This is a genomic window from Corallococcus sp. CA041A (assembly GCF_003612075.1).
Taxonomy (GTDB): domain Bacteria; phylum Myxococcota; class Myxococcia; order Myxococcales; family Myxococcaceae; genus Corallococcus; species Corallococcus exiguus.
The window spans coordinates 1-49162 of sequence record NZ_RAWF01000033.1 but is presented as its reverse complement, the minus strand read 5'-3'; the positions used below and the strand labels follow the sequence as shown (position 1 = coordinate 49162).

38 protein-coding genes are annotated in these 49162 nt (G+C 69.7%); 25 read left to right on the top strand and 13 right to left on the bottom strand.

Going from position 1 to position 49162, the window contains the following annotated elements; translation table 11 throughout:
• Positions 1–81: 81 nt before the first annotated feature.
• Entirely contained in the window at positions 82–1440 is a 1359-nt protein-coding gene (locus tag D7V77_RS08835) for an RtcB family protein (protein ID WP_120575829.1), read from the bottom strand.
• Positions 1441–1675: 235 nt separating this feature from the next.
• Here D7V77_RS08835 and D7V77_RS08830 point away from each other — a divergent pair, with 235 nt between their 5' ends.
• Entirely contained in the window at positions 1676–1957 is a 282-nt protein-coding gene (locus tag D7V77_RS08830) for a hypothetical protein (protein WP_120575828.1), read from the top strand.
• A gap of 79 nt (positions 1958–2036) precedes the next feature.
• Here the strand turns inward: D7V77_RS08830 and D7V77_RS08825 are convergent, their stop codons facing one another.
• Together D7V77_RS08825 and D7V77_RS43220 are read right to left on the bottom strand one after the other, a co-directional pair.
• A complete protein-coding gene (locus tag D7V77_RS08825; RefSeq protein ID WP_120575827.1) occupies positions 2037–2387 on the bottom strand; it encodes a DUF2019 domain-containing protein in 351 nt (116 codons plus the stop codon).
• A gap of 90 nt (positions 2388–2477) precedes the next feature.
• Positions 2478–3869 carry a BTAD domain-containing putative transcriptional regulator gene (locus tag D7V77_RS43220; RefSeq protein WP_126933760.1) on the bottom strand — a complete coding sequence of 464 codons (1392 nt, stop codon included), beginning with the start codon at positions 3867–3869 and terminating at the stop codon, positions 2478–2480.
• Between the two features lie 2 nt (positions 3870–3871).
• Here D7V77_RS43220 and D7V77_RS08810 point away from each other — a divergent pair, with 2 nt between their 5' ends.
• Positions 3872–4198: a pilus assembly protein N-terminal domain-containing protein gene (locus D7V77_RS08810; protein ID WP_158620770.1), complete on the top strand. Its 327-nt coding sequence runs from the start codon at positions 3872–3874 to the stop codon at positions 4196–4198.
• Positions 4199–4220: 22 nt separating this feature from the next.
• Here the strand turns inward: D7V77_RS08810 and D7V77_RS08805 are convergent, their stop codons facing one another.
• Together D7V77_RS08805 and D7V77_RS08800 are read right to left on the bottom strand one after the other, a co-directional pair.
• The gene (locus D7V77_RS08805; protein WP_120575824.1) at positions 4221–4673 is read right to left on the bottom strand and encodes a PaaI family thioesterase; all 453 of its coding nucleotides are present in this window, start codon (positions 4671–4673) and stop codon (positions 4221–4223) included.
• Positions 4673–5167, bottom strand: coding sequence for a PaaI family thioesterase (locus D7V77_RS08800; protein ID WP_233596765.1), 495 nt, complete (start codon positions 5165–5167; stop codon positions 4673–4675). The genes D7V77_RS08805 and D7V77_RS08800 overlap by 1 nt, the downstream gene beginning before the upstream one ends.
• A gap of 115 nt (positions 5168–5282) precedes the next feature.
• Here D7V77_RS08800 and D7V77_RS08795 point away from each other — a divergent pair, with 115 nt between their 5' ends.
• The gene (locus tag D7V77_RS08795) at positions 5283–8726 is read left to right on the top strand and encodes an amidohydrolase family protein (protein WP_120575823.1); all 3444 of its coding nucleotides are present in this window, start codon (positions 5283–5285) and stop codon (positions 8724–8726) included.
• Positions 8727–9147: 421 nt separating this feature from the next.
• A complete protein-coding gene (locus D7V77_RS08790; RefSeq protein WP_120575822.1) occupies positions 9148–9603 on the top strand; it encodes a hypothetical protein in 456 nt (151 codons plus the stop codon).
• A 4-nt stretch (positions 9604–9607) separates the two neighbouring features.
• Here the strand turns inward: D7V77_RS08790 and D7V77_RS08785 are convergent, their stop codons facing one another.
• Complete coding sequence (locus D7V77_RS08785) at positions 9608–13000, bottom strand: PAS domain-containing protein (RefSeq protein WP_120575821.1); 3393 nt, start codon at positions 12998–13000, stop codon at positions 9608–9610.
• A 623-nt stretch (positions 13001–13623) separates the two neighbouring features.
• On the opposite strand from D7V77_RS08785, the gene D7V77_RS08780 reads away from it, so the two are divergent.
• A complete protein-coding gene (locus D7V77_RS08780; RefSeq protein WP_120575820.1) occupies positions 13624–15135 on the top strand; it encodes a M20/M25/M40 family metallo-hydrolase in 1512 nt (503 codons plus the stop codon).
• Positions 15136–15201: 66 nt separating this feature from the next.
• On the opposite strand, the gene D7V77_RS08775 is transcribed toward D7V77_RS08780, so the two are convergent.
• On the bottom strand, positions 15202–16962 hold the full coding sequence (locus D7V77_RS08775) for an MDR family MFS transporter (protein WP_120575819.1): 1761 nt from the start codon (positions 16960–16962) through the stop codon (positions 15202–15204).
• Positions 16963–17209: 247 nt separating this feature from the next.
• Between D7V77_RS08775 and D7V77_RS08770 the strand changes: the two genes are divergently transcribed.
• The 4 genes from D7V77_RS08770 (at position 17210) to D7V77_RS08755 (ending at position 23931) form a co-directional block, all read left to right on the top strand.
• Complete coding sequence (locus tag D7V77_RS08770) at positions 17210–19195, top strand: lysyl oxidase family protein (RefSeq protein ID WP_120575818.1); 1986 nt, start codon at positions 17210–17212, stop codon at positions 19193–19195.
• 100 nt (positions 19196–19295) lie between these two features.
• Positions 19296–21305, top strand: coding sequence for a lysyl oxidase family protein (locus D7V77_RS08765; protein WP_120575817.1), 2010 nt, complete (start codon positions 19296–19298; stop codon positions 21303–21305).
• Between the two features lie 151 nt (positions 21306–21456).
• Positions 21457–22683: an ABC transporter permease gene (locus tag D7V77_RS08760; protein WP_120575816.1), complete on the top strand. Its 1227-nt coding sequence runs from the start codon at positions 21457–21459 to the stop codon at positions 22681–22683.
• A gap of 21 nt (positions 22684–22704) precedes the next feature.
• Positions 22705–23931 carry an ABC transporter permease gene (locus D7V77_RS08755; RefSeq protein ID WP_120575815.1) on the top strand — a complete coding sequence of 409 codons (1227 nt, stop codon included), beginning with the start codon at positions 22705–22707 and terminating at the stop codon, positions 23929–23931.
• Positions 23932–24017: 86 nt separating this feature from the next.
• On the opposite strand, the gene D7V77_RS44240 is transcribed toward D7V77_RS08755, so the two are convergent.
• Both D7V77_RS44240 and D7V77_RS08750 read right to left on the bottom strand, forming a co-directional pair.
• The gene (locus D7V77_RS44240; protein ID WP_167548584.1) at positions 24018–24191 is read right to left on the bottom strand and encodes a hypothetical protein; all 174 of its coding nucleotides are present in this window, start codon (positions 24189–24191) and stop codon (positions 24018–24020) included.
• A 166-nt stretch (positions 24192–24357) separates the two neighbouring features.
• A complete protein-coding gene (locus tag D7V77_RS08750) occupies positions 24358–25245 on the bottom strand; it encodes a hypothetical protein (protein ID WP_120575814.1) in 888 nt (295 codons plus the stop codon).
• Between the two features lie 211 nt (positions 25246–25456).
• Here D7V77_RS08750 and D7V77_RS08745 point away from each other — a divergent pair, with 211 nt between their 5' ends.
• The 4 genes from D7V77_RS08745 (at position 25457) to D7V77_RS08730 (ending at position 30920) form a co-directional block, all read left to right on the top strand.
• Positions 25457–26701 carry a phosphatidylserine/phosphatidylglycerophosphate/cardiolipin synthase family protein gene (locus D7V77_RS08745; protein ID WP_120575813.1) on the top strand — a complete coding sequence of 415 codons (1245 nt, stop codon included), beginning with the start codon at positions 25457–25459 and terminating at the stop codon, positions 26699–26701.
• Positions 26702–26804: 103 nt separating this feature from the next.
• Positions 26805–28748, top strand: coding sequence for a DUF4091 domain-containing protein (locus D7V77_RS08740; RefSeq protein WP_120575812.1), 1944 nt, complete (start codon positions 26805–26807; stop codon positions 28746–28748).
• Positions 28749–28986: 238 nt separating this feature from the next.
• The gene (locus D7V77_RS08735; protein ID WP_120575811.1) at positions 28987–29511 is read left to right on the top strand and encodes a GNAT family N-acetyltransferase; all 525 of its coding nucleotides are present in this window, start codon (positions 28987–28989) and stop codon (positions 29509–29511) included.
• 179 nt (positions 29512–29690) lie between these two features.
• Positions 29691–30920 carry an AAA family ATPase gene (locus D7V77_RS08730; protein WP_120575810.1) on the top strand — a complete coding sequence of 410 codons (1230 nt, stop codon included), beginning with the start codon at positions 29691–29693 and terminating at the stop codon, positions 30918–30920.
• A gap of 15 nt (positions 30921–30935) precedes the next feature.
• Here the strand turns inward: D7V77_RS08730 and D7V77_RS08725 are convergent, their stop codons facing one another.
• The 3 genes from D7V77_RS08725 to D7V77_RS08715 all read right to left on the bottom strand — a co-directional run bounded on the left by D7V77_RS08725 (position 30936) and on the right by D7V77_RS08715 (position 34284).
• Complete coding sequence (locus D7V77_RS08725) at positions 30936–31682, bottom strand: hypothetical protein (RefSeq protein ID WP_120575809.1); 747 nt, start codon at positions 31680–31682, stop codon at positions 30936–30938.
• On the bottom strand, positions 31679–33418 hold the full coding sequence (locus D7V77_RS08720) for a PilZ domain-containing protein (protein ID WP_120575808.1): 1740 nt from the start codon (positions 33416–33418) through the stop codon (positions 31679–31681). The genes D7V77_RS08725 and D7V77_RS08720 overlap by 4 nt, the downstream gene beginning before the upstream one ends.
• Before the next feature lie 149 nt (positions 33419–33567).
• A complete protein-coding gene (locus tag D7V77_RS08715) occupies positions 33568–34284 on the bottom strand; it encodes a hypothetical protein (RefSeq protein ID WP_120575807.1) in 717 nt (238 codons plus the stop codon).
• A gap of 285 nt (positions 34285–34569) precedes the next feature.
• Between D7V77_RS08715 and D7V77_RS08710 the strand changes: the two genes are divergently transcribed.
• The 11 genes from D7V77_RS08710 to D7V77_RS08660 all read left to right on the top strand — a co-directional run bounded on the left by D7V77_RS08710 (position 34570) and on the right by D7V77_RS08660 (position 46038).
• Positions 34570–35223: a hypothetical protein gene (locus D7V77_RS08710; protein ID WP_120575806.1), complete on the top strand. Its 654-nt coding sequence runs from the start codon at positions 34570–34572 to the stop codon at positions 35221–35223.
• 211 nt (positions 35224–35434) lie between these two features.
• Positions 35435–35875 carry a hypothetical protein gene (locus tag D7V77_RS08705; protein ID WP_120575805.1) on the top strand — a complete coding sequence of 147 codons (441 nt, stop codon included), beginning with the start codon at positions 35435–35437 and terminating at the stop codon, positions 35873–35875.
• Positions 35876–36055: 180 nt separating this feature from the next.
• A complete protein-coding gene (gene mmsA, locus D7V77_RS08700; RefSeq protein ID WP_120575830.1) occupies positions 36056–37540 on the top strand; it encodes a CoA-acylating methylmalonate-semialdehyde dehydrogenase in 1485 nt (494 codons plus the stop codon).
• A 70-nt stretch (positions 37541–37610) separates the two neighbouring features.
• Positions 37611–38864 carry a GTP cyclohydrolase II gene (locus tag D7V77_RS08695; protein WP_120575804.1) on the top strand — a complete coding sequence of 418 codons (1254 nt, stop codon included), beginning with the start codon at positions 37611–37613 and terminating at the stop codon, positions 38862–38864.
• Positions 38857–40065 carry a URC4/urg3 family protein gene (locus D7V77_RS08690; RefSeq protein WP_120575803.1) on the top strand — a complete coding sequence of 403 codons (1209 nt, stop codon included), beginning with the start codon at positions 38857–38859 and terminating at the stop codon, positions 40063–40065. The genes D7V77_RS08695 and D7V77_RS08690 overlap by 8 nt, the downstream gene beginning before the upstream one ends.
• A gap of 23 nt (positions 40066–40088) precedes the next feature.
• Positions 40089–40733 (top strand): uracil phosphoribosyltransferase, encoded by a 645-nt coding sequence (upp, locus tag D7V77_RS08685; protein ID WP_120575802.1) that lies wholly within the window; start codon positions 40089–40091, stop codon positions 40731–40733.
• A 55-nt stretch (positions 40734–40788) separates the two neighbouring features.
• Complete coding sequence (locus D7V77_RS08680; RefSeq protein ID WP_158624362.1) at positions 40789–41562, top strand: serine protease; 774 nt, start codon at positions 40789–40791, stop codon at positions 41560–41562.
• Between the two features lie 107 nt (positions 41563–41669).
• Entirely contained in the window at positions 41670–43073 is a 1404-nt protein-coding gene (locus tag D7V77_RS08675) for a hypothetical protein (protein WP_120575800.1), read from the top strand.
• 63 nt (positions 43074–43136) lie between these two features.
• Positions 43137–43895 carry a trans-aconitate 2-methyltransferase gene (locus D7V77_RS08670; RefSeq protein WP_120575799.1) on the top strand — a complete coding sequence of 253 codons (759 nt, stop codon included), beginning with the start codon at positions 43137–43139 and terminating at the stop codon, positions 43893–43895.
• Positions 43895–45184 carry a CapA family protein gene (locus D7V77_RS08665; RefSeq protein ID WP_120575798.1) on the top strand — a complete coding sequence of 430 codons (1290 nt, stop codon included), beginning with the start codon at positions 43895–43897 and terminating at the stop codon, positions 45182–45184. Before D7V77_RS08670 ends, D7V77_RS08665 begins: the two co-directional genes overlap by 1 nt.
• Positions 45185–45312: 128 nt before the next feature.
• The gene (locus tag D7V77_RS08660; RefSeq protein WP_120575797.1) at positions 45313–46038 is read left to right on the top strand and encodes a carbonic anhydrase; all 726 of its coding nucleotides are present in this window, start codon (positions 45313–45315) and stop codon (positions 46036–46038) included.
• A gap of 6 nt (positions 46039–46044) precedes the next feature.
• Here D7V77_RS08660 and D7V77_RS08655 read toward each other — a convergent pair whose 3' ends face one another.
• A complete protein-coding gene (locus tag D7V77_RS08655) occupies positions 46045–47331 on the bottom strand; it encodes a chloride channel protein (protein WP_120575796.1) in 1287 nt (428 codons plus the stop codon).
• Positions 47332–47558: 227 nt separating this feature from the next.
• On the opposite strand from D7V77_RS08655, the gene D7V77_RS08650 reads away from it, so the two are divergent.
• Positions 47559–48644 (top strand): SGNH/GDSL hydrolase family protein, encoded by a 1086-nt coding sequence (locus D7V77_RS08650; protein WP_120575795.1) that lies wholly within the window; start codon positions 47559–47561, stop codon positions 48642–48644.
• The last annotated feature ends 518 nt before the right edge of the window (positions 48645–49162 follow it).

Below are 49162 nucleotides of genomic sequence, written 5' to 3'. Positions count from 1 at the left end.
GGCATGGGTGGGGCTCCAGGCGGAGGCCCAGTCTACCGCCGCCCGGCCTCCCCCACGAGTCCCCCTTCTCGGGATATCCCGTCAGTCCGCGCCCTTGATGCAGGCCACCGGCTTGAGGCGGTGGGCCACCCGGGCGAGTCCTGCCTGCTCCACCGTCTCCAGCACGTCGTCCAGGTTCTTGTAGCAGGGCCCGGACTCGTCCAGCGGCGTGGTGCGGGTGTTGAGCAGGATGCCGGCCTCCGCCATGCGCCGGTCCGTCTCCTCCTGCTGGAGCTGCCGGCGCGCGGCGGAGCGTGACAGCCGCCGGCCGGAGCCATGGTTCACCGAGTAGATGGACTTCTCCGCCCCCGGCTCCGCGAAGAGGATGGCGCTGCCCGTCTCCATGGAGCCCGGGATGAGGATGGGGTGCCCGGTGGCCTCCCACGTCGTCCCCTTGAGGGCCGGATGTCCGGCAGGGAAGGCCCGCGTGGCGCCCTTGCGTGCGACGAACCTGCCGCCCTCGCGCTGGATGAGGTTGTGGCTGATCTCGTAATAGATGTTCGCGGTGCCGCCGAACACGTCCTCGAGCGCCCCGCACACGGCCTCTCCGATGAGCAACCGGTTGGCCACGGCGAAGTTGGCCGCCATGTTGTGCAGGTTCCAGTAGCTGCGGCCCAGGGCGCTGTCCGCGTCCAGCCAGACGAAGTCCTCGCTGCGGCTCTTGAGGCCCAGCTGCGCGGCGCCTGCCACGAAGAAGTGCTTGGCGATGTTCCAGCCGAAGCCCCGGCTGCCGGTGTGGAGCATCACCCAGACACGGCCCGTCTCATCCACCTGCATCTCGGTGAAGTGGTTGCCGCCGCCCAGGCTGCCCAGCTGTCCGCGCTTGTCATAGGCGCGCTCGGGGATGGAAACGCCGGTGTCCTCCACGGGGATGAAGTCGCGCTCGGTGACGGAGCGGCTTCGGCCCAGGGCCTTGGCGCCGTGGCGCAGGACTTCCTTGAGGGTGGGCTCGCTGAGCTTGCGCTGCTTGCGTGCCCGGGTGGCGCCCACGCCCACGGCGATGCGGTCGGTCACCTCGTCGATCCACTGGCGGCGCTTCGCGGGGTCGGCGACGTCCTCCACGGTGAGGGAGGTCTGCAACTGCACCATGCCGCAGCCGATGTCGTAGCCGGCGGCGGTGGGCAGCAGGACGCCGTCCGTCTCCACGATGGTGCCGATGGGGACGCCGTAGCCCACGTGACAGTCGGGCGTGACGGCGACGCGGGTGACGCCGGGGAAGGTGGCGGCGTTGACGACCTGATCGAAGACGGCGTCTTCCAGCGGGGGGGCTTCCGGGTTGCCTTCCTCCCCCCAGAGGAGCTTGTCGGAGAGGAACAGATCCGCGTGCACGCGCATCGTCTTGGTGCGCGGCAGGACGTAGTGGCCCTCGGAGACCTTTTCCAGGTGTTGCTTCCAGCTCATGGTGAATCCCCCAGGTGGGTGAACCCGCGGCAGGGACGAAGCCCTCCATCATCCCTGACGGTGCCGGTTTCCGGACACACGATTGGCTGCCTGCCTGGCGTTCGCCGAGGGGAAATCCCCTGGGGTGGACGGAGGGAACGGCCGGGAGTGCACGGAGCGGCATTCAGACAAGCCCGGGGGTTGCGGCGGAGGATCGGCATTCCCATTTCTGCAGCGTGCATCAAGGGGGTGGGCGATGGGGTTTTTGACGGGGATGGTGCTGGCGGTGTCGTTGCAGGCGGGGCCGGTGGAGATGACCGCGGCTCCGGTGTTCAATCCGTCGCTGTGCGCCAAGAAGCGCGTGGATCCATGCGGGTGCCATCACGTGTACGGCATCCGGCACTGCCACCAGAACCGGAAGAGCAACCACTGCGAGGCGCAGGTCCGCGCCTACGAGCCGGACGTGGGGCAGGAGACCGCGGAAGCGACGAACCCGCTCCAGAGCCTCATCGACCCGGCGAAGTCCGTGTCCATGTAGGACGGTCCCTGAACGGGGTGGAGCATCCGGGCGTCCTTCCCTGAAGAGGGGAGGGCGCCACGGTGCGTTGTGGGGACGGCTATCCGGGGTCCAGGGACCAGGTGCCTTCCTTCCAGTGCTTCAATACGATCGAGGCTTCGAAGGGAACGAGGCCCTGGCCCTTGGCGGCTTCCTCCAGGACGGCCTTGGCTTCAGCCGTCCGGTAGCGGAGCAGGGTCGCAGCGGCCGTCACCCGTACGTCCATGCGCTCATGCTTGAACAACACGAGGAGCGCATCCCGTCCGGCATCACCGTGGGCCAGGAGTTGATCGATCGCCGCGTTGTACTTCCTGGCGTGCTTGTTTCCGGTCTTCGCGTCCCCTTTCCAGATGGCGTCGGTCTGGGCGGCGACGTGCTTCGCGACCTGTTCGACCAGTTCCTCCAGCGTCATCACCAGACTCCTTCGGGATGGTGAGTCGGAGCAACGGCTCAACCACGAAGGCGGGCTGGCTGCAAAGACCTTGTCACTCCTCACACCACCTCAATGCGCGGCGGCTGGCTCCCCGGGAAGCACCTCGGAACGGCTCACTTCAAGGTCGCTCTCCGAGCGGATGATGACCCAGCGTGCCTGTGGCGACACGCGCAGGGCCACCACGTTCGGCGCCAGGCGGCGCATCTCCGGCTTGTAGGGCATCACCGCGGACGGAGGCTTCGTTGGTGGGGCCCCGGGCGCGCGGTTCTTCAGCGCGAGGACCTTCACCGTGGGGCGCTCCGGTGCCGGAACAGGATTCACCGTGGACGGCGGCACGGCTGGCCGTGCCTTCTTGGGCACGCTCTTGCTCACCATCACCGGCGTGATGCACGGAGGCGTATTCCCTCCCGGCTGCTCGGCCCCCTCCGCCGGTGGATCCCCGAAGGCGAACATCGACACGATGACCTTCGGCAGCGTCACGGCCTCCGGCGCACCCGCCGCCACCTGCGCCATGGAACGGGACCTCGTCGTCGTCGCTGAATCCAGCGCGGGCGTCACGGTCGGCATGGCAGGACGCGGATGGGGCAGCACCGCCTGCCGTCCCGGTCCCTGCATCACGCTCGGTGTCCCATGGACGTTCACCGGCGTGACGGACGGCGCCACCGGGAGAGCCCTCGGTGCGTCCGGATTCTGCGCGTCGTTGCGCACGAAGGACGGCGGCACGCTGCGCATCCGTCCGGGCGGCGGCGTCGGCGGCAGCCGGTCGAAACGGTAGAGCTCCTCGTCCTCCAGTGCCGTCGGAGTCACCGCGCCCTGACCCATCCGCGCCAACTCCTGCTGCAACGCCGCGTCGCGCGGATCCAACTCCAGCGCGGCCTTCAGCGCACCCCTTGCGCGGGACTCGCAACCCAACGACAACAGCACCCGGGCGGCTTTACGGTACGCGGCAATCGCTTGCTCCTTCTGCCCCGCGCGGCGGCAGGCCTCCGCCAGCCGGACGCGCACATTCGCGTCGCGCGGGAGCATCTTCGCGAGCTGCGCGTACGTTTCCACGCACTGCGCATACCTCCCCCGCTGGTACAGCGCATGGGCGGCTTCCTTCAAATCCCGTAGCTTCATCGACTCGCGCTCGCTCATGGGGGTCTCCGCGTCGGTGTCGCTCCCGTGAGCTAGCAGGCGACGTGCCGCGCTCCCGTGACGTGCGCTCGCGTTCACTGCCGTGCCCCCACCGCGCCCCCAGGCTGGAAACCCTGTCCTCCACCCGGCGGACCCCAAGGCAATCCACCGTGTCCCCGTGCACGCTGTCCGCTGAAGGACCCGGCCTGAACCCTGTAGAAATGGGAACCACGCTGTAACAACGTCAGTGCGCGCATCGCGGGGGGCTCTCAGGAGACGTCGGATGCCAGCGCATGGGACATTGGGGCAGCTCCGGACTCCGCCGGAGTCACCCGGAGGTTGCATTCATGGCTTCACGCTTCGTGGCCCTGACGTTGGGAACCCTGCTGCTCAGCGCCCTGCCCGCGGGGGCGAAGGAGCCCGCTGCTCGCGCTGGGGACTCGAAGGAGCTTCCTCCCGCGGACGAGACGCTCACCCTGAAGAAGGGCGCGAAGCAGGTGCTGACGGTGCAGGGAATGAGCCGCGTGGCGCTGGGCGACCCGTCCGTCGCGGACGTGAAGACCACCGGGAAGGACGGCGTGGAGGTCTCCGCGCTGGCGAAGGGGACGACCACGCTCATCATCTGGGGCAGTGACGGCAAACGCCGCACGTACCGCATCGTGGTGGACGGCTAGCGCCCCCCGAAGCTCCGGAGCCTCACGGCTCCGACAGCAGGAACAGCGCGTGCGAGCTGGCGATGGGCCGCGTGCGGTCGTCCTGCCAGGCCTCCACGCGCACGTTGGCCACGCGGCGTCCCTGTCGCGTGATGAATGCTCGCGCGAAGGTGTCCTGCGCCTTGCCCGAGCGCAGGAAGTCCACCGTGGTGGAGATGACCTTGGGCACGCGCTCGGTGTCTGTCTTGAGCAGCAGCTCGAAGATGGCGCTCGATTCCAGCAGCGCCCCCAGCGTGCCGCCGTGCAGCGCGGGCAGGATGCTGTTGCCGATGAGGTGCGGCGCGTAGCGCATGCGGCAGAGCATCTCGCCGGCCAGGTTCTCCACGCCAATGCCCACGAAGCGCGTGTAGGGGATGGCGTCCGTGAGGCGGTGGTACTCGCGCGACTGGCGCACCTGTCGCACCAGGTCCGCGAGGGGAAGCGAAGGCGTGCTCATCAGCTCTCCACCCGCATGAAGGTGCCCTGCGACGAGGCCACCGGCGTCGCAGGGTCGCCCTGGTGCACCAGCGCGCGCACGAAGGCGACCATGCGGGTGACCTTGTAGCACTCGGCCTGCGCGGTCAGCGGCAGGCCCGGGCGCGCGGGGCGCAGGTAGTCGATTCGCAGGTCCAGCGTGACGATGGCCGCGAACGCGCCCAGCGCCGCCATCACCGCCGCGCCGCTCGCCGCGTCGATGAGCGTGGTCACCGCGCCGCCCGCCACCACCCCCGTCTCCGGGTTGCCGACGAGCACATCCGCGTAGGGCATCACCACCGTCGCGTCCGTGGGCCCCACCGCTTCCAGCCGCAGCCCGAGCGCATGGTTGTGGGGCACCGCCTCGGTGAACAGGACGGAGAGCGCCTCGCGCCGCTCCGCCGGGTCCGTGGAAAGACTGAAGTCCGACATGGGCTGGATGCAGTAGCAGATTCGGACCGCGCCGGGGGAACGCACCGCGGCACGCCGCGCCCAGGAACACGCCTGCCCGTCCGCGAGTTCACGGGCGCCCTGACAGCCCACGCATCCTGGCAGGATGCCGCGCCCCGCGTCTTCCCCGAGGACACTTCCGGTGAACCGACCTCTCTCCGCCCTCTGCTTCGCACTGCTCGTCCCAGGTCTGCTCCTGGCGGCGCAGCCCCTGCCCCGGCCCGCGAGTGCACCCGAGCCCGCACCTCCAGGGCAGGGTGAAGCGCCTCCGCAGGAACCGCCCAAGCCGCCCGCGCCCAAGGACACCGCGCGCGAAGCCGCCCGGGCGAGCGAGGGCGACGGCGGCACCCTGGCCCCCGTCGCCACGACGGAGCAGCCGGACGCGAAGAAGGAGGAGTGGAAGGTGGACGCGCCCCCGGGCGTGGCCAGCACGCAGGTGCCCATCGACGTGCGCGAGGGCACGTGGATGAACGTGGACGTGAGCCCGCGCGGAGACGAACTCCTCTTCGACCTGCTGGGAGACATCTACGCGCTGCCCATCGCGGGCGGCGAGGCCCGCGCGCTGACGTCCGGCGCCGCGTGGGACATGCAGCCGCGCTACAGCCCGGACGGGAAGTCCATCGCGTTCACCAGCGACCGGGGCGGCGGGGACAACATCTGGGTGATGGACCGCGACGGCAAGAACCCGCGCGCGGTGACGCAGGAGAAGTTCCGTCTGCTCAACAGCCCGGCGTGGAGTCCGGACGGCCAGTTCCTGGTGGCGCGCAAGCACTTCACCGGCCGACGCTCGCTGGGCGCGGGCGAGGTGTGGATGTTCCACCGCGCGGGCGGCGAAGGCGTGAAGCTCACCGAACGCGCCAACGACCAGAAGGACCTGGGCGAGCCCGTGTTCTCCCCGGACGGCCGCTACGTCTACTTCAGCCAGGACGTCACGCCGGGGAAGTCCTTCGAGTACGACAAGGATCCGAACAAGGAACTCTACGCCATCCAGCGGCTGGACCTGGACGCGAAGGAGGTGGAGCCCTTCGTCACCGGCCCGGGTGGCTCCATCCGGCCCACGCCGTCGCCGGACGGCAAGCAGCTGGCGTTCGTGCGGAGGGTGCGCGGCAAGAGCGTGCTGTACGTGACGGACGTGAAGTCCGGGGCGGAGCGGCCGCTGCATGACGGGCTCGACCGGGACATGCAGGAGACGTGGGCCATCCACGGCGTGTCTCCGGTGATGGCGTGGACGCCGGACAACAAGTCGCTGGTGTTCTGGGCGAGCGGGAAGCTGCACCGCATCGACGTGGCGACGAAGAAGGTGTCGCCCATCCCCTTCCACGTGAAGGGGACACGCACGGTGTTCGCGGCGGTGAAGGGCACGCGCGCCGTGGCGCCGGACCGCTTCGACGTGAAGATGCTGCGCTGGATGCAGGTGTCACCGGATGGCAAGAGGCTGGTGTACCAGGCGCTGGGCAAGCTTTACGTGAAGGAGCTGCCGTCGGGGACACCGCGGCGGCTGACGCGGCAGAACGAGCACCTGGAGTTCTATCCGTCGTTCTCGCGGGACGGGCGCTCCATCGTCTACACGACGTGGGACGACGATGCGCTGGGCGCGGTGCGCGTGGTGTCGGTGACGGGCGGCGAGGGCCGCGTGGTGACGACGCAGCCGGGCTTCTATGTGGAGCCCGCGATGAGCCCCGACGGCAGGTGGGTGGTGTACCGGACGACGGGCGACGGCTACCTGATGCCGGGCACGTGGAGCCGGGAGACGGGGCTGTTCGTGGTGCCGTCCACCGGTGGAGGCGTGGCGCGCAAGCTGACGCGGGACGGGGAGCAGCCGCACTTCGGCGCGAAGTCGGACCGCGTGTACTTCCTGCACGTGGAGTCCAAGGACGTGGAGGACGTGCGCACGCTGCGCAGCATCGGGCTGGACGGGGACGAGCCGCGCACGCACCTGACCAGCGGTGGCGCGCTGGAGATGCGCGTGTCGCCGGACGACAAGTGGGTGGCCTTCCGCGAGGACTTCAACGCCTACGTGACGCCCTTCGTGCGCGGCGCGAAGGAGGCGCGGGTGGGGCCGGGCACCAAGGCGATGCCGGTGACGCAGGTGAGCCGTGACGCGGGCGAATACCTGCACTGGTCCGGCACGGACGCGCGGCTGTCCCTGCACTGGGCGCTGGGGTCCAGGCTCTACACGCGGGCGCTGAAGGACGCGTTCACGTTCATGGACGGCGCGCCCAAGACGCTGCCGCCGCCGGAGGCGGACGGGGTGGACGTGGCGTTCTCCGCGAAGTCGGACGTGCCGGAGGGGACGCTGGCGCTGGTGGGCGGGCGGCTGGTCACCATGAAGGGCGAGCAGGTGGTGGAGGAGGGCGTGGTGGTGGTGAAGGGCAACCGCATCGTGGCGCTGGGCCCGGTGGGGAAGGTGAACGTGCCTGCGTCCGCGAAGGTGGTGGACGTGAAGGGCAAGACGCTGATGCCGGGCCTGATTGACGTGCACTGGCACGGGGCCATGGGCGTGGACGGGCTGATGCCGGAGCAGAGCTGGGTGCAGGCGGCGTCGGTGGCGTTCGGGGTGACGACGCTGCACGACCCGTCCAACCACTCGGAGACCATCTTCGCCGCGAGTGAGCTGGGCAAGGCGGGGATGCTGACGTCGCCGCGCATCTTCTCCACGGGCACCATCCTGTACGGGGCGGCGAGCGCGGACGCGCACGTCGAAATCGACACGCTGGACGACGCGCGCCGTCACCTGCGGCGGATGAAGGCGTTGGGGGCGTTCAGCGTGAAGAGCTACAACCAGCCCCGGCGCGACCAGCGGCAGAAGATCCTCCAGGCGGCGCGCGAGCTGGACATGCTGGTGGTGCCCGAGGGCGGATCGCTGCTCCAGCACAACCTGACCATGGTGGTGGATGGGCACACGGGGCTGGAGCATTCGCTGCCGGTGTCGCGCATCTACGACGACGTGCGCCAGCTCTGGAAGGGCACGCAGGTGGACTACACGCCGACGCTGGGCGTGGCCTACGGCGGGCTCATGGGGGAGAACTACTGGTACCAGAAGACGAACGTCTGGGAGGACACGCGCCTGTTGTCGTTCGTGCCCCGGCGCGTGGTGGACGGGCGCTCACGGCGCCGCGTGATGATTCCTGACGAGGAGTTCAACCACCAGAACGTGGCCCGCGCGGCGAAGGAGCTGAACGACCTGGGCGTGAGCGTGCAACTGGGCGCGCACGGTCAGCGTGAAGGCCTGGCGGCGCACTGGGAGCTGGCGATGTTCGTGCAGGGCGGCATGTCGCCGATGCAGGCCTTGCGCGCGGGCACGATCAACGGCGCGCGCCACCTGGGCATGGACAAGGACCTGGGCTCGCTGGAGGTGGGGAAGCTGGCGGACCTGGTGGTGTTGGACAAGAACCCCCTGGAGGACATCTCCAACAGCCGTACGGTGCGCTACACGATGGTGAACGGCCGGCTGTACGACGCGAACACGCTGAATGAAGTGGGCACGCGGCAGCGCACGCGCGCGAAGTTCTACTTCGAGAAGGACGGCAACGAGGGCTGGAGCCCCCGCGCCACCACGCACGCCACGGAGCAGGTCTGCGATTAGGACTCGTGCTGTTGTTTTGTGGAGCTGTCGCGGGCTGCGCAGGTGGCCCGCGACAGTTCCGGCAGTCCCTTGGCCCGGGGCCTGGACCGGGCTGCGTCAGCACGGTGGATTGCCAATGCAAGAACGGCTCGGCGGCGGCGTGCGAGCAGGTGGAGGTGATGAAGCCGCCCCGGCCCTGGAAGCCGAACCCGTTGCCTCCTCCTGGAGCGGATAAGGAACTGGAGAAGTCGGAGAAGGAAAAGGTCAGGGAGACCTGCACCCAGGACTACATTCGCTGTGTCGATGCAGGCGGGGAGCGCAAGCCAGGACGGGTGGAGGGAGAGAGCCGTTGTGACTCGTGTCGGTCCTATTGCATGGCCAACGGGTTCTGGCCTGACGCCGTTTACAGCTGGAACGGGAAGGCATTGGAATGCCCGCGATAATGAAGAAAGCGTTCCAGGATCCGCCCTTTAGGGCTCCGGCCTGGAGTGCCTTCATCGATGATGTGGCGGACGTGAGTGCCCTCGCGTCCAGGGACTGGCCTCGGTTCCGCGCGGGCCTCAAGCAGGTGGAGCGGCGACATGCGGGACGGGTTCCGTCAGCTTCGCTTCTCCGCTTCATCGCCAAGACCGCCTTCTTCTGTGCCGCTCATTGGGGGCAGACCCCGCGGGTCGTGCGAGGCGCCCTGCGCGCCTACCTGAAGCATCCGGTGGACACCCGGATGTACTCGTACACGGCCGCGGAGTACTGGCAGTGGGCGTTCAAGGTCTCTCCCGAGGACCTGCCCGCCGCGGAGGCCATGCTCGCGGAGGTCCGCGAGTACCTGCCGTCCCTGGACGACCACGAGCGCCGCAACACGGAAGGCCTGCTGGCCTTCCTGGAGCGCCAGCGCGGCTGACCTCTCAGCGGGCCGTCGCGGCCACCTGCGCCAGGGCCTGCTGTATCTGCGGCAGCGCGTAGGGCTTGGGCAGCACCACCACGCCCAGCCACTGCTGCGGATCCCCATCCAGCGCCGCGCGGCCATGGCCAGACGCGATGATGATGCGCATGGCGGGCTTGCGCAGCGCCACCTCGCGCGCCAGGTCCACGCCGGACATGCCCGGCAGCGTCACGTCCGTGAAGAGCACGTCGAACCGCTCCGCCGCCAGCGCCACCCGCGCCTCCTCCGCGCTCGCCACCGACATCACCGCGTGGCCCAGCAGCCCCAGCAACTCGCCGGCGGACGCGCGGATGTCCTCGTCGTCCTCCACCAGCAGGACGCGCATCCGTCGCGCGGCCTCCAGCGTCGCCGACGTTTCCCCGGGGCGCGGCACCTCCGGCCACTGGAGCTTCGGCGTCGCCATCCGTTGCTGCCGCTGGTCCAGCAGCGCCCGCACCTTGCGCGCCAGGTCCTCGCGCCGGTACGGCTTGGACAAGAGGCTCACGCCCGGGTCCAGCCGGCCGCCGTGCACGATGGCGTTCTCCGTGTAGCCGGACGTGAAGAGCACCTCGATGTCCGGCTGCAGCGACTTCGCCTGCCGCGCCAGCTCCGGACTGCGCACCGGCCCCGGCATCACCACGTCCGTGAAGAGCAGGTCCACCGCCACGCCGCTCTTCAGGATGGACAGCGCGCTCTGGCCGTCCACCGCGCGCAACACCCGGTAGCCCAGCTCCGTCAGCAGCTCCACCACCGTGGCGCGGACCTCCGCGTCGTCCTCCACCGCGAGGATGGTCTCCTTCCCGCCCTCCACGGGCCCCGTCACCACCTCCGTCACCGGAGCCTCCGGCTGGAAGGCGCGCGGCAGGTACACCTTCACCGTCGTGCCGTGACCCAACTCGCTGTAGATCTTCACGTGCCCGCCGGACTGCTTCACGAAGCCGTACACCATGCTCAGCCCCAGGCCCGTGCCCCGGCCCTCCGGCTTCGTGGTGAAGAAGGGCTCGAACGCGCGCTCCATCACCTCCTGCGACATGCCCCCGCCCGTGTCCGACACCGCCAGCAGCACGTACGCCCCGGCCATCACCTCCGGGTGCGCCTGCGCGTAGTGGTCGTCCAGCGCCGCGTTGCTCAACTCCAGCGTCAGCTTCCCGGCGCCCCCCATCGCGTCGCGCGCGTTGATGGCCAGGTTGAGGATGACGTTCTCCAACTGGTGCGGATCCGCCATCGTGTTCCACAGCCCGCCGCCGATGACCGTCTCCACCTCCACGTCCTCGCCCAGCGCGCGGCGCAGGAGGTCGTCCATGCCCCGCACCAGCCGGCCCAGGCTCAACGAGCGAGGCTCCAGCGGCTGCCGCCGCGAGAACGCCAGCAACTGCCCGGACAGCCGGGCCCCGCGCTCCACCGCGCCCAGCGCTGACCGAACCCGATTCAAGCCCCGCTCGTTGCCCGCGACATCTCGCTGGAGCAGTTGCAGGTTGCCGCCCACCACCTGGAGCAGGTTGTTGAAGTCGTGCGCCACGCCGCCCGTGAGCTTCCCCACCGCCTCCATCTTCTGCGCCTGCCGCAGCTGCTCCTCCGTCTGCCGCTGCTCGGTGACGTCGCGCCCGCTGGCGTACAGCACGCCGTCCTCCGGCACCGGCACCGCCGTCCAGGAGATGCGCCGGTAGCCGCCGTGCTTGCACCGGTAGGAGCTCTCGAAGTTCAGCGTGGGATTTCCTCCCTCCAGGCGGTGCACCTCGGAGCGCGTCCGCGAGTAGTCCTCCGGGCGCTCCAGCCACTCCGAAGTGCGGCCCAGCAGCTCCTCCTCCGTCCACCCCAGCATCTGCGTCCAGGCCGGGTTGACGCTGAGGAACTTCCCCTCCGACAGGCTCCCCACCACCAGCAGGTCCTGGGACACGTTCCACACGCGGTCCCGCTCCCGGGTGCGCTGCGCCACGCGCTGCTCCAGCGTCTCGTTGGCCCGCTTCAAGTCCGACAGCGCCTTGAGCCTGGACAGCGTCGCCCACACGCGGTCGGCGACGTTGCGTGACAGCTCGATCTCCTCCGCGGTCCACGTGCGCGGCTGCACGTCGTGCAGGAACAGCACCGCCACGAACCGGCCGTGCTCCAGCAGCGGGATGTTGAACAGCGCCCGGATGCCTACCTGCTCCAGCGTGGCCGCATGGGGCGCCGTGCGCGGGTCCTTCCGCACGTCCGGGATGGCCACCACCTCGCCCTTCAGGAGGTCTTCCAGGAACACGCCGTAGTCGTGGAAGCGGTGCACGCCCTCCACGCGCGCCACGTCCGGCGAGGCCACCCAGTTCGGGTGCATCAGCACCAGCGCGTGCGCCGCGTCCACCGTGCCGTAGCCCGCGCGCGGCACGCCCAGCATCCGCCCCACCACCTCCATGGCCAGCTTCGCGGCGGCGTCCGGGGACGAGGCCTCGCGCAGCCGGTCCGCCATCTCCAGCAGCGCCGTCTGCCGCAGCTCCGCCCGCTTGCGCGCGTCGATGTCCACCAGCACGCCGGGAAAGCGCAGCGGCGCGCCCTGCGCGGAAAGGTGGCAGTGGCCGCTGGCCTCCACCCACCGGTGCGCGCCGTCGGCGCGGAGCACGCGGTACTCGGAGCGGTACGCACCGCCCGTCTCCAGCACGCGGGCGATGAGCGCTTCCACCCGGGGCCGGTCCTCCGGGTGGATGGCGGCCACGAACTGGGAGATGGGCAGACCTTCGCGCGCCTGCACGGGGTCCAGTGAGAAGGAGTGCGCGAAGCGCTCGTCCGCGACGACGCGGTTGTCGGGCACGTCCCACACCCAGGTGCCAATCATTGCCTCGGCGTTCAGCGCCAATTGCACGCGCTCGTTCGCCTCGCGCAAGGCATCGTCGGCCTGGTGGCGCTCGGTGATGTCCTGGGTGATGCCCACCAACTGCACCGGCTTGCCGGCCGCGTCGTACACCAGCGACGCGCGCCGGTGGATCCACCGCACGGCCCCGGTGTCATGACGGCGGATGCGGTACTCCACCGACGGCGTGACCCGCCCCGAGGAGCGCGTGCGCGCGTTGGACACGTGGTGCCGGTCCTCCTCCAGCACGAGCGCCTCGATGACCGATGCGGGCAGCATGTCCGAGACCGGCACGCCGTACAGCCGGCAGAACTCCGGCGTCACCGTCAGCTGGTTGGTGGCGATGTCCAGCGTGAACACGCCAATGCCGCCCGCCTCCTGGGCCAGCCGCAGCTGTTCCTGCCTCACGCGCGCGTCGGCGTTCCCTCCAGGGGGCGCTGGGACGTCGGGGACCGTGCCAGCGCCGTCATCCAGGCCCGCGGCGCGCAGGCGGAATCGCAGACGTTCGACCTCGGCCCTCAGGGCCTGTTCCGTTTCGGAAAGGGGCACGATCATGAGCGGGGGACCGTGGGTCGGGGGGACGACCTCCGGCCGCGGCACTGTCGCCCGGGTCCTCCGGAGGGGGCAACGGAGAATTCCGAAGGAGGCATTCCTCCGGAACCGGAACACCTCCCCGGTGACGGCGTCCGCGCCCGGCTGTTCCAGGTGAACGCCCGAAGGCGTGTCGCCAGTCCCTCGTGCCGGCGCGCGAGCCCCTTTTTCCCGTCGCCTTGACGCAGGGCAGCCAGGGCGTCAGGTCGTCCTGAACCCTGGGGAATACAGCGCGCGGCGGCGTGTCCTGGGCCTCCAGAAGCGGGAAGACGTCACGGGTTACCCAGGGCAAATGCGAGCCATGGGACGTCCCGCGTTGCGGAGAGTCGTGAACACTCACATCACCCGCGGGTCGCAATGCTCACTTCCCGCCTTGACGCTGCCGGGAATTTCTTTAAAGAATGCACGCACGTCCTCTTCTTCTTGGAAGATGGCGTATGTACCGGGCCTCGCGTTCCCCAACCGCGGAACCGGTGCGTGACGTCCCAGTTGAGCCCCGCGCGCCGCGTTCCCCCTCTCGGCGCGCGGTGGCCCCTGGGACTTTCACCCCGCCCCTCCTCACTCATCAGGTCCCCTCGAGGATTCGAGTGTCCACGTCCACCTTCGTCCTGCCCGTCTCGCTGGCCCTGCAGCTGCTCACCTCGGCATCGCCTTCCCCCCAGAACACGGCGACCGCGCCCTCCCAGGAGCCCGCGCCGAAGTCCCCGGCCACGTCGTCGGTGAAGGCCACGCCCCCGGCCGTGACGAAGCTGAGCGCCGCGCAGCAGGCCACGGCGGCGAAGCTGGTGGGTCCCGCGCTCGCGGAAGGCCATGCGTACGCGCGGCTGGCGGAGCTGACGGATGGCATCGGGCCGCGCCTGTCGGGCTCCGAGTCCGCGGAGGCCGCGGTGCAGTGGGCCCTGCGCAGCTTCCAGGCGGATGGGGTGAAGGCGTGGAAGGAGCCGGTGAAGGTGCCTCGCTGGGTGCGGGGCGAGGAGCACGGCGAAATCCTGGCCTCCGAGCGCACGCGCGGACTGCCGCTGGCGCTGCTGGCCCTGGGCGGCAGCGCGCCCACGCCGCCGGAGGGCATCACCGCGGAGGTGGTGGAGGTGAGCTCGCTGGAGGAGCTGGCGGCGCTGGGTGACAAGGTGAAGGGCCGCATCGTGTTCTTCAACCACACCATGTCGGAGGCGGCGGACTACGGCCGCTTCGCGGGGCTGCGAGGCCGGGGTCCGGCGGCGGCGGCGAAGCAGGGCGCGGTGGCCGCGCTGGTGCGCTCGCTGGCCACGGCGTCGCTGCGCACGCCGCACACGGGCTCCACGCGCTTCGACGAAGGCGGCCCGCGCCTGCCCGCGGCGGCGGTGTCGGTGGAGGACGCGCTCACGTTGCACCGGATGCTCCAGGGCGGAGCGGTGAAGGTGCGGCTGGTGCTGGGGTGCTCGGATCTGCCGGACGCGGACTCGTCCAACGTGGTGGCGGAGGTGCGGGGCCGCGAGAAGCCGGACGAGGTGGTGCTCCTGGGCGCGCACCTGGACTCGTGGGACGTGGGCACGGGCGCGCACGACGACGGCGCGGGCGTGGTGATGGTGATGGAGGCCGCGCGGCTCATCGCGAAGCTGCCCCAGGCGCCCCGGCGCACGGTGCGCGTGGTGCTGTTCATGAACGAGGAGAATGGGCTGCGCGGCGGCCGCGCGTACGCGGAGACGCACGCGAAGGAGCTGCCCAAGCACGTGGCCGCGATCGAAATGGACGCGGGCGGCGGGCGGCCCCTGGGCGTGAGCCTGCACGCGGGGCCGGGCGGTGAGGCGCTGATGCGTCCGTGGCTGGCGCCGTTGGAGGGACTGGGCGCCGCGCAGTTCCTGGTGGGGCACGCGACGGGCGCGGACCTGAGCCCGATGGAGCCCGCGCACGTGCCCTTCGTGGGCGTGCGGGTGGACAGCAGCCGCTACTTCGACGTGCACCACTCCATGGCGGACACGCTGGACAAGGTGGACCCCCAGGACCTGTCGCGCAGCACCGCCGCGGTGACGTGGATGGCGTACGCGCTGGCGGAGTCGCCGGGCACGCTCGTGCGTCCCACCGCGCCGGAGTCGGACACGCCGCCGCCGCCGAAGAAGTAGCGCGCATCGACGCAGGCCGCGCGAAGGGGCCGGACCCACGAGTCCGGCTTCCGCGCGGCGGGAGCGCTACGCCTCCGCGGCGGCCTTGCGTGGACTGCCTTTGCGAAGCGGCAGCTCCGGCAAGAGCAGCGTGACGAGCAGGGCCGCCAGCGCGACGAAGATGGCGAAGCGGTACACGGCCATCGTCGCGCGGGTGAAGGACTCCTTCATCGCGCGGTCCACGCGGTCCACGGTGGACAGCGCGCGGGCCTCGTCCGCGTCCACTCGCGCGCGGGCTTCGGGCCCTTCTCGCAGGGCCTGCCGCCGCTCCTCGGCGAAACCCTCTCGCAGCTTCGCCTTCACCTGCTCCGGCTGGAACCGCTGGCCCTGCGGCGCGCCTTCTCCTCCGCCCAGGCTCGCCGGCGCGGACGCGTGCAATTCCTGCCGCACGTCCGGAGGCAGCCCGCGCGTGGCCTGCTGCGTGCGCGCGTGCATCTCCCGGCCCAGCGTGCCCGCGAACACGGAGCCCAGGAGCGCCACGCCCACCGTCATGCCCAGCTGCCGGAAGAACGTCGTCGCGGATGTGGCCACGCCAATGCGCTGGGGCGGCACGGAGTTCTGCACGGCCACGGTGTAGAGCGGGATGGACGGGCCCAGGCCCAGGCCCACCAGCACCATCTTCACGGTGACCTCGGCCTGGGTGGAGTCGGGCGTCAGCGTGAAGCCCATCACCGCGAAGCCGCCCATGAGGAACAGCAGCGCCCCCACCATCAGCGCCTTGTAGCGGCCCATCCGGGACACCAGCTGCCCGGACAGGACATTGCCCGCCACCACGCCCAGCGTCAGCGGCGTCAGCGTCAGTCCGGAGTGCGTCGCGGACAGCCCCACCACGTTCACCATGAACAGCGGCAGGAAGGTGACGGACGCGAGGAACACCGCGCCAATGGTGAACACCGCCGCGTTGCCCGCGGAGAACGCGCGCAGGCGGAACAGCGACGGATCCAGGAGCGGCTCCTTCGCACGGCGCTCCCGCCACACGAAGAGCCCCAGTCCCACGGCCGACAGCGCGAACAACCCCAGGATGGGCGCGGAGCCCCACGGGAACCCGCCCGCCCTGGGCGACGCCGCGCCATGGCCCAGGCTGAGCGCGAGCAGCAGCGGCACCACGCCCACCGCCAGCGCCACCGCCCCCAACACATCCAGCTTCCCGCCGTGCACGCCCTCCGGCTTGAGCGGCGGCATGCGCAGGAAGATGAGCGCCAGCGCGAGCGCGCCCACCGGCAGGTTGATGAAGAACACCCAGTGCCAGCCCAGCGCGTCGGTGATGAAGCCGCCGGCCAGCGGGCCAATGACGCTGGACAGGCCGAACACCGCGCCGAACAGGCCCTGGTACTTGCCCCGGTCGCGCGGCGGGAACAGGTCCGCCACCACCGCCAGCGAGCCGGTGAAGAGCGCCGCGCTGCCCAGCCCCTGCACCGCGCGGCAGAGGATGAGCACGAGCGTGGAGCGGGCCGCGCCGCACAGGAAGCTGCCGGTGAGGAACACGGCGATGCCCGCCACCAGCACCGCGCGGCGGCCCAGCAGGTCGGACAGCTTGCCCCACACGGGCACCATCATCGTGGAGGCCACCAGGTACGCGGTGGTGAGCCACGGGTAGTGCTCCGGCGCGATGTGGAGATCCGCCTGGATGGTGGGCCCCGCCGTGGCCACGATGGTCTGGTCCAACGCCGCGAGCAGCAGCCCCAGCAGCGCTCCCGCCAGCGTGAAGGCCTTCTGTGAACGGCTGAACCGCTCGGAGGCCGGAGCGGCGCGGGAGTCCAGGGCGGTGTCGGCGGCGGTGTCGGCCATGGCTCGGGCACGCACTCAGGGCGCGTGCATTCGCGCGAATCTGGGGACGGCGTCGGGGGCTGGCCACGTCCGCCTGCCCGGCTGCTCTCCGTCCGGAAGGCAATGCTCCGTCGGGCAGGTGTCGGAAGCACCGTTCATCCAGCAAGGGCCTTTCGGGGAACGGAGCGCGCCGCTCTATCCTGCGCACCCCTTCATGCCGGACATCGGATGCGCTGGGGGCGTGAGCGCGTCCTGCCCAGGAGTGAACATGCGGACCCGTGGAGCGCTGGCCTGCGCCGTGGTGATGTTCCTGACGGCGGGTTGCAAGGACGACCCCAAGCCCCAGCCCGACGCGGGTGTCCCGGACGCGGGCTCTCAAGACGATGCCGGCACCGCCGGGCCCACCCTCTCCGAAACGCCACGCTGGCAGGTGGAAGGCGATGGCCTCGACGCGAAGGAGTGCTTCGGCCGAGGCGTGGCGCTGGGGGACCTCGACGGTGACGGCCGCCAGGACCTGGTGGTGACTTCACCGCCGTGCACCAGCGGCCCCACGAACCCTGGCCGCGTGATGGTGTACTCGGGGCAGGCGTCCTACTTCTCCCAGACACCCGTCACCTCCACGCTGTCGTGGGTGCATCCCAGCCCGCGCACGTCGGGCTACCAGATGACGGTGGGCACGGGCGACGTCGACGGGGACGCGTACGCGGACGTGGTGGTGAAGAGCTACTACGGCGTCAGCGTGTACAAGGGCGGGCCGGACCTGTCCCAGGTGTTCGCCCAGCCGCTGTTCCGCGTTCCGGACTCGTCGACCACGCGCTTCGCCATCGGGCGGCTGCTGGACGTGGATGGCGACGGGCTGGACGACCTCATCGTCTCCACCTTCACCGGGAGCACCACGATCTATCGCGCGACGCCCGGAGGGAAGGAGGGCCCCTTCACCAACGTGCGCGTGCTGTCCGGCTACGCGCAGCCCGCGGGAGACACGGACGGGGACGGCGCCCAGGACCTGCTCATCCCCCTGTACGACGAGGAGAACAGCCAGGGCCTCTTCCTGGGCTGCAAGGCGGACAGCTCGCGTGTCTGTGATGGACCGCTCACCACGCAGCCGGTGTGGAAGGGCACGGCGCAGAGCGTGAGAGGGATTCCGGACCTGAACGGAGACGGCCGTCCGGAGATGCTCGCGGGGCTCCGGGGCACCGTGCGCCTGCACCTGTCCGACGCCTCCGTGCAGGGCTACTCCGCCTCGCCCGTGTGGACGTTGATGGACGACCCGGCCTTCCCCAGCGTGGCCGCCCAGAGCCTCTCGGTGGGCTCCATGGCGGTGGCGAGCAAGGGCCACGACTTCGTGCTCGCCTCGCTGGGGCGCGTGTACCTCTTCCGCCCCCAGGAGAAGGTGTCCGGCCCGCTGACGCCGGTGTGGGCGTGGCCGCGCGCCAACCGCCTCCTGCCCCAGACGATGCTGGGCTTCACCGTCCCCAGCGTGGCCAGCCCCGGCGACCTGGACGGAGACGGCTTCGACGACCTGGTGGTAGGCCTGTCGCAGGAGAACGACGGCACGCGCGCCCCTGGCCGGGTGGTGGTGTTCGGTGGCGGAGTGGAGGGGCACTCGGAGGAGTCCGCGCCCCTGCTGATACCCGCGAAGATGTGCAACCTCCAACTGGACCCGGTGAACGGCAAGCCGGACCTCACGGTGGACCGGGACGTCATCGCCCGCACGCTCTACATCGAACGGCGCTCCTTCGCGGCGGACGCCTGCGAGGTGCGGGAAGGCTGCGTGCCCGCGGGCGGCGAGCGGCGCCTGCTGCGCTTCACCACCTCCATCGTGAACCTGGGCACCGCGCCCGCGGTGGTGCCCTCGCCGGAGGAGCGGCCGGACCTCTTCGTCTACGACGAGTGCCACCAGCACGACCACCTGGTGAACTTCGCCGGCTACGACCTCAAGGACGCCTCCGGCAACTCCCTGTCCGTGGGGCGCAAGCAGGGCTTCTACATGGTGGACTTCACCCAGTACTGCGCGGACGGCACCCCGTTCGCCTGGTACGACCCGGGCACGGGCATCTCGCCGGGCTGGTCGGACGTCTACACGGCGGACACCGCCTGCCAGTGGCTGGATGTCACCGACACCCCGGACGGCGACTACACCGTGCGGGTGGGCGTGGATGAGAACCACATCATCGACGAGCTCGACGCGCTCCCCAACGAGGCCACCGTCAAGGTGCGCCTGAAGGGGGACACCGTGACCGTGCTGCCCTGAAGCGAAAGGGCGGGCCGAGCGCATCGTTTCACCGCGAAGGGACTCCTGGGGATGGGGCCGGTGCAATGCCGGCCGGTTTCATTCCGGGGAGAAAGACACGATGCGGATGCGATTCGCGCGGTCCTGCGCGGTGGTGGGGCTCTTGTGCCTGCCGGGCTGCAAGGATGATCCAAAGCCCCAGCCGGATGCGGGCACTCCGGACGCGGGCCCCACCCTCTCCGAAACGCCGCGCTGGCAGGTGACCGGTGACGGCGCGAACCCCAGGGAATGCTTCGGCCGCACCGTGGCGGTGGGCGACCTCAACGGGGATGGGCGCAAGGACCTGCTGGTGACGTCCGCGCCCTGCTCGGGCACCCAGACGGACCCTGGCCGCGTGATGGTGTACGCGGGCGAGGCGCGCGACTTCTTGAAGACTCCGGTCACCACGACGCTGACGTGGGTGCACCCCAGCCCCCGCGCCTCCAGCAGCCGGATGACGGTGACCACGGGCGACATCGACGGGGACGCGTACGCGGACGTGCTCGTCGCCACCGCCTTCGGCGTCAGCGTCTTCAAGGGCGGGCCGGACCTGTCCCAGGTGCTGGCCCAGCCGGTGTTCCGTGCGCCGGACTCCGCCACCCTGCGCTTCAGCGGCGCGCGGCTGCTGGACCTGGACGGGGACGGGAAGGACGAGCTCGCCGTCTCCACGCTCGACGGGGAGCTCACCGTGTACCGGGCGACGCCGGGAGCACCGGAGGGCGCTTTCACCGCCGTGCGCAAGCTGACCGGTGTCCCCAACCCCGCGGGGGATGTCGACGGGGACGGGGTCAAGGACCTGGCCGTGACCCACGACGACTTCAAGGTGGAGCTCTTCCTGGGGTGCAAGGCGGGCAGCGCTCACGTCTGTGAAGGGCCACTCACCGCGCAGCCCGTGTGGACGGGCCAGGCCGAGCTGTTCGCCGCGCTGCCCGACTTGAATGGGGACGGCCGCGCGGAGGCGCTCCTGCTGCTGGACGGCAGCCAGCGCCTGCACCTGTCCGACGCCGCGGGCCAGGGCTATGCGCCGCAGGTCACCTGGCAGCCGATGGACGACGCGGCCTTCCCCCTCTTCGGACAGGCCTACGTCACCTTCAACAAGACCGTCGTCTCCGTGGGCTCCATGGTGGAGGGCAACACGGGCCACGACTTCGCCATCGGCGCCGTGGGCCGCGCGTACCTCTTCCGCCCCACCGCGAACGTGTCTGGCCCGCTGGAGCCGGTGTGGGCGTGGCCGCGCGCCAACCGGCTCGACCTCCGGACGTCGATGGGCACCGACTACCTGGGCATGGCCTCCGCGGGCGACCTGGACGGGGACGGGTACGACGACCTGGTGGTGGGCGTGTCCCCGGGACTCAGCGGCACGCCCGCGGGCACGCCCACGGGAGGCAGCGGCGAGTCCGCCTTGGGCCGGGTGATGGTGTTCGGCGGCGGCGCGGTGCCGGACTCGCAGGAGCCCGCGCCCGCTCTGGCTCCCACGCGGACGTGCGGCCTCCAGGTGGACCCCGTGAACGGCAAGCCGGACCTCACGGTGGACCGGGACGTCATCGCCCGCACGCTCTACATCGACCGGCGCTCCTTCACGGCGGACTCCTGCGAGGTGCGCGAGGGCTGCGTGCCCGCGGGCGGTGAGCGGCGCCTGCTGCGCTTCACCACCTCCATCATGAACATGGGCACGGGCCCGCTGGTGGTGCCCTCACCAGAGGAGCGCCCGGACCTCTTCGTCTACGACGAGTGCCACGAGCACCACCACCTGACGAACTTCGCCGGCTACGACCTGAAGGACGCGGCGGGCAACACGACGTCGGTGGGGCGCAAGCAGGGCTTCTACATGATCGACTTCACCCAGTACTGCGCGGACGGGGAGCCATACAGCTGGTACGACCCAGGCACGGGCATCTCTCCCGGCTGGTCGGACGTCTACACCGCGGACCTGCCCTGTCAGTGGCTGGACGTCACCGACACCCCGGACGGCGAGTACACCGTGCGCGTGGGCGTGGACGAGAACCACATCGTGGACGAGGCCGACGTCCTGCCCAACGAGGTCTCCGTCAAGGTGCGCTTGACCGGTGACACGGTGACCGTGCTGCCCTGAAACGGGAAAATCCCGCAGTGAAACGCCGTCCGGTGAAGGCCGCGTGCAATGGGCGGCCCTCCTGGGCGTAGAGTGCCTGACGCGGCCCGTCCGCCGGGGTCCCTCCCGGTGCGGTGGGCCGCATGGCTTCCATGCGTGAAGGGGTGGTTTCGTGAACTTCCGGGTCGACGTGTGGGAGGGCGCGCGCATCGCGCTGACCTCGCTGCGCTCCAACCGGCTGCGGACGGTGCTCACCACGGTGGGCATCGGCGTGGGCGTGTGCACCCTGCTGGCCATCGTCGGCATCATCCAGGGGTTGAACAGCTCCTTCGCGGACCAGCTCAACAAGATTGGCTCCAACACGCTGCAGGTGTCCAAGTTCCCCTGGGTGATGAACGGGGACTGGTGGGCGTACCGCAACCGCAAGACGCTCTCGCTGGACCTGGTGGAGCCCATGCGCGCCGCCTCCGAGCACGTCATCGCGGTGGCCCCCATGATGTTCGTCAACGCGGAGGTGTCCTTCCAGAGCCGGAAGCTCGCCTCCGTGCAGACCATGGGCACCAGCCCCGACTACGCGATGACGTCCTCCGTGGAGATGGGGCAGGGGCGCTTCCTCACGCAGGCGGACGTGGACAACCGCTCCCCCGTCGTGGTGATTGGCGCGGAGGTGGGCAAGGTGCTCTTCCCGGGCATCAACCCGGTGGGCCACCGCATCCTCGTGGACCGCCGCCCCTACCGCGTCGCGGGCGTCATCGTGGAGCGAGGCACGCTGCTGGGGCAGAACGTGGACCTGGTGGTGATGCTGCCGTACACCGCGTTCCAGGGGCACTTCGGCACCCTGCGTGACGTGACCCTGGTGCTCGCGGTGGACCAGCAGGAGAACGTCCCCCGAGTGCAGGACCGGCTCACGGAGACGCTGCGCCGTGAGCGCAACACCAAGCCCGGCGCGCCGGACGACTTCGCCATCAACCGGCCGGATCAGCTGGCCAACATGTACGCGCAGCTCACCGGCGCGCTCTACGGCGCGGCCACCGGCGTCGGGCTCATCACGCTGCTGGTGGGCGGCATCGGCATCATGAACATCATGCTGGTGTCCGTGCGCGAGCGGACGCGTGAGATTGGCGTGAGGCGGGCGCTGGGCGCTCGCAAGAACACCATCATCTTCCAGTTCCTCATGGAGGCGGCCAGCGTGTCCGCGGTGGGCGGCGCGATGGGCACCGCGGTGGGCATGAGCCTCGCGTGGCTGGTGAACTACCTCACGCCCCTGGCGGCGGCGGTGCAGCCCATGACGGTGGTGCTGGGCGTGGGCTTCTCCGCGGTGGTGGGCCTGCTGTTCGGCATCTGGCCGGCGGCGCGCGCCGCGAACCTGGACCCCGTGGAAGCGCTCCGCCACGACTAGGCGCGAGCGGGAGACCTGACCATGTGGATGGCTTTCTGGGACACGGTGCGGCTGGCGTTCGGCACGTTCCGCTCCAACCCCCTGCGCTCCTTCCTCACGCTGCTGGGCATCGTCATCGGCGTCACCACGGTGGTGTCCATGATGGCCCTCATCGAGGGCCTCCGGAACCAGGTGAACGAACAGATGTCGGACCTGGGCAGCGACTGCTTCCAGGTGCAGCGGCTGCCCTTCGGCCAGGGTGAGCTGTCCATCGCGGAGCTCGCGCGCCGGCCGCGCTTCACCTACGCGGACCTGGACGCCATCCGCACGCAGCCCTCCATCGCGCAGGCGGCCGGCGAGGACTCCAAGGGCGGCCAGAAGGCCTCCACCGCCGACCGCGAGTCGCGTCCCAACGTGAACGTCTGGGCCGGCACTGCGGAGTACTTCAACACCAACTCGGTGAGCCTCTCCACCGGGCGGCCCTTCACGGACGCGGAGTTCGTGGACGGCCGGCGCGTGGCGGTGATTGGCCAGGACCTGGCGGACACGCTGTGGCCCGGCCTGGACCCCCTGAACCGCGAGTTCCGCCTCCTGGGCCGCACCTTCCAGGTGGTGGGCACGCTCAAGCGCCGGGGCGGGTTCCTGGGCGGCGGCAGCCAGGACAACCAGGCCATGATTCCCCTGTCCACGTTCGCGGGCATGTTCGGCGTGCGCGACTTCCGCATCAGCATCCAGGCGCAGTCCCCGGAGGTGCTCCAGCGGGCCCAGGATGAAGTGACGCTGCTCATGCGCCGCCGCCACGGGCTCAAGCCGACCGACGCGGACGACTTCTTCCTCTACAACAATGCGAGCGCCACGCAGATGTTCAACAGCCTCTCCGCGGCGGTGTCCGCGGCCAGCTTCGGCGTGTGCATCCTGTCGCTGCTGGTGGGAGGCATCGGCATCCTGAACATCATGCTGGTCGCCGTGACGGAGCGGACGCGGGAGATTGGCATCCGCAAGGCGCTGGGGGCCAAGCGCTACCGCATCCTCGCGCAGTTCGCGCTGGAGGCGGTGGTGCTGTCGCTGGTGGGCGGCGCGGTGGGCGTGGCACTGGGCGTGGGCCTGGCGCACCTGGCGCGGTGGATGATCAACCTGCCCACGGAGGTCCCCATGTGGTCCGTGGTGGTGTCGCTGGTGATGAGCTGCGGGGTGGGGCTGGCGTTCGGCATCTACCCGGCGGCGCGCGCGGCGAAGCTGGACCCCGTGGAGGCGATGCGCTCGGAGTAGCACGCGCACTTCGCGCAGGAAGAAGGCCCCGGCCCGGCATGAAGCGGGTGGGGCCTTTTTTCATCACGGTCGTGGCCGGCCCGGGACTACGGGCAGGGGTACGTACAGGTGATCTGCCCGGAGATGGGGTTCTTGAAACACTGGGGCGTGCAGTCCTGCGCGTCGGCGGAGGACGGCGTGGCGGCGATGCCCAGGCCCATCACGGTGGCGGCGGCGGCGAGGACGAAGGCGATGCGACGGACGTGCTTGCGAGCCTGCATGGTGTCGTCTCCCTGCGATGTGTTGGCGCTGCACGGAGCACTCTAGGGACCGGGGCTGACAACGCCACTGGCGAGATTGCAGGCACGCGCGCACGCGCGGAGGGCGGGGTGCCAAGGCGCCGCACGCGGGAAGAAATTTGAAACACCGATGCGGCGAAACAATGCGTCAACGCCTGGGAGTGGGGGTGCGACTCCACTGATAGCCCACCGTCGCGCCGCTGCCGATGAGCGAGAACGCGAGGTACTGGCGCAGGAAGTCCAGCCGTTCGCTGGAGCCGGCCAGGTGGCGCAGGCCTTCATGCGCGGCGATGCCCAGGAGCATTCCCACGGTCGCGCCGCCGAGCGCGCCCAGGTACGCGTGGCCGCGATCCTGGCTGTCGCCGAAAGCGATCTCGCCCATGCCCCAGGTGCCGAGCGCCGCGATGGGAGGAGTGACGACCATCGCCGCGCCGAACGCGCCCACCTCCAGCTCCATCCACCGTCCTTGCGGATAGGAGGGATGAACGAAGAGGAAGCGTCCCGGAAGCGACGCGAGCACGGTGCCCGCGGCGGCCTCCGCGGCGGAGGCGCCCAGGCGCGTGTCACCGCCCACGCGGGTCGCGGCCCAGACGGTGCCCAGGGGCAGCAGCGTGACACCGCCATGCGCGACCCAGGTGCCGGCGGACAAAGGTGCCTCCGTGTCGGGCTCGCCATGCGGAATGAACGGACGCAGCTGGCGAGGAGGCACGGCGGGAGGCGGAGGATCCGCGTCCAGGAACGGCGCATCCAGGACGGTGGGCCTCAGCGGAGGGGGCGGAGGTTCGGGCTCGGAGGACGGAGGCCGGTCCGAGGGCGAAGCGGATGACGCGGGCGCCTCCGCTTCGCGCGGTCCATCGCGAGGCGCGAGGACGTCGCCAGCCTGTGGCGCGGGCGAGTCCGTCGTGGGCGGCTGCTCATCCCGAGGCGCGGATGAAACATCTCCCGCGGGTGGCACGTCCTGCATCCACACCGAGGCGGACGCGGCCGGTGCCCCCAGCAGGCCCATCCACAGGAGCGCTCTGTACGCGGGTGCCATCCCCTGTCGCCCCATTCCGTGTCCGTCCTCCCTGAGTGTTCGCCGTGAGCACCCAGCAGTGCGCACGCGGCGCGTCCGGCACCACCGGCCTCTCGTGCCATGGGGCTCAAGCGTCGGCGGGTGGACGGTGTTCGTGTCCATCCACACGCTTCCGCCACTCGGAGACACACTGCGGATGCGGAAGGGCGGGGGCTGCCCTAGCTTCCGGACCGTGCGGCTGGTCTGGCCCATCCTGCTCGCCCTGCTCACCGCGGGGTGTCCCTACCCGAACCACCGACAGGACCTGCGCCTGCGCGCGCTGCCGGAGGACCCGGCGGAGAGGGAGCTCGCCATCGAGCAGACGCTGGGCATCCCGATGGAGCCCGGCAACGGCGTGGAGTTGGTGCAGAACGGCCGGGTCTTCGACGTCATCGAGGAGGAGATCCGCGCCGCGCGCTCCAGCATCCACATCGCCAGCTACATCTGGCGTCCGGGCATCCCGTCGGACCGGTTGCTCATCGCGCTGCGAGAGCGGGCCCCTGGAGTGCAGTGCCGGGTCATCGTGGATCCGCTGGGCAGCGTGAACTTCGAGGTCGTGGCCCCGGTGCTCGCGGACGCGGGCTGCGACGTGCGCATCTACCGTCCCTATCAGGGCGCGGTGACGTCCCTGGACGCGGTGAGGATCCGCGCGCGCATGCACCGCAAGATGGTCATCCGCGACGGCGAGGTCGCGTTGACAGGCGGCTTCGGCATCTGGCGCAGCTGGCTGGGCAACGGCGACGCGGCGGAGACCTGGCGAGACACCAACGTGCGGGTGCGGGGCCCCGTCGTGCGAGGCATGCAGCTCGCCTTCGCGCAGAACTGGCAGGAGTCCGGCGGCGCCTTCCTGCCCCCGGAGTCCTTCCCGGAGCTCGCGCCCGCGGGCAACGCGCGGGCCCTCTTCGTCGCCAGCACCGGGCACCGCTTCCTGTCGGAAGCCACGAAGATGTGGCTGCTGTCCATCGCGTCCGCGAAGCACCGGCTGTGGATCGCCAACTCGTACTTCATCCCGTCGGAAGCCATCAGCGACATGCTCATCCTCAAGGCGCGCGAGGGCGTGGACGTGCGGGTGCTGGTGCCGGGCCGCTACCACGACGTGAGGCCCGTGCTCAACGCGCAGCGGGCGTCCTACGCGAGGCTCCTGGAGGCCGGGGTGCGCATCTACGAGTACGAGATCTCGATGATGCATTCCAAGACGCTGGTCGCGGACGACACGCTGAGCATCGTGGGCTCCACCAACCTGGATCCGCTGGCGCTCAGCCACACCGACGAGGGCTCGGTGATGGTGGAGGGCCCGGTGCTGGCGGAGGAGTTGGCGAAGTCCTTCGAGGCGGACCTCAAGCACTCGGCGGAGGTCCACTGGCACGGCTGGAAGCGGCGAGGCCTGCTTCAGAGGCTGAGCGAGCAGTTGCCGTGGTTCATCGGCGACTTCCTCTGAGCCCACCATCCGAGGCGTAGAGCCCCCGGCCGTCTGCCTGTCCGGCTGACAAGGAACATCCGGGGCGGGAAGGCTGGCGGGGCCGGGTCGCGTTGGTCTCTTCATGCCTTCGATTCGACCGTTCCGTGCCGCCCTGTTGTCGCTGACCGTGGCCCTGCCGGTGTACGCGGCCGGGCCGGCCGTGTGGGGCGAGGGGATGATGGTGAAGGTGCGGCCGGGGACCGCCGCCCGGAGCGCCACCGAGGTGCGGCTCACCGCCGCGCGCAACGAGTTCGTCTCCTTCCAGGTCGCGCTGCAAGGCGGAGACACGGGGCTGAAGGGCGTGCGCGCGAAGCTGCCCGCACTGGAGGGCCCGGGCTCCACGACGCTGACGGGGCCGGACGTGACGCTGTATCGCGAGGCGCTCGTCACGACGAAGCAGGCGTCGGTGGCGGGAGAGTCCGTGGGTGCGTGGCCGGACGGGCTGGTGCCGGACACGGACGAGATCGCCGGTGAGACGCGAAGCGCCTTCCCCTTCGACGTGCCCGCGAAGGAGGCACGGGCCATCTGGGTGGACGTGCACGTGCCGAAGGACGCGCCGCCCGGGGACTACAGGGGCACGGTGACGGTGGAGGCGGACGGAGGCTTCCAGCGGCAGGTGACGGCGAGGCTGACGGTGGTGGACGCGGCATTGCCGAGCACGTCCTCGCTGTCCTCGGCGTTCCTGCTCTGGCCGCCGCACGTGTGTCGCGCGCACACGGGCCGCGAGGACTGCACGCCGGAGGAGTTGCAGCCGCTGCTCACGCGCTATCAGCGGATGGCGTTGGAGCACCGCTTCACGCTCTCCAGTCTCTTCCCGCGCAAGCCGTGGCCGCCGGAGTGGAGCACCTTCGACGCGACGTGGGGCCCTTACTTGGACGGCACGGCGCCAACGCGGTTGCAGGGCGCGAGGATGACGAGCCTGGAGTACGTGGGTCCGCTCGACGCGGCGAACCTGAAGGACTTCACGGCACACATGAAGCAGAAGGGCTGGCTGGACCGGGCCTACGTGCAGTTGGGGGACGAGCCGCCCTACGGCACGCCCTTCGCGCAGGTACACGCGATGGGAGAGTTGGTGCGTCAGGCTGCGCCCGGGCTGCGCACGGTGCTGACGACGAACTCGCGCGAGCTGAAGGCCAACGGCCTGGAAGACGCGGTGGACACGGCGGTGCCTCTGGTGAACCACCTGGACGGCACGGACGCGAACTTCCGGGGCGACCAGCGGGGCACGTACACGAACTTCCTGGAGCGTCCGGGAACAGCGTTGTGGATGTATCAGAGCTGCATGAGCCACGGCTGTGCGTATGGGACCAACGCGCCGGAGAACAAGCCGGGCGCGGGCTGGCCGTCGTACATGCTGGACCGGTCTGCGGCGAAGGCGCGCGCGATGGAGTGGGTGACGTTCCTGGAGGGCGCGACGGGCGAGCTCTACTACCAGTCGGTGGGCATGCTCTCCACGGCATGGACGGACCAGTACCGCTTCAACGGCAACGGGGACGGGACGCTCTTCTACCCGGGTACGCCACAGGCCATCGGTGGCAAGACGGACGTGCCGGTGGCATCGCTGCGGCTCAAGCTCATCCGCCAGGGCATGCAGGATTACGAGTGGCTCAAGGCGGTGAGTGACGCGGGAGACCCGGACTTCGCGCGCAAGGTGGCCAGGGACCTGATTCCGGCCGCATCGCGAGTGACGGACGACGGCGCCGCGTTCGACGCAGCGAGGCTGAAGCTCATCCAGCGTTACGAGGAACTGACCGCGACCCAAACGCCGGACGCGGGAACGCAGCAGCCGACGGACGGAGGCACGGAGCCCATGCCGGACGAAGCCGCGGGAGGCCCCTCGCAGGGAGCGCCCGGCTCATCTTCCGATGTGACGCCGGACGCGGTCGATGACGCACAGGAGGGAGGGTGCACCACGGGCGGAGGCGGAACGGCGGCGGCCGCGGGAGGCCTGTTGTTCGCGGCCTGGGCACTCGGCGGCATGCGTCGTCGTCACGCTCGCGTGACCGTGCCCGCCCGGAGGAAATAGGCGCACGCGGAGCACGCCCCCACGTGCGCCTGCCGCAGCGCGCCAGGACGGGGCCCTCCCTGTCCGGAGGCACACGGCACGAACTTGTCCGACAGTCGGACAGGTTTTGGAGCGCCGCGTCCCGGACCCCCGGTCCTGGTAGCCAGGTCGGGCCCGTGTCGGACGGGGGAGGTACAACGCTGGCTGCCTGCCCGGAAGCGCCGCGCGGGCTCCGGGGCGTCATGCTAGAGGGCGGCGCATGAGCACGGACGTGGTGAAGCGAGCCGTCATCCGCGAGGCGCGGCCCGAGGACGACAAGGCAATTGGCGACCTGTTGGTGGAGGCCTACGTCACGCAGTACGCGAAGAAGCTGCCGGAGGTCGTCTACTCCGAGGAGCGCAAGGCGTTCCTGCGCGACGTCGCCTCCAAGCGCAAGGTGTGCACCATCATGGTGGCGGAAGTGGACGGAGAGGTCGCGGGCACGGTGGCCCTGTATCCGCCCGGCGCGCCCGGCACCGAAGCCTGGTTGCCCCGCACAGCGGACCTGCGCGCCCTGGCCACGTCGGTGCGCTACCACGGCCAGGGCTTGGCCCAGCCGCTGCTGGCGGAGGCGGAAGTCCTCGCGAAGCGCTGGGGCTTGGACGCCATCTCCCTCCACGTCCGCCAGGGTGCGTTGGGCGTCGCGCGCATGTACCAGCGCCGGGGCTACCAGCGTACGCCGGAGGGCGACATGGACCGCCGTCCGGACGTGTTCCTGGAAGCGTACCTGTTGCCCCTGAAGTAACGCATGTCAGGCGGGAACGCGTTCATCCGTGGATTGCGCATCCCGTCTGACGCCGGAGGGTCCGCGAACGCTCGCGTGACCCGGGCACCGGAAGGGATCGCGCGCCGGAGTCGTGGCGTGCGCCCTGCCCCGGAAGGGGCGCCGGTCGGTACGCCGACCCCCACCCCGGTGTTCCCATCATGATGATTCCTGTTCCCGAGCAGTCGCTCGTGCTGCTCCTGGGCCCATCCGGCTCCGGCAAGTCCACCCTCGCGAACGCGCACTTCCTCCCCGAGGACGTGCTGCCCGGCACGGGCAATGAAACGAAGCTCCACGACGAGGTGGCGCGAAGGCTCGCGAAGGGCACGCTCACCGTCATCGACGGCGTCCCGCTCAGCGCCGAGTCACGTCGTCACTACGTGACCCTGGCGCGCGAGCACCACGTCGCCCTGGTCGCGGTGGCCATGGACACGCCGGAGACGCTCTGTCTGGAGCGCAACCGCACGCGCTCCGGGTCGCACGCCAGTCCCCGAGCCCTGCGCAACCAGGTGCAGCAGCTGCAGAACGCGCTGAAGGGGCTGACGAAGGAAGGCATCCGGCACGTGCACGTGCTCACGCCGGAGACGGCGGGCGCGGTGGCCTTCGAGCACCGCCCCCTGCCGTGCCACCGCCAGGACGAGCACGGCCCCTTCGACATCATCGGAGACATCCACGGATGCTTCGACGAGCTGAAGGCCCTGCTGACAGAGCTGGGCTACACGGTCGCGCCGCGAGCGGACGGCAGCCCCGGCTTCGACGTGAGTACGCCCCACGGGCGCAAGGTCGTGTTCCTGGGCGACCTGGTGGACCGAGGGCCGGGCGTGACGGACGTGTTGCGCCTGGTGATGGGAATGGTCGAGGCGGGCACCGCGCTGTGCGCGCCGGGCAATCACGAAATCAAGTTGCTCAAGAAGCTGCGTGGCAAGGACGTGCGCGTGGCGCGCGGGCTCGCGATGACGCTGGAGCAGCTGGAACGTGAGCCGCCCGGATTCTCCCATGCGGTCGCAGACTTCATCGAAGCCCGCTCGCCACACTACGTCCTGGATGACGGTCACCTCGTGGTGGCGCACGCGGGCCTGAAGGAGTCCATGCACGGCCGGGACACCCCGGAGGTGCGCGACTTCGCCCTCTACGGAGAGACCACCGGCGAGGCGGATGCCTACGGCCTGCCGGTGCGAGCCGACTGGGCCCGGGACTACCGGGGACCGGCGACGGTCGTGTACGGCCACACCCCTGTGACGGAATCCGAATGGGTGAACAACACCCTCTGCGTGGACACGGGCTGTGTGTTCGGAGGGAAGCTGACCGCGCTGCGCTATCCGGAGCGGCAGCTCGTCTCCGTGCCCGCGCAGCGCGAGTACTGGAAGTCACGGAGCCACGCGGCTCCGTGACCCTCTGGCAAGACGTCAGGCCGCCGCCGCGGTGACGCCGCCCACGCTCCGGCGCGCCGCCTCCATGCAGTCGTCCAGGAAGCGCAGGTAGCAGTCCAGCCCGCGCGAACCGAACGCCGCCAGCCGCCGGCCTTCCTCGGGATGGGTGCTCAGCATCCCCTCCATCATCCGCTCGTTGAGCGCGGTGTGGCCCACGTCCACCTCCGCGTGCTCGCGCAGGAAGGTGAGCATGTCCAGGGTCCCCTGTCCCATCACCTCGCGCACGCGCGCCAGGATGCGAGGCACCAGCACCACCGCCAGGTAACCCACCTCGTACTCGATGGCCGCCTGCCCCAGCGGCAGGTCGCCGGTGATGGCCTCGTCATGCACCTGCCGGTACTCGCGCATCGCGGCCGTGGGCGCCTGGGCGACCAGTGCATCCGCGTCCAGCTTCTGCGAGTGGCTCGCGTTCCACTGCGCCGTCAGCACGCGAGCGTCCTGGAGGGTCATCAGGTGATGGCCGGCCTCGTGCTTCGCGTGGGTGATGAGCTGCCGGCCCACCTTCTCCTGGCCCAGCGCGATGCAGCGCTCACCGGCGCTGCGGATCCATCCGTCCACGGGCTCGGTCATGTACGCGCCCCGGGCGGACCACTCGATGAGGAAGCGCGCCATCAGGTCCGGAGTGATGTCCGGCGACAGGAGCGTGCGCACGACAGCGTCCGTCTCCAGGCGGGCGCGGGTTTCCATGGCGTGCGGCAGGTACTGCGTCTGGATGAGGCTCATGACAGCTCCTCCTGGGGGTGGGAGAGCGGACGGGGGGCCGTCTGCTCGTGGATGTGCTCCAGGAACTCGGGAGCGAGGTCGGCGGGGATGAGCCACAGGTAGGGCTTCGCGTTGGGAGCGGTGTCGTGCAGACCCGAGGCCTCCACGTCACCAGCCTCTTCAGCCAGGAAGGTGAATCCGTCGCGGCCCCGGTCCGCGAACCAGCGGCGAGCCCCATCCATCAGCGCCGGATAGGCCTGCCGTGCACGAGGCGACAGCGCGAACACCCGCACGGAGTCCAGCAGCCCGAAGGGATTGGTACCGGGCGGCCCCGACTCCAGGACGGCCACCGCCACCGGCTTCGCGCCCTCACGAGCGACCAGCAGGTGCCGCTCGCGCTCCAGGCCCACCGCCTGCCAGGCCCGAGTCACGTCCCGCAGGTCCAGCGTCTCCAGGCGCAGGTCCAACGCCTCGGCGTAGCAGGCAGGGCGGGTGAGGGCGATCCGCTCCACGAGCAGCCGCCGCTCCGCCTCCGTCGCGGGCCCCAGCTCCAGACCCGTCGACGGCGGGGCAGGGGGATGGCCACACTCGACGTCAATCATTCGCATCGGCAGCATCAGCGTCCGCCCCGTCGCCGCCATGCGGTCCGCGAAGCCCACGTGCGAGCGGTACGTGAAGGGCACGGTCGACTCGATGTACGCCGCGAACCACCGGAACCCGTTGTCCCGTTGCGCGTGCTCCACGCAGTGCACGTACAGCTCGCGCAGCATCTGGCCCTTGAGGCGCTCGAACCGCGTGGCGTCCTGGCGCCGCGCCAGCTGGTGCACCATCCACACGGAGCGGTAGGGCTTCATCACGGAGAGCGTCGCTTCCAAGCCGCGCTCGGAAGGCCACACCACCTCGGTGAGGACGGAGCCCATCGAGCCGGCCTGGCGTCCCAGCTCGATGAAGCTCCGCCGCCGCGACTCGAAGTCCTCCGCGGACCTGCCCGCCAGATTGAAGTAGCCGGAGTCGATGAACAGCCGCCACTGCTCCTCCACCCGCGCGCCATCGGTACACGTCGTCGGATGAAGGGCCCGAGCCACCAGCGCCTGCCAGCGCTCCGAGTCCTCGACAGTCAAAGGCGTCACCAGGAGCCCGCACAGGAGCTCCCCATCGGCGCGGTCCGACACATGGCGCACCTCCCCGCGCAGCGACAGGACCTCACCCGCCGCAGTGCGCAGCTCGATGGGCTGGAGCACCCGGCCCGGCGAAAGACGTTCCCCAGCGCCCATCCGCAGCGCCATTCCGTGCAGGGACACATCCACCGCGTCGCGCTCCCGGCCCAGCCACCCTGGCAGCGGCAGGCGCACGCTCAGGTCCGGAGGCGCGGGAGCACGCCGATGCGCCCGGCGGCGCACCTGGATCAACTGACGAGGCAGCGGCGTCACCCACGTCCCCTGCTCCGCCGGCTCACCGGACAGGAGCATCCGGTAGACGCAGCCATGGCCAAACACCTCCACCTCCCACGCGTCCGCGCCCGGATCCACCGTCAGCCCGGACCAGTGGAGGACTCCGCCTTCCAGCTCCAGCGTCTCCAGCCGCAGCGGCGACGCCATGTCTCCCCGTCGCAGCAGGGCGGACGAGCCCATCGCGGCGGCGGTGGCGAGGATGATGCGGATGCGCTCGGAGTCGGTGACGTCCCACCGGATCCCCCATTCCAGGACCGGTGCCTCGGACAACGGACGCAGCTGTGCGCGAGCGAAAGGCGCTCCCACGGTGGACTCTCCAGATGAGTGACGTCGGGGGGCGCGCGAATCCTCCGGGGCTCCCGTGGATCCGCGCTTGAACGGGATACGCAACCGGACCTTGGGTCTGGTCGTTCAATCCCGCCGGAAGCCCTCCTCATCCGAAGGTCACGGGTGGGTCACTTCGATGGAGCCGGCCCCGGCGCGCTCCCGGCGGTCGTCGGCGTGCCGCCCGTGAGACGGAAGATCCGGTGAGGAGAAAGGATGAACTTCCGCTCCGGGCCCTGCGTCTTCAGGGTCCACGCCGCACGCCGGGGAGGGGTGTTCAGCAGCCGCGCCAGCACGGCCCGCGCGGGCTCCCGGGTCACGGCTTCCAGGGTGACCCGGCTCTCCAACGGAAGCCCGGCCGTGCTCCCCAGCTCGACCTGCGTCCCGCTCTGCTTCGAGACCTCCGCGCAGAGGAGCCGGAGGATCTCTCCCAGGGAGCGCTCCTGGCGGGGCAGGGTGAGGGGCGTCTCCAGTGGAGAGCCCTGCTCGGGCGTGACGTGCCAGAGTCCTCCCGCCTGCACCAACCGGAAGCGCGGGGCCTCCTTCCCGGCCTGCTGCGCGAGCAGCCGCGTGAGGACCTCCTCCTGGAGTTTGGCATCCGTCCGGGTGGCGTCCGTGACGGCATAGGTCAGGGTGATGGAGCCCTTCGGCGCGGGCCTGTCGGGCGGCTCCTCATAGGTGATGCCCCACCCCTCGCGGGTCTCCAACTGCTTCACCGCGGCGGCGAGCGGCTGGGGCACGTCCTGGACGGTGAGCTGGACCTCCTCGCTCCAGGCAGTCCTTCCAGCAATGCAGACAGACAGCAGCATGGCGGCGCGAATCCCAGACTTCATCATGGACAGGGGCATGGCCTGACTCCTTTTGGGTGAAAGATTAGCAATCGCTATGCCGTCTGGAACCCACTGGGATTCCTCGCGGATGGGGTGCCTCCCCGCCTGGGACCGCGACAGTTTGTCAGGGTGCGCCCCAGAAGCCTGTCAGATGTGCCCCCAGGCGCCGCGCCGGCTCCCGGAATGCCTTTCCGGCCTCAATCGAAAATCCATACGCAGATGGTAAATTCAGGAAAGATATTGAAAAGCTTTGAGCCCATTTGGTGGAGGTTGGGAATCACTGACAAGTGGGAGGGATTGCCAATGAAGCGGTTGCTGACCGTCGTTGCCTCGATGTGCATGCTGCTGGGTTCCACGACTGTCCTCGCGGAGGGGCCGGAGTCCGGGAGTGGGACGTCGTCGCGGAAGGAGGGGATGGCGGCGCGTGCCCAGGCGCTGCTCGCTCGCATCCAGGCGGAGGGGCTCGTCTCCGTGACCCTGAGGGCCCAGGACCCCGTGGACGTAGGGTTGTTGCGGCTGGTGTCCCAGTTCGATGGGACGCTTCCGGGCACGGCGGAGGCCCGGGCGCTGCTCGCGCTCCGTCCCGTGACGGCCCGTCCGTTGTCCATCCTGGCTGGGGGGACGCCGTCCTCGTCCGGGGCGTTGCTGGAGGACATCTATACGGTGACGGTGCGCAACCTCACCTCGGCGGACTGGTTCGACATCGTCGTCTTCTACAAGCGGGTCGGCCTGTCGGGCGTCGTCTACCTGGAGGCCTTCGATGTGCAGCCGAACGCCGCGCCGGTCTTCCAGATGGGGGTCTGCTCCCAGATGGAGAGCTACGTGGTGGGCTTCTTCATCGGGGATGACCTGGTGGCGCAGATCCCCTCCTCGGGCAACATGACGCCGACGCTGGCGAGCATCTACAACCCGTCGGACATCGAGCCCTGCGCGGACTCGTGGTCCATCGCGGACTGAGGCCGCGGGCCCTGGATGGGTGATGGGCGGCGGCACGCGCTACACAGGTGCCGCCGCGCTTCCCGGGCAAAGGGAGTGCGTCCACCGGACACTCCCCCCCTCACGCCAAGGCACTGAAGCCAAGAAACCTCCTGGGTTTCATGTGACAGAAGAGTGCCCCCACGGTGGGAAACGTGCGGATGCCCCGGGTCGGGCTTACCTTGCGGGACCCATGTCCCTCCGCAAGGACTTCATCGAGCGCGCCGCCGAGCAGTTCGCCGCCGCCATCGCCAGCATCCTCAAGGCCCGGAAGGAGAAGCGGTATGGGGACGCACGCAACCACATCCGCGACACCGCCCTCACCGTGCTGGGCATGGAGTACGGCGCGCTCATCCTCGCGGACGCCGAGTCCACCTCGCGCCTGCTCGGCACCGCCTCGCGCGCGCGCATGCTCGCGAAGCTGGTGCGCGAGGACGGCGAGTTGATGCGCGAGCAGGGAGACCCCCTCACCGCCGACTCGCGCTTCCTGCTGTCGCTGGAGCTGTACCTGGAGGCCATCTCGCTCGGCCTCAACCCGGACACCGAGGACGCCACCGCCATCGCGGAGCTGCGCACCCTCACGGACACCTCCGCGCTGTCGGAGCGGCACCAGCGGATGCTCTCCCAGGCCTGACGAGGCGCGGCGCGCACGTTCGCGCACCCGTGCATCGGTCGGGTTTGCGACAGAGCAACATGGGGAGATCCATTGCTTCCGATCAAGCAATGACACGGTGACGCGCCCCGCCTTGCCCTGGCTTCCGGCTTTGCGTCTATCCTTGCCGCCCATTTGTCACGCAACACCGGGGGGGTGCGCGTGTCCTTTGTTCGGTTACCCGAGAGCGTGGTCTCTTGTCGCAACCTCGTGGGCGGAGAGTGGGTCTCTCCGTCCGGAGCGTCCGCGCAGGATGTTCGCAGTCCCTATACCGGCGCGCTCATCGGCCGGGTGCCGCTGACGACCGCCTCGGGTGTTGCCCAGGCCGTGGAGGCCGCGAAGGCCGCCGCGCAAGGCTGGCGCGTCACCCCGCTGCGCGAGCGCACCCAATTCCTGCAACGCTTCCGCACGCTACTGGAGACGCACGTGGAAAGGCTCGCGCACTTGGCCGCGAGCGAATCCGGCAAGACGGTGGCGGAGGGCCGCGCGGGCCTGCTCAAGGGCATGGAGGTCTGTGATTTCGCCCTGTCGCTCCAGAACCTGGACAGCGGCGCGCACCTGGAGGTGAGCCGAGGCGTCACCTGCGAATACCGCCGCGAGCCCCTGGGCGTCGTCGCCGGCATCACGCCGTTCAACTTCCCAGCGATGGTGCCCCTGTGGCTGTTCCCCATCGCCGTCACGGTGGGCAACGCCTTCATCCTCAAGCCGTCGGAGAAGGTGCCGCTCACCGCGACCGCCATGGGTGAGCTGATGGTGGAGGCCGGCTATCCGCCGGGCGTCTTCTCCGTGGTGCACGGCGCGAAGCCCGCGGTGGACGCGCTGCTGGAGCACCCGGATGTGAAGGCCCTGGCCTTCGTGGGCTCGTCCCCGGTCGCGCGGCACGTCTACGTGGAGGGCAGCCGCCACGGCAAGCGCGTGCTGGCGCTGGGCGGCGCGAAGAACCACCTCATCGTCGTGCCGGACGCGGACCCGGAGCTCACGCCGCAGGCGGTGGTGGACTCGTTCACCGGCTGCGCGGGCCAGCGCTGCATGGCGGCCAGCGTGATGCTCGCGGTGGGGGACGTGCAGCCGCTGGTGGACGACATCCTCCGGCGAGCCTCGCGTCTGGAGGTCGGCCCGGGCATGGGAGCGGTCATCGACCGGGGCGCGGTGGATCGGCTGGAGACGGCCATCGCCAAGGCCCAGGCGGACGGGGCGCGAGTGCTCCTGGACGGGCGAGGCAAGCGGCCCGCGGGTGAGGCCTACGCGAACGGCCACTGGCTGGGGCCCACGGTGTTGGACAACGTGCGCCCGGACATGGAGGCCGCGCGGCGTGAGCTGTTCGGCCCGGTGCTGTCCATCGTGAGGGTGCCCACGTTGTCAGCGGCGCTCGCGGTGGAGAACGCGTCGCCCTATGGCAACGCGGCGTCCATCTTCACCACCAACGGCGCGGTGGCGCAGTCGGTGGTGGAGGGCGCCAGGGCCGGCATGGTGGGCGTGAACGTGGGCGTGCCGGTACCGCGCGAGCCCTTCTCCTTCGGAGGCACGGGCGAGTCGAAGTTCGGCCACGGGGACATCACGGGACCGTCGAGCCTCGACTTCTGGAGCCAGCTCAAGAAGGTGACGCGCAAGTGGTCCGCGCGCACCGACGGCTCGTGGATGAGCTGACGCCGAGCGTCGGCGTCTTTCCATTCCCAGACATCATTCCTCTCCCGCGCCCCCCAAGGAGGGTGCACCCATGGCTGACAAGAAGCCCGTCAATCACATCCGTCTTACGTCCCATCCCGACGGGCAGGCGCCCGGAGTCCCCCTGCGCTGGGGCGAGTCGGAGCCGCTGCGCCGGGGCCCGGTGGTGGCCACGCTCTCCGACCCCGCGAGCCGAAACGTCATCGGCACGCACTCGGGTGCGTACTCCATCTACCGGGCGCTGGCGGTATCCGCGGGCAAGCTGCCGCAGGACCACAAGGCGGACCTGACCAACACCTCGCCGGCGGCGCAGGTGGGCCCGCATCCGGGGTGGAGCGACCCCAAGCGCATCGTGTCGCTGGACCCCTGGGGCGCGGTGGCATCGCAGGTGTTCCGGGCCTACGCCGAGCAGGGCGTGGACTACCGGCCCACCATCGCCGTCACCCGGGCCCACATCAACATGCCGGAGGTGCGCGAGGCCATGGCCGCCGGGCGCCTCAAGGTGGACGGCGACCTCGTCGCTGCCAACGGTGACGTGAAGGTCGTGAAGGCCGCGGTGGAGCCCGTCTGGTACCTGCCCGGCATCGCCGAACGCTTCGGTCTCACGGAGGGCGCGCTGCGCCGAGGCCTCTTCGAGCACACCGGAGGCATGTACCCGGAGCTCATCACCCGCCCGGACCTGCACGTCTTCCTGCCGCCCATCGGCGGTCTATCGCTGTATGTGTTTGGAGACATCACCTCGCTCGCGGACCGGAACGTGCCGCTGGCGGCGCGGGTGCATGACGAGTGCAACGGCTCGGACGTCTTCGGCAGCGACATCTGCACCTGCCGGCCCTACCTGGTGCACGGCATCGAGGAGTGCGTGCGGATGGCGCAGCAGGGCGGGGTGGGGCTCATCGTCTACCACCGCAAGGAGGGCCGCGCGCTGGGCGAGGTGACCAAGTTCCTCGTCTACAACGCACGCAAGCGCCAGGAGGGCGGAGACTCCGCGGCCACGTACTTCCACCGCACGGAGTGCGTGGCGGGCGTGCAGGACATGCGCTTCCAGGAGCTGATGCCGGACGTGCTGCACTGGCTGGGCATCACGCGCATCCACCGCTTCATCTCCATGAGCGACATGAAGCACGACGCCATCGTGCGCTCGGGCATCGAGATTCTCGAGCGGGTACCCATCCCAGATGGACTCATCCCCGCCGACGCGAAGGTGGAGATGGAGGCGAAGAAGGCCGCGGGCTACTTCACGCGAGGGCCGGTGGCGGACGCGGGGGAGCTGGCGCAGGTGAAGGGACGGGACCTCGATGCTTGACGCGATCCGGGTGCAGGAGGTGTCCCCGACGGTGGCGTGGCTGCGCAGCCCGGCGGCCATCCGCGAGCGCTGTCACCAGGTGTTGGACCTGGGGCTCGCCGGCCGGCTGGAGTACTTCCGGGTGGAGCCGTCCCGGTTGCCCACGGTGGTGGACCGGGTGCTGGCGGTGACGCACGAGGCGTACCCCCGGCTGGACATCCCGGTGCACAGCCGCTGGAGGCACTTCGACGCGGGAGGAGTGCCCAGGCTCGCGCAACTGGAGGCGAAGCTGGCCCCGCTGCCGCCGGAGGAACGAGCCAGGGCGAAGGTGGACCTGGGCGTGGTGAGCGTGCTGCTGGACGCGGGCAGCGGACCCGCGTGGCGCTACCAGGAACCCGGAGGCGCGTCCTACGTGCGCTCGGAGGGACTGGCGGTGGCGTCGCTGCGCATGTTCATGGCGGGCGGCTTCTCGTCGGATCCGGACCGGCCGCTGCGAGCGGACGCGGAGGCCCTGGGCCGCATGACGCGCGAGCAATTGGAGCGAGGCTTCCAGGTGTCGGAGTCCAATCCGCTCCTGGGAGTGGAAGGCCGCTTGCACCTCATGCAGGCGCTGTCGCGAGTGCTGCCCAGGCCGGGGTCGCTGTTCGACATGCTGGCCGCGCATCGCCGCAGCGTGCGAGCGGCGGAGGTGCTGGGCACGCTGCTGGAGGTGCTGGGCCCCATCTGGCCGGGTCGCACGACGGTGGACGGAGTGAACCTGGGGGACGTGTGGCCGCATCCGGCGCTCGGGCCGCCAGGAAGCGCGGACGCGCTGGTGCCCTTCCACAAGTTGTCCCAGTGGCTGGCGTACTCGCTGGTGGAGCCGCTGGCGGAAGCAGGCGTGACGGTGACGGAGCTGGACGCGCTCACCGGCCTGCCGGAGTACCGCAACGGAGGCCTCTTCGTGGACCTGGGTGTGCTGGTGCCGCAGGACCCGCGCCTGACGACGGAGGTCTACGGCCCGGGTGACCCGCCCATCGTGGAGTGGAGGGCGCTGACGGTGGCGCTGCTGGACCGGGTGGCCGCGCTGGTGCGAGGGCGTCTGGAATTGAGCGCGGAGGAGTTGCCTCTGGCCAAGGTGCTCCAGGGCGGCACCTGGACGGCGGGGCGCCGGGTGGCGGCGGAGCTGCGCCCGGGAGGCGTGCCGCCCATCCGCATCCGCAGTGACGGCACGGTGTTCTGAAACCCATACAAGGACGGCGACACATGGACTTCCCGAACTGCACGGTGGTGGATCACCCGCTGGTGAAGCACAAGCTGACGGTGATGCGCAGGACGGATACGAGCACGGCGTCCTTCCGGGCGCTGCTGGAGGAGATCTCCCTCATGCTCGGGTACGAGGCGCTGCGAGACCTGAAGCTGCGCGAGGAGGAGATTGAAACGCCCATGGCGCGCACCACGGGCTGGGCGCTGGACGGCAAGAAGCTGGTGCTGGTGCCCATCCTGAGAGCGGGGCAGGGCATCCTGGACGGCCTGCTCCAACTGGTCCCCTCCGCGCGAGTAGGCCACATCGGCCTGTACCGCGACCCGGAGTCCCTGAGCGCGGTGGAGTACTACTACCGTGTGCCCGCCAACCTGGAGGACCGCGACGTCATCGTCTGCGACCCGATGCTCGCGACAGGCAACTCCGCGGTGGCGGCGCTCCAGCGAGTGAAGCGAAGCCGCCCGGGCTCATTGCGTTTCGTGTGTCTGCTCGCGTGTCCGGAGGGCCTGACGAACCTGCGCGAGCACCACCCCGACGTGCGAGTCTTCACCGCCGCCATCGACGAGAAGCTGGACTCGCACGGCTACATCCTGCCCGGCCTGGGCGACGCGGGAGACCGCCTCTTCGGCACGAAGTCGGTGGACTGACTAGTCGCGATTTGCTGGATTGACGGTGAGGCATGAATCCTTCATGTCTCACCGCATGAAGACATCCCGTTTCGCGTCCGCGTTGATGGCATTGGGGTTCCTCGCCTGTGGTGGAGAGCTGGATGAGGTAGCTGTCCCCGGCGTCCAGACCCAGGAGCTCATCGGCGGAAGCCTCGCTGCCCGGTACGAGCTGCCCCACCAGGTGCGCCTCCACGTGACGGGCGCATTCACCTGCGGAGGCACGCTCCTCCGGGCCGGCTGGGTGGTGACGGCCGCCCACTGCGTCGAGGGCGTCACCCCCGCCTCCATGCGCATCTACGCGGGAGACCTGCGGCTGGGCTCGGTGGAGGCGGACGAGCAGTACCGAGCGGTGTCGCGCAAGGTGATGCACCCGTCCTACGACGGGTCGGTCCACGACGTCGCGCTCCTCCAACTCGCCCAGCCCTTCAATCTCTCACCGGCGGTGCGGACGCTGACGCTGCCGGATGCGCCCGCGCCCCTGGGTGCGCCGTACGTCGCGAGCGGCTGGGGCCGCACCCAGACCGCGCCCACCTCCGATGCGCTCAAGCGAGTGAGCCTGAGCATCACCTCCACGGCCACCTGCCGAGACATGGTGGGAAGCGACTACGTCAACGGCGCGGTGCTGTGCACGGCGCCGAGCGCCACCGCCAACGTCTGCACGAAGGATGACGGCGGACCCCTGGCCTTCAACGGGAAGTTGTATGGGATTGTGAGCGGGTTCGGCTCCAACCAGTGCAACACGTTCTCCCTGTTCACCAACGTGGCCACGTACACGCCATGGATCCGCTCCGTCATCAACGGGACGTGATGCACCGAGCCACGACGGTTTCACGCCTTGGCTCTTGAGAACTGGGAAAGACGGATTTAAACGTTGAACGGTCTAAACGTTTTTGTCCATTTCCCGGGAGTCCAGGCATGCGCGCGTCGTGGCGGTCCACCCTGATGGCGGTGATGTTGGGCGCGGTCTTCGCGGAAGGAGTGGAGGCGGCGGAGCCCGGCACGCAGCATTGGACGGAGAATCTTTCCGCCGGAGCAGGCACGTCGGAGCTCGTGGGCACGCGAGACGGGCTGCTCTACGAACCCAACGCCGTGATGCGCCGTCCCGAGGGCCTGAGCCGGCTCACGGGCCTCTTCGAGTTCCCGGCGCGCACGCTCGAGCAGCCCGTGGACACCTTCCGTCCCCAGGTCCAGGCGTCGGTAGGCCTGGGGCAGGGCGTCGAAGTGGACGTGCGAGTGAGAACCCCCGGAGGAGCCTGGAGCGAATGGCGCACCGCCACGGGAGACGAAGCCGTGCGCCTGCCCCGCTCGGGCACGGAGGTGCAGGTGCGCCTCGCGCTCATCGCGGACGAGCGAGGCCGCGGGCCGGTGGTCCAGGAGGTGGGCCTGGAGGGCTGGCGCGAAGGAGGCACGGATGAGGGGCTACAGACGCTCGCGCCGCTGACCTACCGCGTCTACGCCACCCGCGAGGGCCTGGTGGGCGGCACGACGGCGAACGGCCACGTCATCAAGACCAACGACCGCTTCGTGGCGCTGCCGTCGCGGCGAGGGCTCGCGTCGAACGGAGGCTCCGAATACCAGGTGCGCGTCTGTTATTCGAAGACGGCGAAGTGCGCGACGACGTCCGTCTGGGACGTGGGCCCGTGGAACACGAAGGACGACTACTGGAACCCGTCCAGCGTGCGCGAGATGTGGAAGACGCTGCCGCAGGGCAAGCCGGAGGCGCAGGCGGCATACCAGGACAACTTCAACGGCGGGTTGGACCAGTTCGGTCGCCGGCCGGCGAACCCCGCGGGCATCGACCTCGCGGACGGGACGTTCTGGTTGGACCTGGGGATGTCGAACAACGACTGGGTGGACGTGACGTACCTGTGGACGTCCGGCGGAGGTTCGTCGACGGGGCTGGTCATCGACAGCAACAACGCGAACAACGACCAGTCCAAGGGCTACATCCAGCTCACGGGCACCAGCTGGGCGTCCTCCACGAACGTGGCGGGCTACTACGGCACCAGCTACCTGGTGTCCCCGGGAGCAGCGGTGTCGGAGCCTGCGACGTTCTGGTTCTACATGGCCGCGGCGGGAACGAAGACGGTGGACGCGTGGTGGACGGCGGCGAGCGACCGCTCCACGGTCGCGCCCTTCATCGTCACGAACGCATCCGGCACGCAGCTGGCGAACGTGAAGGTGAACCAGACGGTCAACGGCGCAAGGTGGAACACGCTCGGCACGTGGAGCTTCCCGGCGGGGTGGAACAAGGTCCAGCTGAGCCGGTGGGTGACGGCGGGGACCTACGTGGTCGCGGACGCCATCCAGGTCCGTTAGGCCTCATGGACGCACGGGTTGTCCGGGCGGTAGAACGGTGCCCCATCTCCGAGGAAGTCATCCATGGCGTCGTTGCGCACCGTGCTCCCGCCTCCCGTGGAGGAGCCACAGCTCTACACCGACCTTGCCGGCTGGTGGCCGTTGTTCTCGCCACCGGAGGAGTATGGCGAGGAGGCGGAGGACCTGCTCCCCATGTTGCATCCGGAGGAGGGCCCGGCGCGCACGATGCTGGAGTTGGGGTCGGGCGGAGGAAGCCTGGCCTTCCACATGAAGAAGCACTTCACGCTGACGCTGACGGACCGCTCGGCGGAGATGGTGGCGGTGAGCCGCAAGGTGAATCCGGAGTGCGAGCACCGCGTGGGGGACATGCGCTCGCTGCGGCTGGGACGCACGTTCGACCGGGTGATGGTGCACGACGCCATCATGTACGCGGTGGATCGCGAGGACGCGCGAGCCACGGTCCATACGGCTGCTGCGCACTGCCGCCCGGGAGGCCGGGTGGTGCTGTTGCCGGACTGCGTGCGTGAGACCTTCGAACCCCTCACCGAGTCCGGAGGCCACGACGGGCCGGACGGGCGAGGAATGCGCTATCTCATGTGGACCTGGGATCCGGATCCGGACGACGAGACCTTCGAGACCGCGTTCGCCTATCTGCTGCGCGAAGCGGACGGAACGGTGAGCATGTCGCAGGAGCGCCACCGCTTCGGTCTGTTCCGGCGTGAAGACTGGCTCGAATGGATGCGAGAGGCCGGCTGTCCCGCGACGACACGCAGGGACCCCTGGAACCGGGAAGTCTTCATCGGGGTGCGGGAGCAGGACTGATGCGAGGGTGGGGGGCCTTGCTGGTGTTCATCCCGCTGTGGGGGATGGCCGCGCCCGCGCGAGTGGAGCTCGTCTTTGGCGGAGACGTGATTCCGCACGGCGAGGTGAAGTCGGTGGCGAAGGCCCACGCGGGCAGTGGAAACCACGAAGGTTGGGACCACGTCTTCGGCCCACTGTCGGACGTGCTGCGAACAGCGGACGTGGGCGTGGTGAACCTGGAGACGCCGGTCACGGCCAACACCAAGGCCTTCACGAAGGAGCTGGTCTTCAACGCGCCCCCATCCATGGTGCAGGCCCTGGTGAACGCCGGAGTGAAGGTGGTGTCCACGGGCAACAACCACGCAAGGGATCAGCATGTGGAAGGCCTGGTGGAGACGCTGCGACACCTGGACGCAGCGGGACTGCGCCACACGGGAACGGGGACGACAAGAGACGCGGCCTGGGAGCCGGTGTTCATGGAGGTGCGAGGCCTCAAGCTGGGCTTCCTCTCCTTCACGAGGAGCCTGAACGGCTTCAGCAACCCGAAGGAATCGGACGCGCCGCACGTGGCGCTGTTGCCCTACCCGGAGCACGCCTCGAGAAGGGGGCTGAAACCGGAGGAAGCACTGGAGCGGGTGCGAGCAGCGGCAGCGAAGTGTGACGCGCTCTTCGTGATGGGGCACTGGGGGCGCGAGTACACGGACACGCCGCACCCGTTGGACAGGGCCCTTGGGCAGTCCTTCCTGGAAGCAGGAGCCTTCGCGGTCATCGGCCACCATCCGCACGTGTTGCAGCCATTGGAGGCGTACACGACGAAGTCCGGGCGCCGGGGTTTCATCGCCTACTCATTGGGCAACCTGGTGGCGAACCAGGCGCGCTTCTACCGTCACGTGAAGGGGCAGCTGGGCAAGGACGGAGACAAGAGAGACACACTGCTCCTGCGAGTCGGAGTGACCAGGGCGGAGCCCGGAGCCCCGGTGTCCCTGGCGGATGTTTCAGTGTTGCCGGTCTGGATTGAAAACAACGCCCAGGGCCGCAAGGCGAAAGCGAAGCGGAACATCCAACCGGTACTCATCGACCGCGAGATTGAAGAGGTATCACGAAGGTTGGCCGCACTGACCCAGCGCACCGCGACGCCCGACAAGACAGCCCGAGCCGAGAAGGCCGCCCTGGAGCAGCGCCTGGCAAGCGCCCGATACCGCCGCGAACGCATCCTGAGGATGCTGCCCGCGGAGTTCCGGGTAGCCACCCCGGAGCTGAGGCGGAGGGACGACAGAGCCGTGGGGCTGGCGGCTCAGACCGTGCCCTGAACCTCAGGTAGGAGGACGTGCGACGGCGGAGTGTCGTGGAGTCCATGGTTTCCGGTCCGCCGCCCTGTTACCCCTGAGGGGCGCTTGGACTCGCGTCCTGGCGTACACCCCACCCCAGGTCACACTCCATGATTCCTCTTCTTCGCACCGCTGCGGCCATCGCGCTGCTGGGCCTCGCCATGCCCGCGCTCGCCGAGGACCCGCATCCAGCCCACCCCGCCGTGAAGCCCGAAGCGCCGCCGGTCACCTTCCACCGGCTGGAGCAGGGCAACCTGCGCTTCACCAAGGGCGTGGCACGCCACCCCGCGCAGACCCTCGCGGTGCGCCACGCGCTGGCCAACGAGCAGCACCCGCACGCCATCGTCGTCACCTGCAGCGACTCGCGAGTGCCCCCGGAGCTCGTCTTCGACCAGGGCCTGGGTGAGCTCTTCGTCGTGCGCGAGGCCGGCAACGAGCTGGAGCCCCTCGTCGTCGCCAGCATCGAGTACGGCGTCGCCAACCTGGGCGTGCGCCTCATCGTCATCATGGGCCACGAGTCCTGCGGCGCCGTGAAGGCGGGTCTCGCCATTCCGGACGGCCAGAGCACCGGCTCGCCCAACCTCGACGCGCTCGTCTCCGCCGTGAAGAGCAACCTCATCGACGCCCACCTCACGGACGCGGACAAGCACGACCCCAAGGTGGTGAAGGCCTCGCACGCGAACGTGGACGCCGTCACCCGCCAGCTCACCGAGCGCTCCCAGCTCCTCAAGGCCAAGGTCGACGCGGGCGAGCTCGCGGTCGTCTCCGCCATCTACTCGCTGGACACCGGGCACGTGGAGTTCTGGCACACGGAGGGGCTCGTCCCCTCCAAGTAGCGACCGTCAGCGAGGCGCCTCGGATTCCTTCCGGGGCGCCGCGTGCAGGTCGCGCAACGCGACGATACGGTCCAGCAGAGGCCCGCCCAGCTTCTTCCGGGCGATGCGCTGCGACGGATAGATGCCCCGGTGGCCCGTGAGCAGGTACGCCACCGTGGCGACGATGGCCACGTGAGGCAGCACGGAGGCGCCCACCAGCTCCACCGCCATCAGCGACAGCGCAAGCGGCGTATTGGCGGCCGCCGCGAACAGCGCCGCCATGCCCACCGCCGCGCCCAGGTCCACGGGAAGTCCCAACAGCCGAGCGAGGACATTGCCCAGCGCCGCGCCAATGAAGAACAGCGGAGTCACCTCCCCGCCCAGGAAACCCGCGCCCAGCGTCACCACCGTGAACACGAGCTTCCAGGCGAACGTCCCCCAAGGCAGCGACACATCCTCGAACGCGCGAAGGATGCCGGGCACGCCCAGGCCCAGGTAGTCGCTGGTGCCCGCGAGCTTCCAGAGCCCCACCACCCCCAGGCCGCCCAGGGCCATGCGCACGGGAAGCCACGGCACACGGCGCTCCAGGACCCGCTTCAATCCATGCGTGCCCTCGATGAAGGCCACCGCCACGCCCGCGATGCCCACCGCGAACACCAGCCACTTGCCCAGCACGGGCAACGTCAGCGCCAGCGCCTGAGGCACCGGGTACGCGGTGTGATGGATGCCCAGCCCTCGAGTCACCAGGTCGCCCACGACGGCGGCCGTGAGAGCGGGCAGGAGCGCCTCGTAGCCCAGCCGGCCCACGCACACGACCTCCAGTCCGAACACCGTGCCCGCCAGCGGAGTGCCGAACACCGAACCGAAGCCGCCCGCGATGCCCGCCGCCAGCAGCTCGCGCCGGGTCTCCGGAGCCACGCGGAAGCGCCAGGCAATCTGGTCCGCCAGGCTCGCCCCCATCTGCACGGCGGTGCCCTCGCGTCCCGCACTCCCGCCGAACAGGTGCGTGAGCACCGTGCCCAGCAGCACCATGGGCGCCATGCGCAGGGGAATCACCGCGTCGCCCGCGTGCACCGTGTCCAGCACCAGGTTGTTGCCGCCCCGGATGGACGCGCCCCACCGGCCGTACACCGAGCCCAGGACGAGTCCCGCCACGGGCAGCGCGTACACCAGCGACTCATGCGCCAGCCGGAACTCCGTGGCCTCCTCGAGCAGCGCCAGGAACACCGCGGACGCCACGCCGCACACTCCCCCCACGATGGCGCCCAACAGCAGCCACTGGCCCAGTGCTCGGGCGCTCCCGGAGATGTTCATGGCCGCACTCCAGTCGTGAAACAACGCGTCAACCGGAAGCGCCGCGTCAGAGAAGGGCGCGCGACAGCACCACTCTGACGCATCGTGGCGGAATTCATGTTCAACATGGAATACATAGTGCGGAGTTAATTCCGGTCTGCGGAGTGATTCCTGAATCAAAGCCGTGTACCGTGCGCGGCCTCTCCCCATTGCCGGGGCGGGAACCCCCTACCTCTTCAGGAGCCGGTATGTCCGTTCGTCGCAGCGGGCTGTCCCTCGCCGCCGTCCTCGCCGCCACCACCCTCAGTGGCACCGCGCTGGCCAGCACCATCAACCAGAACACGTCGTGGACCATCAACCGCTCGGCGTCGCAGACGTACCGGGTGGTGGCCTACGGCGACTCCATCTTCGCCGGCTATAACGGCGGAATCTCCAGCGTGGGGCGTCGTGCGGCCCCGGTGGTGGAGGGTGAGTACGCGGCGAAGAAGTGGGGCGCCAACGTGGAGGTCATCCGCCGCACGAAGTCCGGCGCGAAGGCGGACGACATCTACAACAACAAGATCGTCTCCGAGCGCTCCTACATGCAGGACGCCAAGACGCGCGTCGTGATGTTCGAGATGTGCGGCAACGACTACCTGCAGGCCCGCAGCGCGTTCACCGACCAGACCGGCACCTGTAACTACAGCGGCCTGCAGAACGCGCTGGCGACCTGCACCACGTACATGGAACGTGGCATGCAGACCATCAACCAGTACGCGACCACCGCCAAGGTGAAGGTCATCTCCAACATCTATTACCCCGGCTACGACGCGGACAACGTGCTGACGGCCTGCACGGACGCGACGACGGGCCAGAAGGTGAACAAGCAGCAGTACTTCCTGCCGCTGCTGGCGCGCAGCAACTGGCGCGCCTGCAACCTGGCGGCGAAGTACGGCTTCAAGTGCTCGGACGCCTTCGCGGAGATGATGGCGTCGGACTACGACCGCAACGGCGACGGCCAGATTGACTCCGAGGCCATCGCGTACCGCGCCGGCGAGACCGAGGACGCCTACGTGCAGCGCATCAGCGTCACCCTGCGCAGCACCCTGCGCGACGCGAACGGCCACCTGGCGAACAGCAGCACCAGCTACGACTACATCCAGTCGGACAACACGCACCCCACGTACACGGGCTCCACCATCAGCGTGAACATCTTCTCCGGCTCCGGTTCCGGCTCCGGAGCGCCGTCCTACACGGACGCCCAGGTCGTCAACGGCAAGAACCCGGACTGGAACAAGTTCGGCCACGAGCGCATGGGCTGGAGCATCTCCACGTTCGACCCCGCGACGCCGTGAGCTGAGGCGGCATCCGTAGGGAGAAAGGGCCTCCGACCTGTCACCGGGTCGGGGGCCTTGTCGTGTCCGTACCGACGGAGCGGCCAGCAGCCCTGTCAGCGGCCAGGCGTTCAGGCCTCTATTCGTCGGAGCGCCAATGATCAGGTTCGGCTCAAACGAAGGTTTGACGTCTTCGGCCTGAAGCGTTAGAGAGTGCCCCCCTCCGCGACGACCGGCGGGCCCCTGGGCCTCGGAAGGTCAGCGCGGGGGAAGAAAAGGATCGACGAAGGTTGTTGATCCCGAACGCGGCAAAGAGGTAGAAGCCGCGCCCCTCACCTCGAAGCCCGCGCACTGGCGCGGAAGGCACTTCGGGGAGAGAGCAGCACCGAAAAGAAAATAGGGCAGTCAACCAAGCGAGTTGACAGCGAACGCGGCGAAGAGATAGAAGCCGCGCCCCACCGAAGAAGCAGCGGTCCGGAAGGCAACACAACGGACGCAAAGCGGTGAGGAAAGCTGACAGCAAGCGGTTGACAGGGAAG

Coding starts and splice junctions, on each gene's coding strand:
- D7V77_RS08835 (WP_120575829.1), bottom strand. CDS start 1,440: ATGAGCTGGAAGCAACACCTGGAAAAGGTCTCCGAGGGCCACTACGTC.
- D7V77_RS08830 (WP_120575828.1), top strand. CDS start 1,676: ATGGGGTTTTTGACGGGGATGGTGCTGGCGGTGTCGTTGCAGGCGGGG.
- D7V77_RS08825 (WP_120575827.1), bottom strand. CDS start 2,387: ATGACGCTGGAGGAACTGGTCGAACAGGTCGCGAAGCACGTCGCCGCC.
- D7V77_RS43220 (WP_126933760.1), bottom strand. CDS start 3,869: ATGCAACCTCCGGGTGACTCCGGCGGAGTCCGGAGCTGCCCCAATGTC.
- D7V77_RS08810 (WP_158620770.1), top strand. CDS start 3,872: ATGGCTTCACGCTTCGTGGCCCTGACGTTGGGAACCCTGCTGCTCAGC.
- D7V77_RS08805 (WP_120575824.1), bottom strand. CDS start 4,673: ATGAGCACGCCTTCGCTTCCCCTCGCGGACCTGGTGCGACAGGTGCGC.
- D7V77_RS08790 (WP_120575822.1), top strand. CDS start 9,148: ATGAAGAAAGCGTTCCAGGATCCGCCCTTTAGGGCTCCGGCCTGGAGT.
- D7V77_RS08785 (WP_120575821.1), bottom strand. CDS start 13,000: ATGATCGTGCCCCTTTCCGAAACGGAACAGGCCCTGAGGGCCGAGGTC.
- D7V77_RS08775 (WP_120575819.1), bottom strand. CDS start 16,962: ATGGCCGACACCGCCGCCGACACCGCCCTGGACTCCCGCGCCGCTCCG.
- D7V77_RS08770 (WP_120575818.1), top strand. CDS start 17,210: ATGCGGACCCGTGGAGCGCTGGCCTGCGCCGTGGTGATGTTCCTGACG.
- D7V77_RS08765 (WP_120575817.1), top strand. CDS start 19,296: ATGCGGATGCGATTCGCGCGGTCCTGCGCGGTGGTGGGGCTCTTGTGC.
- D7V77_RS08755 (WP_120575815.1), top strand. CDS start 22,705: ATGTGGATGGCTTTCTGGGACACGGTGCGGCTGGCGTTCGGCACGTTC.
- D7V77_RS44240 (WP_167548584.1), bottom strand. CDS start 24,191: ATGCAGGCTCGCAAGCACGTCCGTCGCATCGCCTTCGTCCTCGCCGCC.
- D7V77_RS08750 (WP_120575814.1), bottom strand. CDS start 25,245: ATGGCACCCGCGTACAGAGCGCTCCTGTGGATGGGCCTGCTGGGGGCA.
- D7V77_RS08740 (WP_120575812.1), top strand. CDS start 26,805: ATGCCTTCGATTCGACCGTTCCGTGCCGCCCTGTTGTCGCTGACCGTG.
- D7V77_RS08735 (WP_120575811.1), top strand. CDS start 28,987: ATGAGCACGGACGTGGTGAAGCGAGCCGTCATCCGCGAGGCGCGGCCC.
- D7V77_RS08730 (WP_120575810.1), top strand. CDS start 29,691: ATGATGATTCCTGTTCCCGAGCAGTCGCTCGTGCTGCTCCTGGGCCCA.
- D7V77_RS08725 (WP_120575809.1), bottom strand. CDS start 31,682: ATGAGCCTCATCCAGACGCAGTACCTGCCGCACGCCATGGAAACCCGC.
- D7V77_RS08715 (WP_120575807.1), bottom strand. CDS start 34,284: ATGCCCCTGTCCATGATGAAGTCTGGGATTCGCGCCGCCATGCTGCTG.
- D7V77_RS08710 (WP_120575806.1), top strand. CDS start 34,570: ATGAAGCGGTTGCTGACCGTCGTTGCCTCGATGTGCATGCTGCTGGGT.
- D7V77_RS08705 (WP_120575805.1), top strand. CDS start 35,435: ATGTCCCTCCGCAAGGACTTCATCGAGCGCGCCGCCGAGCAGTTCGCC.
- D7V77_RS08695 (WP_120575804.1), top strand. CDS start 37,611: ATGGCTGACAAGAAGCCCGTCAATCACATCCGTCTTACGTCCCATCCC.
- D7V77_RS08690 (WP_120575803.1), top strand. CDS start 38,857: ATGCTTGACGCGATCCGGGTGCAGGAGGTGTCCCCGACGGTGGCGTGG.
- upp (WP_120575802.1), top strand. CDS start 40,089: ATGGACTTCCCGAACTGCACGGTGGTGGATCACCCGCTGGTGAAGCAC.
- D7V77_RS08680 (WP_158624362.1), top strand. CDS start 40,789: ATGAAGACATCCCGTTTCGCGTCCGCGTTGATGGCATTGGGGTTCCTC.
- D7V77_RS08675 (WP_120575800.1), top strand. CDS start 41,670: ATGCGCGCGTCGTGGCGGTCCACCCTGATGGCGGTGATGTTGGGCGCG.
- D7V77_RS08670 (WP_120575799.1), top strand. CDS start 43,137: ATGGCGTCGTTGCGCACCGTGCTCCCGCCTCCCGTGGAGGAGCCACAG.
- D7V77_RS08665 (WP_120575798.1), top strand. CDS start 43,895: ATGCGAGGGTGGGGGGCCTTGCTGGTGTTCATCCCGCTGTGGGGGATG.
- D7V77_RS08660 (WP_120575797.1), top strand. CDS start 45,313: ATGATTCCTCTTCTTCGCACCGCTGCGGCCATCGCGCTGCTGGGCCTC.
- D7V77_RS08655 (WP_120575796.1), bottom strand. CDS start 47,331: ATGAACATCTCCGGGAGCGCCCGAGCACTGGGCCAGTGGCTGCTGTTG.
- D7V77_RS08650 (WP_120575795.1), top strand. CDS start 47,559: ATGTCCGTTCGTCGCAGCGGGCTGTCCCTCGCCGCCGTCCTCGCCGCC.